This is a genomic window from Bradyrhizobium sp. C-145, assembly GCF_023375135.1.
Taxonomy (GTDB): domain Bacteria; phylum Pseudomonadota; class Alphaproteobacteria; order Rhizobiales; family Xanthobacteraceae; genus Bradyrhizobium; species Bradyrhizobium zhanjiangense.
This window is the reverse complement of sequence record NZ_CP088150.1, coordinates 5194588-5250248: the sequence shown is the minus strand read 5'-3', so window position 1 is coordinate 5250248 and position 55661 is coordinate 5194588. Positions and strand designations below refer to the sequence as shown.

At 62.5% G+C, this 55661-nt stretch carries 57 protein-coding genes, 1 tRNA gene and 4 pseudogenes (2 of these 62 only partly in view); 47 read left to right on the top strand and 15 right to left on the bottom strand.

The features are described from left to right. The 7 genes and pseudogenes from LRP30_RS24700 to LRP30_RS24675 form a co-directional block, all read left to right on the top strand. Nucleotides 1-257 carry the 3' portion of a DUF3833 family protein gene (locus LRP30_RS24700; protein WP_128933097.1) on the top strand. The gene continues 220 nt to the left of window position 1, outside the view, so only the last 257 of its 477 coding nucleotides appear in the window; the start codon falls outside the window, past its left edge; its stop codon occupies nt 255-257. 1008 nt (nt 258-1265) lie between these two features. Then, nucleotides 1266-1550, top strand: a pseudogene (locus LRP30_RS24695) (GAF domain-containing protein); the annotation flags it as partial. Between the two features lie 36 nt (nt 1551-1586). Next, a pseudogene (locus tag LRP30_RS24690) lies at nt 1587-2882 on the top strand (ATP-binding protein); the annotation flags it as partial. Nucleotides 2883-3355: 473 nt separating this feature from the next. Continuing rightward, nucleotides 3356-3565, top strand: a complete 210-nt coding sequence (locus LRP30_RS24685) for a hypothetical protein (RefSeq protein ID WP_128933098.1) — start codon at nt 3356-3358, stop codon at nt 3563-3565. A gap of 5 nt (nt 3566-3570) precedes the next feature. Further along, the gene (locus tag LRP30_RS45010; RefSeq protein ID WP_256477621.1) at nt 3571-3693 is read left to right on the top strand and encodes a hypothetical protein; all 123 of its coding nucleotides are present in this window, start codon (nt 3571-3573) and stop codon (nt 3691-3693) included. A gap of 3 nt (nt 3694-3696) precedes the next feature. Continuing rightward, nucleotides 3697-4735: pseudogene (locus tag LRP30_RS24680) on the top strand (glycosyltransferase family 4 protein). Between the two features lie 466 nt (nt 4736-5201). Further along, complete coding sequence (locus LRP30_RS24675; protein ID WP_249756553.1) at nt 5202-5714, top strand: PRC-barrel domain-containing protein; 513 nt, start codon at nt 5202-5204, stop codon at nt 5712-5714. Nucleotides 5715-5977: 263 nt separating this feature from the next. Here LRP30_RS24675 and LRP30_RS24670 read toward each other — a convergent pair whose 3' ends face one another. After that, entirely contained in the window at nt 5978-6205 is a 228-nt protein-coding gene (locus LRP30_RS24670) for a hypothetical protein (RefSeq protein ID WP_128943891.1), read from the bottom strand. A 226-nt stretch (nt 6206-6431) separates the two neighbouring features. Between LRP30_RS24670 and LRP30_RS24665 the strand changes: the two genes are divergently transcribed. The 4 genes from LRP30_RS24665 (at nt 6432) to LRP30_RS24655 (ending at nt 8687) form a co-directional block, all read left to right on the top strand. Further along, nucleotides 6432-7541, top strand: a complete 1110-nt coding sequence (locus LRP30_RS24665) for a DUF1236 domain-containing protein (protein ID WP_249761821.1) — start codon at nt 6432-6434, stop codon at nt 7539-7541. A gap of 24 nt (nt 7542-7565) precedes the next feature. Next, nucleotides 7566-7883 (top strand): hypothetical protein, encoded by a 318-nt coding sequence (locus tag LRP30_RS24660; RefSeq protein ID WP_249756552.1) that lies wholly within the window; start codon nt 7566-7568, stop codon nt 7881-7883. Nucleotides 7884-7980: 97 nt separating this feature from the next. Next, the gene (locus LRP30_RS45005) at nt 7981-8112 is read left to right on the top strand and encodes a hypothetical protein (RefSeq protein ID WP_256477620.1); all 132 of its coding nucleotides are present in this window, start codon (nt 7981-7983) and stop codon (nt 8110-8112) included. 347 nt (nt 8113-8459) lie between these two features. Further along, on the top strand, nt 8460-8687 hold the full coding sequence (locus tag LRP30_RS24655; protein WP_249756551.1) for a hypothetical protein: 228 nt from the start codon (nt 8460-8462) through the stop codon (nt 8685-8687). A 92-nt stretch (nt 8688-8779) separates the two neighbouring features. Here the strand turns inward: LRP30_RS24655 and LRP30_RS24650 are convergent, their stop codons facing one another. Further along, the gene (locus tag LRP30_RS24650; RefSeq protein WP_249756550.1) at nt 8780-9145 is read right to left on the bottom strand and encodes a response regulator; all 366 of its coding nucleotides are present in this window, start codon (nt 9143-9145) and stop codon (nt 8780-8782) included. Between the two features lie 455 nt (nt 9146-9600). On the opposite strand from LRP30_RS24650, the gene LRP30_RS24645 reads away from it, so the two are divergent. From LRP30_RS24645 to LRP30_RS24630, 4 genes are all read left to right on the top strand, one after another. Then, nucleotides 9601-10080, top strand: a complete 480-nt coding sequence (locus LRP30_RS24645; protein WP_128933099.1) for a histidine kinase dimerization/phosphoacceptor domain -containing protein — start codon at nt 9601-9603, stop codon at nt 10078-10080. Beyond that, nucleotides 10081-10476 carry a sensor histidine kinase gene (locus LRP30_RS24640; protein ID WP_249756549.1) on the top strand — a complete coding sequence of 132 codons (396 nt, stop codon included), beginning with the start codon at nt 10081-10083 and terminating at the stop codon, nt 10474-10476. 389 nt (nt 10477-10865) lie between these two features. Further along, a complete protein-coding gene (locus LRP30_RS24635) occupies nt 10866-11333 on the top strand; it encodes a hypothetical protein (protein ID WP_249756548.1) in 468 nt (155 codons plus the stop codon). Between the two features lie 990 nt (nt 11334-12323). Continuing rightward, nucleotides 12324-12542, top strand: a complete 219-nt coding sequence (locus tag LRP30_RS24630; protein ID WP_128946715.1) for a hypothetical protein — start codon at nt 12324-12326, stop codon at nt 12540-12542. 463 nt (nt 12543-13005) lie between these two features. Here LRP30_RS24630 and LRP30_RS24625 read toward each other — a convergent pair whose 3' ends face one another. Continuing rightward, the gene (locus tag LRP30_RS24625) at nt 13006-13152 is read right to left on the bottom strand and encodes a hypothetical protein (protein ID WP_164940329.1); all 147 of its coding nucleotides are present in this window, start codon (nt 13150-13152) and stop codon (nt 13006-13008) included. Between the two features lie 124 nt (nt 13153-13276). Next, entirely contained in the window at nt 13277-13456 is a 180-nt protein-coding gene (locus LRP30_RS24620) for a hypothetical protein (RefSeq protein ID WP_249756547.1), read from the bottom strand. A 914-nt stretch (nt 13457-14370) separates the two neighbouring features. Between LRP30_RS24620 and LRP30_RS24615 the strand changes: the two genes are divergently transcribed. Beyond that, entirely contained in the window at nt 14371-15261 is an 891-nt protein-coding gene (locus LRP30_RS24615; RefSeq protein ID WP_249756546.1) for a hypothetical protein, read from the top strand. 61 nt (nt 15262-15322) lie between these two features. Here LRP30_RS24615 and LRP30_RS24610 read toward each other — a convergent pair. Further along, nucleotides 15323-15816, bottom strand: a pseudogene (locus tag LRP30_RS24610) (peptidase dimerization domain-containing protein); the annotation flags it as partial. Between the two features lie 373 nt (nt 15817-16189). On the opposite strand from LRP30_RS24610, the gene LRP30_RS24605 reads away from it, so the two are divergent. From LRP30_RS24605 to LRP30_RS24595, 3 genes are all read left to right on the top strand, one after another. Further along, nucleotides 16190-16414, top strand: coding sequence for a hypothetical protein (locus tag LRP30_RS24605; protein ID WP_249756545.1), 225 nt, complete (start codon nt 16190-16192; stop codon nt 16412-16414). 1133 nt (nt 16415-17547) lie between these two features. After that, nucleotides 17548-17757 (top strand): hypothetical protein, encoded by a 210-nt coding sequence (locus tag LRP30_RS24600; RefSeq protein WP_249756544.1) that lies wholly within the window; start codon nt 17548-17550, stop codon nt 17755-17757. An 860-nt stretch (nt 17758-18617) separates the two neighbouring features. Next, on the top strand, nt 18618-18827 hold the full coding sequence (locus LRP30_RS24595) for a hypothetical protein (RefSeq protein WP_128933102.1): 210 nt from the start codon (nt 18618-18620) through the stop codon (nt 18825-18827). A gap of 345 nt (nt 18828-19172) precedes the next feature. Here the strand turns inward: LRP30_RS24595 and LRP30_RS45000 are convergent, their stop codons facing one another. After that, nucleotides 19173-19298: a hypothetical protein gene (locus LRP30_RS45000; RefSeq protein WP_256477619.1), complete on the bottom strand. Its 126-nt coding sequence runs from the start codon at nt 19296-19298 to the stop codon at nt 19173-19175. Further along, nucleotides 19295-19879: an RNA ligase family protein gene (locus LRP30_RS24590; protein ID WP_249756543.1), complete on the bottom strand. Its 585-nt coding sequence runs from the start codon at nt 19877-19879 to the stop codon at nt 19295-19297. Before LRP30_RS24590 ends, LRP30_RS45000 begins: the two co-directional genes overlap by 4 nt. A 268-nt stretch (nt 19880-20147) precedes the next feature. On the opposite strand from LRP30_RS24590, the gene LRP30_RS24585 reads away from it, so the two are divergent. Beyond that, a complete protein-coding gene (locus LRP30_RS24585; protein WP_164940605.1) occupies nt 20148-20324 on the top strand; it encodes a hypothetical protein in 177 nt (58 codons plus the stop codon). Nucleotides 20325-20845: 521 nt separating this feature from the next. Here LRP30_RS24585 and LRP30_RS24580 read toward each other — a convergent pair. From LRP30_RS24580 to LRP30_RS24570, 3 genes are all read right to left on the bottom strand, one after another. Continuing rightward, nucleotides 20846-21103 (bottom strand): hypothetical protein, encoded by a 258-nt coding sequence (locus tag LRP30_RS24580; RefSeq protein WP_128933104.1) that lies wholly within the window; start codon nt 21101-21103, stop codon nt 20846-20848. Beyond that, on the bottom strand, nt 21100-21435 hold the full coding sequence (locus tag LRP30_RS24575) for a hypothetical protein (protein ID WP_128957299.1): 336 nt from the start codon (nt 21433-21435) through the stop codon (nt 21100-21102). Before LRP30_RS24575 ends, LRP30_RS24580 begins: the two co-directional genes overlap by 4 nt. A 440-nt stretch (nt 21436-21875) precedes the next feature. Beyond that, nucleotides 21876-22766, bottom strand: a complete 891-nt coding sequence (locus tag LRP30_RS24570; RefSeq protein WP_128933106.1) for a LysR substrate-binding domain-containing protein — start codon at nt 22764-22766, stop codon at nt 21876-21878. Nucleotides 22767-22971: 205 nt separating this feature from the next. Here LRP30_RS24570 and LRP30_RS24565 point away from each other — a divergent pair, with 205 nt between their 5' ends. The 7 genes from LRP30_RS24565 (at nt 22972) to LRP30_RS24535 (ending at nt 28127) form a co-directional block, all read left to right on the top strand. Next, nucleotides 22972-24306 carry a C4-dicarboxylate transporter DctA gene (locus LRP30_RS24565; RefSeq protein WP_249756542.1) on the top strand — a complete coding sequence of 445 codons (1335 nt, stop codon included), beginning with the start codon at nt 22972-22974 and terminating at the stop codon, nt 24304-24306. A gap of 22 nt (nt 24307-24328) precedes the next feature. After that, nucleotides 24329-24829 (top strand): ureidoglycolate lyase, encoded by a 501-nt coding sequence (locus LRP30_RS24560; RefSeq protein ID WP_128933108.1) that lies wholly within the window; start codon nt 24329-24331, stop codon nt 24827-24829. Between the two features lie 27 nt (nt 24830-24856). Then, complete coding sequence (locus LRP30_RS24555) at nt 24857-25696, top strand: bifunctional allantoicase/(S)-ureidoglycine aminohydrolase (protein ID WP_128937340.1); 840 nt, start codon at nt 24857-24859, stop codon at nt 25694-25696. Nucleotides 25697-25868: 172 nt separating this feature from the next. Then, nucleotides 25869-26321: a DUF2231 domain-containing protein gene (locus LRP30_RS24550; protein WP_128933109.1), complete on the top strand. Its 453-nt coding sequence runs from the start codon at nt 25869-25871 to the stop codon at nt 26319-26321. Beyond that, complete coding sequence (locus tag LRP30_RS24545) at nt 26318-27655, top strand: sorbosone dehydrogenase family protein (protein WP_249756541.1); 1338 nt, start codon at nt 26318-26320, stop codon at nt 27653-27655. The genes LRP30_RS24550 and LRP30_RS24545 overlap by 4 nt, the downstream gene beginning before the upstream one ends. Before the next feature lie 57 nt (nt 27656-27712). Next, the gene (locus LRP30_RS24540; protein WP_091889217.1) at nt 27713-27916 is read left to right on the top strand and encodes a hypothetical protein; all 204 of its coding nucleotides are present in this window, start codon (nt 27713-27715) and stop codon (nt 27914-27916) included. 40 nt (nt 27917-27956) lie between these two features. Next, a complete protein-coding gene (locus LRP30_RS24535) occupies nt 27957-28127 on the top strand; it encodes a hypothetical protein (RefSeq protein ID WP_164934807.1) in 171 nt (56 codons plus the stop codon). Nucleotides 28128-28151: 24 nt separating this feature from the next. On the opposite strand, the gene LRP30_RS24530 is transcribed toward LRP30_RS24535, so the two are convergent. Next, a complete protein-coding gene (locus LRP30_RS24530; RefSeq protein WP_164940604.1) occupies nt 28152-28298 on the bottom strand; it encodes a hypothetical protein in 147 nt (48 codons plus the stop codon). 194 nt (nt 28299-28492) lie between these two features. On the opposite strand from LRP30_RS24530, the gene LRP30_RS24525 reads away from it, so the two are divergent. The 6 genes from LRP30_RS24525 to LRP30_RS24500 all read left to right on the top strand — a co-directional run bounded on the left by LRP30_RS24525 (nt 28493) and on the right by LRP30_RS24500 (nt 34459). Next, a complete protein-coding gene (locus LRP30_RS24525; RefSeq protein WP_128933111.1) occupies nt 28493-29890 on the top strand; it encodes an MFS transporter in 1398 nt (465 codons plus the stop codon). Nucleotides 29891-30012: 122 nt separating this feature from the next. Further along, on the top strand, nt 30013-30840 hold the full coding sequence (locus tag LRP30_RS24520) for a 3-keto-5-aminohexanoate cleavage protein (protein WP_128933112.1): 828 nt from the start codon (nt 30013-30015) through the stop codon (nt 30838-30840). 133 nt (nt 30841-30973) lie between these two features. Then, the gene (locus tag LRP30_RS24515) at nt 30974-32179 is read left to right on the top strand and encodes an MFS transporter (RefSeq protein WP_128933113.1); all 1206 of its coding nucleotides are present in this window, start codon (nt 30974-30976) and stop codon (nt 32177-32179) included. A gap of 175 nt (nt 32180-32354) precedes the next feature. Further along, on the top strand, nt 32355-33584 hold the full coding sequence (locus LRP30_RS24510; protein WP_128933114.1) for a CaiB/BaiF CoA-transferase family protein: 1230 nt from the start codon (nt 32355-32357) through the stop codon (nt 33582-33584). Between the two features lie 173 nt (nt 33585-33757). Then, nucleotides 33758-33973 carry a hypothetical protein gene (locus LRP30_RS24505; protein ID WP_128933115.1) on the top strand — a complete coding sequence of 72 codons (216 nt, stop codon included), beginning with the start codon at nt 33758-33760 and terminating at the stop codon, nt 33971-33973. A 93-nt stretch (nt 33974-34066) separates the two neighbouring features. Continuing rightward, nucleotides 34067-34459, top strand: coding sequence for a RidA family protein (locus tag LRP30_RS24500; RefSeq protein ID WP_128933116.1), 393 nt, complete (start codon nt 34067-34069; stop codon nt 34457-34459). 345 nt (nt 34460-34804) lie between these two features. Here the strand turns inward: LRP30_RS24500 and LRP30_RS24495 are convergent, their stop codons facing one another. Then, nucleotides 34805-35467 carry a TetR/AcrR family transcriptional regulator gene (locus LRP30_RS24495; RefSeq protein ID WP_128933117.1) on the bottom strand — a complete coding sequence of 221 codons (663 nt, stop codon included), beginning with the start codon at nt 35465-35467 and terminating at the stop codon, nt 34805-34807. Between the two features lie 216 nt (nt 35468-35683). Here LRP30_RS24495 and LRP30_RS24490 point away from each other — a divergent pair, with 216 nt between their 5' ends. Together LRP30_RS24490 and LRP30_RS24485 are read left to right on the top strand one after the other, a co-directional pair. Next, nucleotides 35684-36919 carry an acyl-CoA dehydrogenase family protein gene (locus LRP30_RS24490; protein ID WP_128933118.1) on the top strand — a complete coding sequence of 412 codons (1236 nt, stop codon included), beginning with the start codon at nt 35684-35686 and terminating at the stop codon, nt 36917-36919. 158 nt (nt 36920-37077) lie between these two features. After that, a complete protein-coding gene (locus LRP30_RS24485; protein ID WP_128933119.1) occupies nt 37078-38136 on the top strand; it encodes a phosphotransferase family protein in 1059 nt (352 codons plus the stop codon). Between the two features lie 295 nt (nt 38137-38431). On the opposite strand, the gene argE is transcribed toward LRP30_RS24485, so the two are convergent. Together argE and LRP30_RS24475 are read right to left on the bottom strand one after the other, a co-directional pair. Further along, nucleotides 38432-39604, bottom strand: a complete 1173-nt coding sequence (gene argE / locus LRP30_RS24480) for an acetylornithine deacetylase (protein ID WP_128933120.1) — start codon at nt 39602-39604, stop codon at nt 38432-38434. A 1032-nt stretch (nt 39605-40636) separates the two neighbouring features. Then, nucleotides 40637-41422 (bottom strand): SDR family oxidoreductase, encoded by a 786-nt coding sequence (locus tag LRP30_RS24475; protein ID WP_128933122.1) that lies wholly within the window; start codon nt 41420-41422, stop codon nt 40637-40639. Nucleotides 41423-41555: 133 nt separating this feature from the next. Between LRP30_RS24475 and LRP30_RS24470 the strand changes: the two genes are divergently transcribed. Further along, the gene (locus LRP30_RS24470) at nt 41556-42254 is read left to right on the top strand and encodes a histidine phosphatase family protein (RefSeq protein WP_164934808.1); all 699 of its coding nucleotides are present in this window, start codon (nt 41556-41558) and stop codon (nt 42252-42254) included. Between the two features lie 67 nt (nt 42255-42321). Further along, complete coding sequence (locus tag LRP30_RS24465) at nt 42322-43089, top strand: SDR family oxidoreductase (RefSeq protein WP_091894773.1); 768 nt, start codon at nt 42322-42324, stop codon at nt 43087-43089. Between the two features lie 240 nt (nt 43090-43329). Here the strand turns inward: LRP30_RS24465 and LRP30_RS24460 are convergent, their stop codons facing one another. Further along, the gene (locus tag LRP30_RS24460) at nt 43330-44565 is read right to left on the bottom strand and encodes a serine hydrolase domain-containing protein (RefSeq protein ID WP_128933124.1); all 1236 of its coding nucleotides are present in this window, start codon (nt 44563-44565) and stop codon (nt 43330-43332) included. Nucleotides 44566-44715: 150 nt separating this feature from the next. Here LRP30_RS24460 and LRP30_RS24455 point away from each other — a divergent pair. The 10 genes from LRP30_RS24455 to rpoC all read left to right on the top strand — a co-directional run. After that, nucleotides 44716-44791: transfer RNA gene (locus LRP30_RS24455), tRNA-Trp, on the top strand. 336 nt (nt 44792-45127) lie between these two features. After that, on the top strand, nt 45128-45319 hold the full coding sequence (secE, locus tag LRP30_RS24450) for a preprotein translocase subunit SecE (RefSeq protein ID WP_091894769.1): 192 nt from the start codon (nt 45128-45130) through the stop codon (nt 45317-45319). Continuing rightward, nucleotides 45319-45873: a transcription termination/antitermination protein NusG gene (gene nusG, locus LRP30_RS24445; RefSeq protein ID WP_018647229.1), complete on the top strand. Its 555-nt coding sequence runs from the start codon at nt 45319-45321 to the stop codon at nt 45871-45873. Before secE ends, nusG begins: the two co-directional genes overlap by 1 nt. Before the next feature lie 129 nt (nt 45874-46002). Next, nucleotides 46003-46431, top strand: a complete 429-nt coding sequence (gene rplK / locus LRP30_RS24440) for a 50S ribosomal protein L11 (protein WP_128933125.1) — start codon at nt 46003-46005, stop codon at nt 46429-46431. A gap of 6 nt (nt 46432-46437) precedes the next feature. Continuing rightward, nucleotides 46438-47130: a 50S ribosomal protein L1 gene (gene rplA, locus LRP30_RS24435; RefSeq protein WP_018647230.1), complete on the top strand. Its 693-nt coding sequence runs from the start codon at nt 46438-46440 to the stop codon at nt 47128-47130. 90 nt (nt 47131-47220) lie between these two features. After that, nucleotides 47221-48174 (top strand): 2-hydroxyacid dehydrogenase, encoded by a 954-nt coding sequence (locus tag LRP30_RS24430; RefSeq protein ID WP_128933126.1) that lies wholly within the window; start codon nt 47221-47223, stop codon nt 48172-48174. A 582-nt stretch (nt 48175-48756) separates the two neighbouring features. Next, nucleotides 48757-49275 carry a 50S ribosomal protein L10 gene (gene rplJ, locus LRP30_RS24425; protein ID WP_128933127.1) on the top strand — a complete coding sequence of 173 codons (519 nt, stop codon included), beginning with the start codon at nt 48757-48759 and terminating at the stop codon, nt 49273-49275. 54 nt (nt 49276-49329) lie between these two features. Then, nucleotides 49330-49707 (top strand): 50S ribosomal protein L7/L12, encoded by a 378-nt coding sequence (gene rplL, locus LRP30_RS24420; RefSeq protein ID WP_091894765.1) that lies wholly within the window; start codon nt 49330-49332, stop codon nt 49705-49707. Nucleotides 49708-50192: 485 nt separating this feature from the next. Next, nucleotides 50193-54311 (top strand): DNA-directed RNA polymerase subunit beta, encoded by a 4119-nt coding sequence (gene rpoB / locus LRP30_RS24415; RefSeq protein WP_128933128.1) that lies wholly within the window; start codon nt 50193-50195, stop codon nt 54309-54311. Nucleotides 54312-54440: 129 nt separating this feature from the next. Beyond that, nucleotides 54441-55661 carry the beginning of a DNA-directed RNA polymerase subunit beta' gene (gene rpoC / locus LRP30_RS24410; protein WP_128933129.1) on the top strand. Its footprint extends 2976 nt past the window's final position, so the window shows 1221 of its 4197 coding nt (coding positions 1-1221); it begins with the start codon at nt 54441-54443; its stop codon lies beyond the right edge, outside the window.

The following is a 55661-nucleotide window of genomic DNA, read 5'->3' as shown; positions in this document are numbered from 1 at the left end:
CGTTCCGAAAGGGTGAGGAAGGCAAGTACACCGGCTTGGAAAACCGACTGGAAGGTGAAGCCATTGGGGAGCAAGCTGGTTGCGCATTCCATTGGAAATACACGCGCGATACACCGCAAGGGGACGGCAAATCGCTCAAGTTGAATTTCGACGATTGGTTTTATGGAATCGATGAACGAGCTTGCATAGTCCGCGGCCGTGCTGGCCGTGCTGGCATCCCGTTTGCGACGGCGCACGTTACTTACCATAAGCTTTAGCTTCGCTGGTGTCCGCCACTGCCACAGGGAGAGCGGGTGAGGACTCAGGGGAGATCGAACCGCGAACGCGTGGGTCGGCAACTGATGGCCAGACGTTTCCGGATATGGAACGCCGGGTACGGCTGCAACGACGGCGTAGTCCTGGCGACGCTGCAGAATTGCTCGTGGAGCACCTCCGCTGGCCGATGCGCTCAAACTAAATCGTTCCTTGTTGGTGACCTCTAGGCTACGAACGAAATACCGTTCTGGACGCTTGGCCTAATTTCGTCGCTTATTTTGCGGATTCCGCTTCTGCTCTTGCGCCAGTTGTTTGCAGAGTAAGCTTCGGGTGTCGTAGCTCCTGTGCTTAGAACGGGCAATTCCCGCTTGCCATTGTGATAGACCTCGAACACTTCTCGCCCCCGCTCATCGTATCGAAGTAAACGCGAAATATGTTTCAGTCATTCTGATCGACCAGCTTACTACCTCCAATGGCTGTGCGGGCTGAAAATGTGCAACGCTCCGCGACTTATGCTTCGGCGGCATTGTCATGACCTCGGAATAAACAGGCGTCCCGGTCTGCCGAGCTTCTCAAGACGGGTCTCGACGTTGAGCATTGGAACCTGCTCGGGATCAAAGCCCTCAAGCTCAACCCAGCCTCGCACCGCCCTTTCTGCGGGACATCCTGGTCGAGGCTGTGATAAGCTGCTTTTCAGCGCGCCTTGGCCGGGCCGGACGAAGATCAGCGTCCTTCTCAGTGGCTTGCCTGACGGCGGAGTCCGGCAATTTGGCCCGCCTTTTCGGCTCGGCGCTGATAGCGATAGTGGCTTCCAGGTCCAGCGGGCATGTCGAGCGAGACTTTTGCCCGAAATGGCGCCGGGCGCGCCGATGGCAAGCGAAAGGCTATCCTGGCCGCGTTGTCCGCGGCGGGCCACTCGGTGAGGTCAACCGTTGCTCTACAACTCTATCCAAGTACCTTCTGAAATCATCCATAAATGGCAAGAGGTCGTGGATGTGCTTGCCGAGATCATGCACGTTCCTTCTGCTTTGATCATGCGAGTAGAGCCGCCCAACATCAAAGTTTTCGTATCCAGCGAGTCCAAAGGGAACCCCTACGAACCGAATGAACTCGCACCCCTTAACACGGGGCTTTATTGCGAAACCGTGATGAAGACGTGCCAACCTCTGCTCGTTCCAGACGCCCTTCGCGACGAAGCGTGGAAATCAAACCCTGACATCAAGCTGGGGATGATTTCCTACCTTGGGGTACCGATCAGTTGGCCCGATGGCGAGGTATTCGGAACGATTTGCGTTCTCGACAACAAAAGCAACGAGTACAGCAAGCCCTACCTCAGACTCCTGCATCAGTTGCGCGACGCGGTGCAGATTGATTTGCAAAGGTTAGCGGCACAGCACAGACAGCTCGAAGAACGTGAGACGAAGATCCGGCGTCTGGTCGATGCCAACATCATCGGAATCTACATCTGGGAGCTCGATGGTCGGCTCCTTGAGGCCAATGATACGTTTCTGCGTCTGGTGGGATACGATCGCGAGGATCTTATCTCGGGTCGTGTGCGCTGGACGGACCTCACGCCGCTGGAATGGCGAGATCGCACCGCACGCGCCCAGGAAGAATTAAAGAGGACTGGCGCGGTGCAACCCTTTGAGAAGGAGTACCTTCGCAAGGACGGCAGCCGCGTGCCCGTGCTGATCGGCTCGGCGGCGTTCGATGAACAGCGAGACCAAGGCGTCGCGTTCGTGCTCGATCTGACCGAGCGCAAGCGGGCGGAAGCGGAAGCCCGCGAAAACGAGCGGCGCTACCGCGAAGCGCTGATGGAGCTCGCGCACGTCAATCGCGTCACGACAATGGGCCAACTGACGGCTTCGATTTCACACGAAATGAAGCAGCCGATCGGGGCGGTTGTCGCCAACGCAGAGGCTGGGTTGAACTGGCTTGATGCTCAACCGCCAGAACTGAATCGGATTCGCCAGACGCTTGGTTGGATAATAACTGATAGCCTGCGAGCCGGCGAGATCATCGGTCGGATCCAAGGGCTTATCAAGAAGGCACCTCCGCGGCGAGAGGAAATGGAGATCAACGCGGCAGTGCTTGAGGTCATAGCTCTGACCCATGGCGAAGTGGTGAAGAACGGCGTCTCGGTGCGGACGCACCTCGCGGAGGGCTTGCCGCTCATTCGAGTAGATCGGGTCCAACTGCAACAAGTGGTCCTCAACTTGATCATCAACGCCGTCGAAGCGATGAGCGCCGTCCGCGAGGAGCCGCGTGAGTTGCTGATCAGCACCGACAGAGATGCCCTGAATGGCGTGCTCGTCAGCTTGCGAGATTCGGGGCCGGGACTGGATCCGGCGAGCCTTGAGCACGTCTTCGATCCATTCTACACGACCAAGCCCAGTGGCATGGGCATGGGATTATCAATTTGCCGTTCAATCGTGGAAGCGCACGGGGGACGCATATGGGCGGGCGCCAATGAAACTCGGGGTGCCGTTTTTCAATTCAGCCTGCCTCTAGAGCGAGAGGAGACCAGTTCCACTGAATACGCTGGCCAATGCCGGCGGTCCGAGAAGGCGGATACGGATCGCGAAAACGAGAGCCCGTTCTACGCGACGGCGGATGTCCCTACCTAGATCCGCCGCCCCGCGCTGGCGTCAGGCTGCGCGGTAGGGGTAGACCAGCACAAGCGGAGCCTCCACAGGGGGCGGGCGACGCCCAACTAAGCCGTGCAGTCGCGGTTCTATCCGGGACATGAATATCCGGTCGGCTTACTCATTGGCAAAGCGGGGGGCAACGCGAGTCAGCAATTGGAGGCACGCCCCGGTTCGCCAGCGCAGGCCTTTGTACTTCAGATCGCAGTTCGTGCGCCTTCGGCGCGTGACATCAGGACGATCCAGCCTCTTGATGCGGCTCGCCTTCAGGACTCAGCACGGCTTGGTCGAGCCCAACGCCGCCGAGCCGCTCGCGAGCGCGCGCGGGCGAAAGCGACCTGATAGACCTACCGAGCGCTTCTCCGCCAAAGGTATCGAAGCTTCGGGAAACACCGGAAACTTTCGCCATCGCGTTGAGTTGGCAGCGACTGGGTGCGATCGCTTGGAGCGGGAGGATGGTCGACGAAGTCACGGTGAGAACGGCGGCAGAGACGGCCTGGACCGTATACCGGGCGGCGCACCCTGACGTCGACGTTCAGGACAGCCGCCGCTGCCTGCTTGAGCGCTATCTGCAAAGGAGACGGGAAGAGCGAGAGAGCGATGCCGAAGAACTCGCCAGCTTCGGGATAGCCTACCTGCACCAGCTTCCCGAGGACGAATGTTGACGGGCATGAAGATGCTCGTCGCGCGCGTGGTTCGCGAGAGCACAAGGCCCGGTTGGACGCTGCTCGCGATTTCATACCTTATTTCCGCGGTCATCGTGATTGCCCTGCGGTTCGTGATCGGGGCCTAGCCGATGCGGATCGCCCAGCTTGCTCCGTTGGCCGAGAGCGTCCCCCGAAGCTTTACGGCGGCACGGAGCGGGTGGTCGCCTGGCTGGTCGATGGACTGATCGAGCTCGAACACGACGTCACCCTGTTCGCAAGCGGGGACTCCAAAACGAAGGGAAAGCTCCACGCCACGCGCGCTACGCCTGGGGCGGAGGGATGCGGATCCGAACGCCGCCTGCGCGCTGCCGATCGAGGCCATCGCCGCGCGCGGTCGACTTCGACGTGATCCACTCCCACGTCGACTGGCTGCCGCTTCCGGTGCTGCGGCGGACGGAAGTCCCGTTCCTCACGACGATGCACGGCCGGCTTGACCTTCCAGGTCTCTCCGATGTGATGGGGGCTTTTCCGAATGCGCCATTCGTCGCTATTTCCGACAACCAGCGTCGGCAGCTTCCGGACGCCAGCTGGATCGCGACGATCCGGCACGAGCTGCCCAATGATCTGTTTAGGCCGTCCTACGAACGTGGTTCGTACGTGGCCTTTCTAGGGCGTCTGACGGCGGACAAGGGACCGGAAGCCGCCATACGCATCGCACGCGCCGCGCGGCTACCGCTGCGGATCGCCGCCAAGATACCTCGCGCGGAGACGTCCTACTTCAAGAAGAACCTCGAACCTCACATAGATGGCCAGAAGATCCAGCTCGTGGGCGAAGTCGACGACGCGAAGAAGCAGCCTTTCCTCGCGAACGCAGCGGCCCTGCTGTTTCCGATCGATTGGCCGGAGCCGTTCGGACTAGTCATGATCGAGGCAATAGCATGCGGAACGCCCGTGATCGCCTATCGCTCGGGCTCGGTCCCGGAAGTCGTAGAGGACGGCGTCACCGGCTTCATCGTCAACGGTTAGGAGCAGGCGATCAGGGCGGTGAACGAATTGGAGCGGCTGGACAGAAGAGCAGTCCGTGCCCGGGTGGAGGAGCGCTTCGCTGCGAGCCGAATGGCGAAAGAGTACGAGAATCGATATCGCAAGCTGGTCGCCCGCGGAGGGTGCCGCCCGTGCCGCCCCTGAGATCAGTTCTAGAGCCGAGAGGGGGCGCGAAGCATTCGAGAAGGGACGCGTCTCGTTTCGATTCCCGTCGGAACGGCTCTGGACTCTCGGCGTTGCCGATCAGGAGGCGCGCATGAGAACGATCCTTTCCGCAAGGGCAGGTTTTGTCCTTTCTCGCAATGACGGCTCTCGCGAACGAAGTGCCTCCTCCCTGCCGAAGGTCCAGCGGGCCAGCGACTCCGCGAAGGAAGCGGAAGATTGCTCGAAGCAGGTTTGGCCACATTTCTCGGAGGCTTGTCTCCGCTCCGAAGGCAAGGGGATTTCCGTCCGGCCTGTGACCACCGAACATCGATAGGGATGCTGATGCTGCAATGGTGGTCAAATCTTGGTGGCGCGCGCATCTCTGAACCTCGGGAACAAAGTGGCAATTCTGGGCGTTGGCGCCGGCATCTGAACGATGCGGCTCTTACGTTGGAGGAGATGATCGATGAAAAGATTTCTTGCCGTCGCTCTGGTTGGCGCTGCCGTGATGGGCGGGGCCGCGTTCGCGCAATCCACTCAGCCAGCCGATCGCGCCGCGCCGGCGGCCACGGCCCAGCCAGCCGACGCGAAGATGGCGCTCAAGGGAAATTGGCGCGCCTCGAAGCTCATAGGCCTGAACGTCTACAACGAAGCCAACGAGAAGCTCGGCGACATCAACGAGCTGCTCGTCGATAAGAGCGGCAAGATCAACGCGGTGGTGATCGGCATCGGCGGCTTCCTCGGCATGGGCGAGCACGATATCGCCGTCTCGATGGACAAGCTGAAGTTCGTCGAAGAGCCTGTCCGGACGAGCTCGACCAGCACCTCCACCACCGCGCGTGACACGACCACCGGGGCGGCCTCGACGACCACCACGAGCCGCAACGCCAACGATTGGGTGCCCGACCATGCCATGATGAGCGGCAACAAGGAGCAATTGAAGGCGCTCCCGCGATTCAAATACTCCGACTATAACTAGTGGCGACGAGCGCTCACTAAAGAATAGGGCCCCCGCCAGGGGCCCTATTCTTTGCGGTCTTCGCGGGTCCAAAAAAAGCTCGCCCGGTTGCGGACGAGCCGTTCATGCGAGTTGCTGTTCGCTCAGTGCATGTGAGCTAACCAATAGCCGACGCCGCCAACAACGAGCACGGTAGGAACGGCCCATAAAATCAGTACAGGCATCTTCTCCTCCAATTGCTGTCAGAACGTTTTCGCCGGGCCGCTTGGCCCTGCGATAAGCGTTTACTTTTCGGTGCAGACTTTGGTGGTCTTCACCGCGGACTCCGCTTCCGTCTTGGTCTTGTACACGCCATCGCCCACGACCGTCGTGGTGGTCGTCGTCGGCTTGCTGTCGACGACCGTGCACTTCTTAGTGGTTGCGTCGCGAACGATGTAGAACTCGGCGGCGCTCGCCGCCTGAGCGCCGAGGGCGAAGGCGGCGAGAGCGCCGCATACGATCAGCTTCTTCAAGATGTCCTCCTCGTTGTTTGTAAGTAGTCACCTGCCAACGAGCGCGCTCGCGCGAGGTTCCGTTTGTTCCCGATATCTGCGATCGTCGCGCCGCTGCATTGCGGGAATTCTTCTGTGAGCCGGAAGGAATTTCTGGCTGCGCCGTTCAGTCGAATTGCTGAAACTTCCCGTTCTGGAACCCGACCCTTCGTCCGGTGTTGTTCGGCGACCATTAGGAGGATTTCAGATGAACAAGCGTTTATTGTTGGCTACGACCGCTGCGGTCGCGATCGCGACTTCGGCTTTCGCACAATCTTCTCCGAGCACGTCCAGCTCCAATCCGCCGGCTGCGCAGCGTCAGCAGAATTCCACGTCGACGACGCCTTCTTCGACTTCGACACCGTCCAGCTCGTCTTCGGGATACGCGCAGACCAATACTTCGACGAATCCGGCACAGACGCAGTCTCCGTCCTCGGGCGGTCAGACCGGTGCGGGCCAGACGTCCAATTCCGGTACAGGTACCAACACCACGCAGGCGCCTGCCTCGAACAACTCGACCAACCAGGCCCAGACCAATCAGCCGCCCAACCAGACCACTACGCCTTCGAACCAGGCGCAGACCAATCCTCCTTCGAACACCAACACCCAGACGCAGAGTGCCAACCCATCCGTCTCGGGCACCAACCAGGCGCAGTCGCCGACGGGCAGCGGTTCGACCAACGCCGCTCAGCAGCCGAACAATCAGCAGAACACCGCCGATCGTTCGTCGAACGCCAACGTGAATGCTTCGGTGAATATCAACGATCAGCAGCGGACCCGGATCAGCGCGTCGATCTCGCATCTGAACGTGCAGCCGCTCACCAACGTGAATTTCTCCTTGTCGGTGGGCACCGTCGTGCCGAGCGACGTCCGCCTGCAGCCGCTGCCGGCGGAGGTCGTCGAGATCGTGCCGCAGTATCGCGGCTACAGCTTCGTGCTGGTGAAGGACGAGATCGTGATCGTGGAGCCGTCCAGCTACAAGATCGTGACCGTCCTACCTTACTCCGGCCGCTCCACCGCGTCGGCGCCGGCGCGCAGCGAGCAGCGCAGGGCGACGTTCAGCGACCGCGATCGCGAGGTGATTCGCAAGCACGCCAAGGCGCGTCCGGTCGAGCGCGAGCGTCGGACGACCGGCAGCACGGTCCGTACCGAGATCCGCACCGGTGAGCGCGTGCCGGAAGGCGTCGAGATCGAGGCGTTTCCGGAAGAGGTGTATCGGGATTCTCCGACCCTTCGCGAGTACCGGTACATCAACCGGGACAGCCGCACCTACATCGTCGAACCCCATGAGCGTCGCATCATCGAAGAGATCGACTGATCTAGCAGCGGAAGGAGAACATCCATGAAGACCATCGTGTTAGGAGCACTCACGGCGACCCTGATGGCGGCGTCTGCGAATGCCGCCCCGCTCGCGCCTGCGGCCATCGCGACGACGGAGGCTGGGGGCATCCAGCAGGTCCGTCTCGTCTGCAACGAGTTCGGCCGTTGCTACCGGACCCGCGGTCCCCGCTATGTCCAACGCTATTACGGCGGAGACGACGGCTATGTGGTCCGCCGGAGCTACGATTACTATGGTGGGCCAGGCTACTACGATCGTGGCTATGGCTACTACGGCGGCGGCCCAAGCATCGGTTTCAGCTTCGGCACCCGCAGCTGGTGAACTAGGAAAAGGGCCGCTCAGAGAGCGGCCCTTTCGACGTCGATTACGTTTCCGCGGTGAGTCTTCTGTTGCGAAGCTCCTGGAATAGAAGGAGCAATTGCTGGCGCGGCTCGAAGCCGATCCCGGCCCGAACGAGCGGGCCAAAATCCAGGCGCTCCTCGCCAAGATCGAGACCGCGCTGAAGTTGCTCGGCACCGAGGATTCCGCTGCTGTAGGCGAAGACGAATAGCCTCTGGGGGGCAAAGGATTCGGAAGGGCGGGAGCTTCGCCGAAGCCTCCGCCTCGCTTCCGATGAAGGCCCCCGCTCGGGGGCAGGGGCTATGAGCTGGGGCCAGTACGGGGTTCGCCCCTTGGGGCAGAGGCGTCGGGAAAACCTGGCGCTGGTGCTATCGTTCCTCTGCGCCGCCGAAAGATTTTCGGACGGAAAGGCGCGGAGCTCCCGTTGGTCTGCGGCGCGCTTTTTGGCGCACGCTTACAGGACGCAAGCAGGGGGAGTCTGCGAAAGCTAAAATTGGCTGCTAAGATGCAATGCCCCCTCAGCAGATCGGTGCTACGCTGCGCCCTGCTGGGACAACAATGGCCATCTACCGAATACTTCAAAACTCGCCTCTTGGGCCTGAAGAGATCACGCGGCTTTCGAAAGCCTACGAACAGGCGCTGCGCAGGATTGGCGTACAGGATCGCAACGACCCTCTCACCGAACTGATCGCCAAGAAGATCATCGAGATTGGTCAAACCGGCCTCAAGGACCCCGCTGAGATCTGCGGTCGGGCCGTGGAGGAATTGGGCCTGCCGAAAGGATGATTTCCGCGGGAAGGGGTGGTGCACCGAAGCGACGGATCCGACGGCGGTGGGCTACGGCGAGCGCGTGAAAGGCTCGGCCACGAGTAGAGCAGCTAACCCGGCGGCGCCCCCTTTTCCTCGCCGAGCTCCCTGATCGTGCGGACGATCTCCTCTGGATGGAAGGGCTTCTTCACGATGCGGCTGCGGGGGACGGGGCGTGGTGTGGCGGGCGAGAAGCCCGTCGCGTAGATGACCGGCAGGTCCGGATCCTGCTCTCGGCAGCGCTCCGCGATCTGCCACCCATCGACTTGGCCGGTCAGCTTGACGTCGGTCACCAGCACGTCCGCGACGTGGCGCTTGCACCAGGCCAGCGCCTCTTCACCGGTGCTCGCGTGGATCACGTGATAGCCCGTCTCGCGCAGCGCTTCGACGACGAATTCGCGGATCAAAGGGTCGTCCTCGACGAGAAGTACGCTCACTGGTGCTCATATCCGATAGCATTTGTTACGCATGTCGAACGGCCAAAACGCGTAGCCGTTCCTGACGGCTAGCGCGCCGACGTGGAAGCCTGTTCTGGCTGGTCTTATGACGCCTGCTGAAATCCCCAAGGGCCTGGGCTCGCGAAGGCGTCAGGGTTTCGGAGCCGGTTGCGGCTTGGCGAAGCTTGCGGCGCGGAGGGCTGCCGTGCAGGAGCGGTCGCGGGCTGCTGGAGAGATGCGGCAGCGGCTGATCGCCTCCGCCATGCGGGATCCTCGACCAGTGACCGGTTCCGGTCGAGATTGCAGGACATGCCAGCTGGTTGCCTAGAATTGCCGCTGCGGGCAAGGAACGGCTATGCCATAGGGGTGGTTTTTCAATCCATGAACAGGCTCTACCCGCTGGTTCTCGAGCACCGGCTTCCAAGCCCCGTCCGTACGGCATCTCAGCGAGCATCATGGTCGCCTGCGCCGTGCTGCAGATGGCCCTGCAGATGCAGACCGGGGCAGCGGGATATTTCCTGCTCCTCCCGGGCGTGTTTCTGTCGGGCCTGATCTTCGACCGCGGCTCCGGAATATTCGCAGCGATCATTGCCATCGGCGTCGGCGCTTACCTCAGTTACGCCGGCAGTAGCGGCATCGATTATATTTCGACCAACGCCCTGTTCGCGACCACCGCAGCCGGAACGGCCACCGTCGCGGAATTTCAGCGCGCGGAATTGCGGCGGGTCATGCTGGCGGACAAGACAAAGGCCGTGCTGCTGCAGGAGATGGCGCATCGGACCAAGAACAACCTCGCAATCCTCGGCGGGATGATCCGGCTGGAGGCAAGGCACGGCGGGCCGGAAGTCGCGGCCGCGCTGGAAGCCACGGCGCGCCGGCTGCAGGTGATGGCGGAGGTCTACGATCACCTCTCGCTCAAGCAGGATTCGCGCTAGGTGAACATGCGCTACTTCCTGAACGACGTCGTCGAGAAGGTCTTCCAGTCCTTGGCTCCGTCTGGACCCATCGCTTTCCAGGTGGTCTGCGAGGACGTCTACCTGGCAAACAACCACGCGCTCGCGATCGGCATGATCACGAACGAGTTGGTCACGAACTCGTTGAAGTACGGCTTTCCGTGCGACAGGCCGGGCCATATCGTGGTCGCGTTCTCGAGCGAAAGCGGCATCGATCTGTCGGTTTCCGACAACGGCGTCGGCCTCCGCGAGGGAGCAGATCCGGGCGGACTGGGCTCCCGCATCGTGCTCCTGCTCATGCAGCAGCTGGAGGGCGAAATCGCCTACCAGCGGCTGGATCCGGGTCTGCGCGTCCACGTGCGGGCGCATCCGCGTTAGCGTTTCTTATCGTCAAAGACTGGCCCGAACCCGAGTTGGCCACTGGCGGCGGAGTCGGCACGCCATGTCCTTCTTGAACTTGCCGGCCGAGCAACGGAGGAAGTCCTGATGTCCACAGTCGCAAAGCTTGCGCGGAAGCAGGCGCTCCTGGGCGGCTAGAGAGCGATCCCGGGCCGAACGAGCGCGAGGAAATCGCGCCGCTCCTCGCCAAGATCGAGACTGCGCTGACGCTTCTCGATTCCGGCGAGGTCGAGGAGGGCGAGTAGCTCTGGCCGCGCTTATTGATGGCCTCTTGGAACGTAATCGGCCTTGCGGCTTTTCCTGGTGTGCAGGGCGTGCAGCCGTCTCATTGCCTATCTCTCGGCGGGGTCTGCGAAGGAGGAGCTTCGATGAAAGCGACAGTTCTGGCGATCGTCATTTCAGTCGCTGTCTCGGCCGCTTCGGTTTCGGCGCAGCCCATTACGTGGACGACCTACCGCATCCCGCAGACGGGCACGTCGGTCGCCTTTCCTTCTTCGATCTTCACCGAAGAAGCGGGCCGACCGGACGGTTATGGGCAACGCTTCCGGACCGCCGACGGCCGCGCCGACCTTACGATACAGGCTGCTCCCAACGTCGGGAACGATTCGCCCGCTGCTTTCCTCGCGAAAAAAGGTCCGCCTCCGCGCATTCAGTACAGGAGGGTGACGCCGCGGTTTTTTGCGGTTTCCAGCTACAAGGGCGACAAGGTCTGGTATGACCGCTGCAACTTCTCCGGCGGGCTGGTCCATTGCGTGCTGATCAATTATCCGGCCAGCGAAGAGCGCGCCTGGGACGGGATCGTTACGCGCATCAGCCTGTCGCTGCATGGCGAGTGATCCATCCCGCGGTCGCTACGACCGCCATCCAGTCCCGCAGCAGGATTCTGTTCTCCTTCGAAAAGGAGGCGCGCACTTGAGATCCTCGAGCGTCTCGCCAGGATGGCGTCGCTCGAAATCCTTTCACTAATTAGCCGGGGACGCATTCTCCTGTGGTTTCAAGGCCTGGCCGCCCCGCGCTAGAGGCCATCGGCCCTATAGCTTCGGATGCGGTGGAGCAGCAGTTCGGTACTCGGCGACATTCGTGACATTCTCAACCGCAGCTAAGTCTCCGCATCCCTCGCCGACTTGTGCAGACGGCGATGCTGAGGGAAATACCATCGATATCCAATTCGGCATGGCCCTCATCGTCGCACTCTGCACGGCCATGGCCACCGCGTCATCTCGGCGGCGGTCGGTTGGCTGGCTCTGGGACTGGTCGGCGCCCTCCTGGCGGCCTTCGCCGTGCAGCCTGCGTGGGCGGCGTTACTCTGCCGCCCCTCTTTTAAAGCGATTGCAGATGGCGATCATAAAATTGATTATATATTTTTTATTTAATGTGATTTAATATTGGGGCCTTAATTGTAACAGTGCCCGTGCCTGAGCTTGGCCTAGAACGCTGGGCATCTCCTCAGCCACGCAGCTTGGGGTAATCTGCAGGGACCCGGGTGGCATGGATCGAGATCACCTTGACGCGATGTCCATTGATGAGTTGTGGGCGCTGCACACCGACGTGGGGCGCGTCCTAGCTGTCAGGCTGATCGCAGCAAAGCGCGAGCTTGAAGAGCGGCTTGGTCAGCTCGGCAGGAGCGCAGACTGGAAGGAGCCGGGGAAAAAGCACTACGGCGCACGACCGAGCCTCCGGCGCGAGTGTTATAATTCGTGATTAATTTGAATTAACTTTATTTATTTTTTTGGCTTTTGTGTGATTTAATTGTTGCCTCACTATGCAAAAAGCGCGGCGCGGCCTTCCTACTCCATTTCCCATGCGCCCGCTCGGAAGGTCCGGCCATGACTGGTCTCCATCATTTCCAGAATTCCCCAGCGTCAATGCGATCGGCAGCTCCGTTCGAATGGGCCAACTTGCCCGAGGCGGGCAATCGCGGCGGTCGAGCGGATGCCGCTGTCGCTGTTCTTCGGCACCGCTTCGAAGCGCTCGCTGCTCAGATTGCCGAATTGGAAGCACTGCGCGAACGCGTCCTTGAGGCTGAGCAGAAGATCGCCTTTTGAGTTGAACAACGCAGCTACCTCCGCTCACGTCGGCCGTCCGCGCCAGATGAAGCGCCTGCCACAGCGCAGCAGCACCAATTGCTCGTGCCATGAACGACGATCAGCGCACATAAGCCGGTGGGCACCGTCACTTCTGCGCCAGCTTAATCGTTGCCACCGGCCACTTTCCGGGATGGCCAGCAATGGAAAGACGCAAGCCCTGCGCTTCCGTCCAGGTATAGTTCCTCGACAATCTCTGCTGTACCGTGAGCAGCACCGCTTGCTGGAGCAGGTAGGCATGCTGGACTGGACCGACACCGTGATGGCCGGCAGCGTTTCGTTCTCAAACCGAGCACTGAAATCCCAGTTGGTTTTCACTGTGCAGAGTTCATGCCACAGGTTTGTGACAGGCCCGCCGGTTCACGCTGGCCGGCCCACCCGGCCTACTGGCCCAGAAGGCGCATCCACGTCGGCGAATGCGCGTTTATTCGAGAACCTCATATTCGAACGCTACGCCCTCAGGGTCGTTTTCCTCGAACCATTTCTCTGCGGCATCCTGGTTAGCGAACACCTTAATGTGGTCCTTATCGCCAGCCTGCTTGCCGGTGTTGACGTATACGAAGACTGTCATAGCTCGCGCTCCATCGCGGGATGGCTCCGGTTCTTCACCTTGATCCATGCTTCTGCCGACCGCCTCGGTATGGCCGGTCGCGATGTCACTTCGCCGCAGTCAAAGGCTCGGCCATGCCAGCTTTCTAAGCCGACCAACGATCTTGCTCCTCCTGATAGGCCTGCTCCTTAAGCCGCTCAGCGATCTCCCCCGCAAGCTCTTCCGTCTCGGCAGGGGCGACCGGCTCGTCCCTCTGGTTCTTGAGCTTTTCCCTGTGCACTTCGATTGGAAAATCGTCGGGTGTCAGTAGGGGATCTTTGTTCATGACGACCTCAGGGTCTGTTTGGTGCTGCAACCCAGTCGATCGTTGATGGTTGCTCGCGAGCGGCGCTCGAGCTCTGGAAGATCAGGCGCTTAGACCCTTGCGGCAGTACCTCTGGATTGGCGCTGCCTTAGGAACGATCGTTGCGACGTTCGGTTTGCATGCAAACTTCAGCAAGGAGATACCAACATGAAAATCGCAAAGATTGCCTTAGCAGCCGCATTGGTGTTCGGATCGATTGCCGCAGCCTCGGCGCAAGGCGGAGGAGCCGGGGGCGGGGCAGGTGGTGCGGGCGGGCGGGTGCCGGAGCGGGTGCGGGCGCGGGCGCCGGCGCGGGCGCAGGTGGAAGCGGAGATGGCGGAGCAAGCGGAGCCAGTGCCGGAGGCAGCGGCGGAGGAGATTCCCCGGCTGCTACGACGGGACAGGGTGCGTCAAGCAGTCCCAGGTCGGCTAACCCCGGCGCCACGATGAACGACCCAAAAGCAAAAGGGCGGCAATAGTAAAGATGTGCTGACCCGCCGCGAGGGCGCTTGCACGACAGGTTTGACACTCCGTCCGCGAGCCGTCACGTCAATAGCTTCACGTACGACCCGCTCTCGTGGATCATCAGCCAGCCGTGCTCAACCGCGCGACGAATGCCGGCGCAAGCCGGCTGCAAAATGCGGCAAAGGCCCCAGCTCGGGACTGGCCGGCTGAGGCCTTTGTACCCACAATCTTCATCCTTCGGACTCGCCCACGCAAATGCGCATCCCGGCGGTTCGTTTCCTGGAATTTCCGAATTAGGAACGTTCCTCATTCCTCCCGATTAGACGTGTTTGAGGAGGAAGGGACCATGGACGGACTGATTTATCTCATCGGCTTGATCGTCGTGATCATGGCGATCCTGTCGTTCTTCGGCCTGCGCTGAGAGAACGATAATGGCTATTGAAACACTCATGCGGGAAGAAGTCATGGAGGGCGGGGTGGCCGCCGAGGACCGCCGGACCATCCAATGGAGCTCGGTGCTCGCAGGCGCTTTCGCCGCCGGCGCGATGTCGTTCATCCTGGTCAGCTTTGGCGTTGCCATCGGCCTCGGCGTCAGCTCGGCCTCGCCGACGTGGCGTGATGCCTCAGCCGCGCTGGCGCTGCTCTCCGGGCTGTATCTGATCATCCAGGCGATCTTCAGCTTCGGTTTCGGTGGTTACATCGCCGGCCGGGCCGCACGCCCGGCGCCCGCCCTTGCAACGATCGAGGATGAGGGCGAGCGGCGGGACGGGCTGCACGGCCTGACGGCGTGGGCTCTCGCGGTGCTCCTGGGCGCCGTGCTGCTCGCGCTCCTCGGCGCGGCCGCGATCGACCGCTCGCCGATGCGCAGCTCGGCCAGCAACATGTCCGCCGCCGAACCGCTGTTGAGCTATGAGCTCGACAAGCTGCTCCGCGCGCCGCGGCGACCCCCCAACACCGATCTGCGGGAAGCCCGCGCCGAAGCGGGACGCATCCTGATGACGTCATCGAGCCACAGCGGTGTCAGCACCGATGACCGGACCTATCTCGTGCAGCAGGTGGCCGCGCTCACGGGACTTGCGGCGCCCGACGCGGAACGACGGGTCGACGCGCTCATCGCAGTCTCGAAGACGGCCATCAACCGCGCGCGGCGCAACGCGATCATCGTGGCCTTCTCGGTTGCGGCCGCGACCTTGATCGGGGCCGCGGTAGCCTGGGCCGCAGCCGTCGCCGGCGGGCGGCATCGTGACGGAGAACCGCTGCCGAATTGGATGGCGAGCTCCAATCGCTTCCATCGCAACCCCCGCGCAATGCCGGTGCCGTAGGCCCAAAGCAAATGGCCGGGCGCAAGCCCGGCCATTTCGGCATGCATAACTATAAGAGGCGCTAGGTCCGCTCTTCCCAGATCATCGCGAGGTGGACGATGGTCTGCACCGCCTTCTCCATGTCCTACCGGCTGACCCATTCCAGCCGCAAATGAAACGCGTGCTCGCCGGCGAAGATGTTGGGGCAGGGCAGGCCCATGAAGGACAGGCGCGAGCCGTCTGTGCCGCCGCGGATCGCGGTGCGCATCGGGCGCAGGCCGGCGCGGCGGATTGCCTCGATGGCGTATTCGAGCACGTGCGGGTGACGGTCGATCACCTGCTTCATGTTGCGGTACTGCTCGCGCACCTCGAACGTGTAGGTCGAGCGCGGATAGTCCTTCGGACGATGAAGGAGAGCGTCGCCTGTTCCAGCGCGCCCTCGATGCCGACCGGGTGCAGAAAGCCCTGCTTGCCCGAGGTCGTCTCCGGCGAGCAGCCTTCCTTGGGCAGGCGCTCGACGATGGCGGCCGCGATCTTGATCGCGTGCTCGATCTTGCCCTTGGCATAGCCGGGATGGCCGCGCAAACCGGCGACCGCGCGGCGCGACTGATCGCGCACCGCGCCATGGGCGCCTCGCTGCTTGAAATGGGCGAGTTCGAGGCCGCGAAAGCACAGCTGGAACAGATCCTTGCAATCGACAGGGTCGAAATGGACCAAGCTCTTTCGGTGCTTTACCTCGCGGATCCGCACTCGTCAGGTCTTGCCTATCTGGCACTGAGCCTATGGGCCTTGGGATACCCCGACCAGGCAGTCGCAGCACGCCAGAAGGCAATTTAAACATGCCCTCGACGCAAACCACGCGAATACGAGCGGCATCGTTGGCATCTATCTCTGGCAGGCCGACGTGCTCAGAATTGAAGGCGAACTCCGATTGCTTTTCGGAGCATCCATGGAAGCGGAAGCAAGCCTTGTTCAAGCTCTCGAACTCGCCCGCAAGCAGCGGGCAAGATCGTTCGAGCTGCGCGTCGCTATGAGCATGGTGCGGCTCTGGCGCGATCGAGGCAAGCGAAACGAGGCCCGCGAGCTGCTCGCGCCGATCTACAACCGGTTCACCGAAGGCTTCGATACCCGCGATTTGAAGGAAGCCAAGGCTCTGCTCGAGGAACTCACGTGAAAGGCGAAGACCTGCGGCTTCCGGTGATGGCCCTGAGCCGCCGACCAACTATGCGATGGGTATGTCAGTTGCTGAATAAGCAGCGGACTAAGCCGCCGCGATAACGCCCAAGCCGATTTGATTTCATCTCAAGATATGATGATCGATAATCGCACGTGCTTTGGCCAGTGCCTCTTCTTTTGTGGTTGCCGAGGCGCTATCTGGTTGGGTGTGCAAGACTTGAGGCCCCACATATATTTTGACGCGCCAGTCAAGCACGCGCTGGACTAAGCCCAATCTATAGCCTCGATATTCGCTGAATTGCGACATGACTTCTGGCTTTTATGAAGGAGCGTAATATTAGGCTTTTCGAAGTCGACAGCGCGTTGATGTAGGCCAAACGCCCCAACAATCGTCGCCTTACCCGAGCCCTGCCCAAGTTTAAGAGCATCGTAATCGCAAAGATTCATCAAGTCGCCTTTTGACCCAAATCGGTCGGGAAGCGGTCGTCAACCGCATCTGATTAAGCTCAACGATCCTCGCGTCTCTCAAACGAGCTGTGACATCGGCATCATGGAACCACGCCTTTCGGCGAGGCGGCGCACGCACGATATCCGCGCCGAGCGGATCTGATATGGGTTGAGGGGCCATAACGGCTCTCATCGATCGTGGCGCCCATGCACCAAGACTATAGATTGTGGGAGAGCTTCGGTCACTTCAATTCGCAAGTGGCCCACGGCAGAAACTGGCGTTTTCTGACCACTCTGCTTAGCATGCGTTCCGACCAGCTTCGTCACTGCCCTGTTTGACGACAGGGTGCCCCCTCGGGACGCCAATGCCTAGGAATGCGACGCCTCTCAGGCGAGAAGAATACCTCAAACGGTGCAAGCAACACGCGCTCGCGCTGCTGCGGGCTGGTCGTGCACACGAAGCGGTCGCTTCTATGATGATGGACACGCGCAAGGGCCCGAATTGCGGGGCACCTCCCGAAATCCATGCACTTGGTATCTCTGCCGCTTGGGCTGGCGATGCTGCCTCGGTTCGCGCTTACATCGAGGGCTTTCATTGATAGGCTGTGCGGCCGGCATGTCCGCTCTTGATGCTGTGGACGGCTCCTCCACCGGCACGAGAGTGCCAAGGTATGGGCGCCGTTTTTGCGCAGCCTGTTCACGGCCGGCGCACTCGCCGTGATCCGCTATGCCAAAATCCATGGAACGGGGCGTCGACCCTGGCTCTCCGCATTGCTGGCGCGGCGAGCAACTAAGGTCGCTGCCATCGCGCTTGCCAACAAACTCGCCAGGATAGGCTGGGCGATGATGGCGAGGAACGAACGCTACAAGGAACCCGCCGCTCTCATGGCGTAAATGAGATTACGCCGGACATGCCGGTGTGACGTAACGGTTGCAAGGGCGAACAGCACCTATGCAGCGCCGGTCGATCCGGCGATCAGGACAACCCACAAGGGCCACGGCATCTCCGAATGCGTGCTTTTGAACGGGACCTGATCCGCGGAGGGCATTATGGCCAGCGGTCACGTGAACCGCGCAAACAGGCCGAACACATGGCCGCTCCGACCAACGCCGCAAAGTGAAGATTCTCCTTGCCAACCAGGAGCCGTCCACACATGGGCCCTTAGCCGAAGAAGGCTAAGGCCATCGCGGTGTCAGCTGTCGGGGGTACAGCGGCACGACAACGGACCCGCCGGTTCACGCTGGCGGGCCTTCTACTTGATCCCGTGCCACGTCCGCTCCCAGCGAGCGGAGATCGGCGCCCGTTCAGCATCGCTGAGCGGCCGGCGCGCGAACATCTCTGTTGCCTCTCTGGGGCTCTTGGCCCGCAATTCCAACGCTACCACCACGACCATCGCGGCCGGCTCATCATCCGGGAATGCCCGGATGTACCGCTCTGCGCGACGCCTCCTTATTGCTCTAGTGATAAATTCTAGCATCTCAAGCCTAGGCTAGAGTGACCCAAGAAACTGCTAGATCAACAGCAACACCACAATCACCAGCATGGCGTAGACCGTTCTGCGGCCGATCCGGTTCATTCTAGAACCTCATATTCGAGCGCCACGCTCTCGGGGGCATTCTCCTCGAACCTCGGTCTGCAGGACTTCGGCGTACATACCTTAGTTTATTGTCACAGTGTTTTCCAATTCTCACCAATTTTGCGGGTCAGCAAACGAGCGCAAATGCGAACAAGGAGACTTACGGGGGACACATTTGTGGCCATCAAAAATGTCGTCATTCCTTTGGACGATGAATATCTGCAGAAGGCAGCAAAGGAGCGCGGAATCTCCCGCTCCAAGCTTGTGCGATTTGTTATGGAGAAGGTTGTGAGCGACGAACTCGTTCCCGCTATTCTCGGAGAGGGCGACTTGTCGAACGTTGAGCCGCCTCCGCAAAAGTATCGACGCTTTCGGCATCCAGCATAGGCGTGACACTCGATCCAACACAAGCGCTCCTAGGCTACCGCACCTACCAAGGGACAGCCGACCTTGGACGATCATCATCTGGAGCAACTAATTCAGTGGCTGGTCACAATGCTAATGGGGCAATCGATCGTGCGTTGCACGAGGTGCAGGCCGCGCGGCGTGATCTCACCTTAACCGCCTTCAGCGTGCGGCAGGCAGAAGCTGTTCGCAGAATAGATAGAGCCCAAGCCAGGCTTGCTAATCTGTGCAGTCCCGGAACCGCGGGGCATACCGGCCTTCTCACGACAACGCGTCCGTCACGCGATCCATAGCGGGATGACTGCGGCGGGCCACTATCCGACGCCCTCATTCCAGCACATCGTACTCGAAGGCGACGCCTTCCGGATCGTTTTCATCGAGCCAAGCCTGAGCGATTTCCTCGGTGGCAAAGACCTTCAGATCCTTACCTTGATCGTAAATCCAAACCGTCACAGTTCGCGCTCCATCGCGGGGCGACTACGGTTCTTGACCTTGATCCAGAATTTTTGCCGCCCGCCGCGGTAAGGCCGATCGCGATGTTTGGAGACCAGGCCCTCTAGGCCCATCCGGCAGGCCGCCCGAAAGAGGTCAGGGCCGATCTCGCCGCGCTCGAATGGTGCCACCGTGATCGCGTCCGGCCGCCGCGCCAATAGCCTCTCTAGGTTTGTCTTCCGGAGGTGTAGAGGCAGAGCGCGCAAATCGTCGCCGCCCATCGCGAGAATATCGAAGGCGTAAAGCTGGACTTCGTGATCGTGCCTGCGGGAATGAAGCGCGTTGAAATCGGAGATGCCGTCAACACCCAGGATCACGGCCTCGCCGTCGATGACGAATTGCTTCTGCCGGTTCTTCAAAGCAGCTTCGACAATCCAGGGATAGCGGTTGGTCCAGTCGCTGCCGTTTCGGGAAAACAGACGCACGCGTTCGTTCTCCCGGATGACTAGCATCCGGTAGCCGTCGTGCTTCACCTCATGAATCCAGTCCGGCCCGTTTGGGACCTGCTTGCTGGCGATCGCCAAGCAGAGCTCGTATGCCATACGCAGGAAGATGAAATAGACGCAGACGCCGGAAAAAGCGAATCCGATAGCCGCCCGACGAAAAGGCCCCAGCGCTGAGGGAGGAAAGCTGAGGCCTTCGCGCGCTATCCTGAGGAGGAGACTCCACAGGGAGAAATCAGTTCCTTTCTGAATGTTCCTTCATGTGACTCAAAAAACCTGCCTCACGCGTTACAAGGTTCCTCCGCTGGAACCATTAACGCGCATGTTAGTTTTGCCTGAGGTGGCGTGGACGGTCGTAGAGGCGACCATGGAGCAAAAGCACGAATTGCAGCTCCTATCCGCTGAAGAGTTGCGGGCGTTGCGGAAAGACGTCGACGCGACGCCGGCGCGCACCCCTATCAAGAGAAAGAGCATGCTCGAAAAACGCCTGCAGCAATTGCTGCCGCGTCAGGTGGAAAGCCGAGCCAGGAGCGTCGAAACCTAGAGCGAACCGGAGATCGCGATGCCTAAGCAGATTGCGATTGCCCTCTGGTCATTGGCAGCTGCTTGCGTGCTGGCATTCAGTTTGGCGGCGATCGTTTCTTCTCACTGACCGCTCAAGAGATCGCAAACTGCCTCTTTCATGTTGATGCCATTGCGGCTACCTATTTTGAACACGTCAGCCCATTTCTACTTTCCCCGATCTGGGACAGCCGTCGAATCGTCGAATGGCGGATCAAAGGAGAAAAGGGGGGCAATTAAACGCGTGTTCGTAATCGTGGCTGCATTGGTGGCTGTTATATCGGCGGCTCATGCGCGCGGCCCAGGAGGAGGATTTGGTGGGGGTGCCTCCAGCTTCTCGCCGGGTCATTCGTTTCAGAGCAATGGTCCCGTTTCCGGGTACCATGGCGCATCGGGTTATTCTCCCTGCCACCAGATGCGCTTGAACGGCTCCGGTAGCGCCGAGCAGCGGGCTACGCGCCCGGTAAGCTCAAGCGTTAGGCACAAGAATACGCGGAGGCCGCCTCAGTTGGCGGCCTCTATCGTCAAGAAACGGACACAGGTGCCGCTCTCGTGCAGCTCGAGCCAGCCGCGTTCGACGGCATACCTGATGTCGGCGCCAAACTCCTCGCCGGTGGCCTTAAAAGTGTACAGGAACGGCGCGTTGATCTTCTCGATATGAATGCGGCCGTCTTGGACGGGTTCGATGCTGGCGGCGAGCTCGACCAGCTTACGGCCGGCGGCTTCCGGGTCGGCGTAGGGGCGTGCCTCGACGTGTTTCATGCGCCGTCCCGGCAAGCCAGCACGTGGTCCAGCTTGGCCTCGACATCGCGATCTCGGAAGGCGCTGCCGTCGCTGGGAAGAGGGATGTACTCGAGGAGAACGTGCAGCAGATCGTTCAGGTCCCGATTGCGCTTGGCGCCGAGCGCGATCTGTTCCGCAACGTATCGGGCGTCCTCCAGCGAGAGCTCGCGAACATCCCTGAGGCGAAGCGTCTTCTCCTTTCTGCGGATGTACCAGATCGGCTTGTGTGGCGTGATGCGGATCGTCAGTCCTTTAGACTTGTCGTCTCCCAGCTCAACGACGGTGCGAGCCAGCCGCTCGTCTTCGCTCATGGCGACAGCGTCGTAGAGATGGTCTTCCGTCAACCGGAGCGACTTGCGCAAGAACTTCGGCGGGGGCGTCGGGAGGGCCAACCTTGTACAACGTTCATACAAAACAGCCATAAAAATAACCCCCGCGTTCTTGGAGCGTTCCCAAACGCTATTGTTGCAGTATAAACAGCAATATCAATAACTTATTAACGCCGGGTCATCGCGCTGGAGAGGGCAGGGATTCAGCCTTCCAAGCTGAATACGAGGGTTCGATTCCCTTCACCCGCTCCAATGTTCTCAACAGCTTAGGCGTTTCATTCCGGCACGTCGCCCTTCGCCGACGACCAGCGGCATTTGCCCCTGTGCCTTCGGCATGACGGCCATACGTGGTCAAAGAAAATTATCGCAATGGTCTGAACAGGCCCCGCCGCTGCCGGCATGTTCGATGACGTGGACCTGGCTCAGGCTCTTCGGTGGTTGAGGTAGCGAAGCGCGAGCCTGATGAAATTGTGCACCACCATCGACGTCTCGTCCTCCCTGAACACCAGAAACACATCGGCCGTGGGGGGCGAGGGCCTGATCGGGCGAAATACGATGTCGGTGGTTGTGAACCGCGCAATCGACTGCGGCACGAGTGCCACACCAAAACCTGCGGCAATCAGACTTGGGATCGACTGGGCGTCGACGACTTGCTGGGAAACCTTTGGGAGGAAGCCGGCGTCGACACAGCACTTCTGCACGTAGCGGGCGAAATCCGAGCTGCCCGGATCCAGGACGACGTGATCCTCGGAGGCGAGATCACCGAGGGCGATGCGCTTGCGGTGCGCCAGCCGATGGGTGCGGGGCACGGCGAGGACGACCTCTTCGCGCCACGCCAGCTTGCTGGTCAGGTCGCGCTCCGCGGGAATGCCGCGAATGAGACAGATGTTGGTGGTACGGCCAAGGAGCGCGGCGATCTGCAGCGCCGGCGCCTGCTCATGCACGGTCATCTTGACCTGCGGAGCGACCTTCCGGTAGGCCGCGAGCAGCTCGGCGAGACGCCCGCGCAAGATCGAGCCGGTCGCGCCGACATCCAGCGTTCCGACCAAGCCGGCGCCTATCGACCGGACCTCGTCTTCGGTGGCTTTGACTTGCTGCAGGATCGCGCGCCCACGCACCAGCATGGCTTCGCCGGCCTGCGTCAACTCAACCCTGCGGCTGGTCCTGTAGAGGAGCTGGGTCCCGAGTTCGGCCTCGAGTGCCTGGATATGTTGGCTGAGCGGCGGCTGCGAGAGGTTCAGCCGTCGGGCGGCGAGGGTGAAGCTGCGCTCTTCGGCAACCGCGATGAAGTATCGGAGCTGGCGCAGATCCATAGCGAAACCCTATCAATCGTGTCGTTCTATATATTGGACTTGGCAGCGAGGCTGGTCAACGAATGACCGGCGGAGACCTCGCGCGTGCTGCCGCGACCGAATGGCTCCGTCCGCGGCGACTTCGCGTCGCCGCCAACGATAAGAGTGGCGAAGGCTAAAGGCCGACCAAGCCAGACAAATGGAAGCCCAGCGAGCGAGGAAAGCCATGCCCAAGATTTTCAAGTCACTCTTCTTCCAGGTGGTCGTTGCACTCGCGGCCGGTATCGCTCTCGGCATGGCCTATCCGGACACCGCGCTGCAGATGAAGCCCCTGGGCGACGGCTTCATCAAGCTCATCAAGATGCTGGTGCCCGTCATCGTGTTCTGCGTGGCGGTGCAGGGAATATCAGCGGCCGGCGACCTTTCAAAGGTAGGAAGGGTCGGTATTCGCTCGCTGCTCTATTTCGAGATCGTCACCACCATCGCCCTGATGTTTGGCATTGCGCTTGCTTATTATTTCCAGCCCGGCGCCGGAATGAACATCGATCCGAGGACGCTGGACGCCAAGGCGCTCAGCGGATTCAGCCAGACCGCGGCTCAGGTCGCCGGCGGGGGCGTCTCCGAATTCCTGATGAAGCTCATCCCGTCGACCATTGTCGGTGCCTTCAGCTCCGGCGATGTTCTGCAGGTCCTGATCGTGTCGATCATGTTTGGCTGTGCCATGTCGTTGTGCGGCGAGCGCGCGAGGCCAGTCGTCGATTTCGTCGAGCGGGTGAATGAGATCATCTTCAAGATGATGAACTTCGTCGTCCGGCTCGCCCCGCTCGGCGTCTTCGGCGCGATCGCCTTCACTGTCGGCAAGTATGGCATCGGTTCGCTCAAGCAGCTCGGGGGACTGGTTGCCCTGTTCTATCTGGCAGTGTTCTTCTTCGTGGTCCTCGTGCTCGGCGCGATCATGCGGCTCTCGGGCTTCAGCCTGTTCAAGCTGCTCGTCTATCTGCGTGAAGAGCTGATGATCGTTCTCGGCACGGCCGCAGGCGACAGCGTGCTTCCGCAGACCATGCGCAAGCTCGAACAGCTCGGGATCAAGCGGTCGACGGTCGGTTTGGTCATCCCGACGGGGTACTCATTCAATCTGGATGCCTTCTCGATCTACCTGACCTTGGCGGCGGTCTTCATTGCCCAGGCGACGAACACACCGCTCGCCACGGGCGACCTCCTGGCGATCCTCGGCGTCGCGCTGCTCACTTCCAAGGGAGCTCATGGCGTCCCGGGCTCGGCCATTGTCGTTCTCGCGGCGACGCTGGCTGCCATTCCGGCCATCCCGGCGATCGGACTGGTGCTGATCCTGTCGGTGGACTGGTTCATCGGCATCGCCCGCGCGCTCGGCAATTATGTCGGAAACTGCGTTGCCACGGTCGTCGTCGCCTCGTGGGAGGGGGACCTCGATCGCGCGAAGGCGCATCGCATCCTCGATGGTGAGGTCGTTCCTTCCAGCGAGGACGTGCAGATCGATCCGGCCGGCGCGAACGCTCCCGTCGCGGGTCTGCAGACGCTTTGAGCGCAGAGGCATTCGGTTGACGATGGCGATACTCTCGATTGAGCCGTTGACGAGACAGGCGTTCGCTCCGTTCGGAGAGGTCGTCGAAACGGAAGGGTTGACGCCCCTGTCGATCAACCAGGGCTATGCCGAGCGCTACAACGAACTCGCCACTATCGATGTCGGCGCCGAAGGCGGACAAATCAACATCAGCTGGTTTGTCGCCTCTGCGCGGCCCGCGCCGATCGCCATTCGCCTGATGGAGCGCCATCCACTTGGAAGCCAGCTGTTCATGCCCTTGAATGGAGGGGACTGGCTGGTCGTCGTCTGCACGGACCCGCACACGCGATCGAGCTATCGGGCGTTAGCCGCCAAGGGCAACCAAGGCGTGAACTATGCCCGAAACTGCTGGCATCACCCGCTTCTGGTCCTCAAGGACGCAAGCTCGTTCCTCGTCGTCGATCGAAAGGGTGGTGGTGACAATCTCGAAGAATATTGGCTGGACGAGACGATGCAACTCGATCTCAGGACAGCCGCAAGCTGACCCCGGTAACGTCCACGAGGCTTGATGATGTCATCGCAAACCTATCACATCCCGCAAGGGGGCCTTCCGCCCCAGACGGATCTTCTGAGTGGCCGGGCGGTCTTTACGAATGCCTACGCCGTCATTCCCAACGGCGTGCAGCGCGATATCGTCGTCAGCCACCTGCCGCACTGGGACGACACGCGCGTCTGGGTCCTGGCGCGACCGCTGTCCGGATTCGCCGAGACGTTCTCCCACTATCTCATGGAGCTCGCGCCGGGTGGAGGAAGTGAAGTTCCCGAGCCGGACAAGGATGCCGAGGGCGCGTTGTTCGTCTTGGGCGGCCAGTTGGTCCTCACATTGGCGGACAGGGAGCGTGAGCTCAGGCCCGGCGGCTTCGCCTATCTGCCACCCGGCTGCGCCTGGAGCATTCGCAACCGGGGGCAGAGCCCGGCGCAGCTTCATTGGATCCGCAAGCTGTATCAGCGCGTGCCAGGATTGGCCGAGCCCGAGGCGATTGTGACACATGCAGACTCGGTTGAACCGGTCGCGATGCCGGGCACCGAGGGAAGGTGGGCAACCACGCGCTTCATCGATCCGGCCGACATGCGGCATGACATGCACATCAATATCGTCACGTTCGAGCCGGGTGCGACGATCCCCTTTGCAGAGACGCACGTCATGGAGCACGGATTATATGTCCTCGAGGGCAAGGCCGTGTATCGTCTTAATCGGGACTGGGTCGAGGTCGAGGCCGGAGACTATATGTGGCTGCGCGCCTTCTGCCCGCAGGCCTGCTACGCAGGAGGTCCCGGTCGGTTTCGCTATCTGCTCTACAAGGACGTCAACCGGCACATGAATCTGCGGCAGGGAGCTCCGCTGATCTGACCTCGCGTAGCGTCGGCTTCGGGTAGCGCTCGACGATCCGGCCCGGATCGCCGCCTTCCACGCGGCGGCGGCTGCCGACATGCAGGCGCGCCCGCACGATCGATCCGTCCAGGAACCATCACGGCAAGCATGAGTTGGCCGGTCGGGCAGGGCGAAAGTCACGAGGCCGACCGTGCAAGACGACATGCGCGTCCGTTCCACGGCGCAGATCGCGGGGCATCCGATTCATCCGATGCTGGTGCCGATCCCGATCGTGTGCTTCATCGGGGCGCTGTTCACTGACATCGCCTATGTCGCGAGCGCCGAGATCATGTGGGCGGATTTTTCCGCCTGGCTGCTGCTCGTCGGCATCATCTTCGGCGTGCTCGCGGCCATCGTAGGCCTGACCGATTTCCTCGGCAACCGGCTGGTGCGGACGCAAGCGCCGGCCTGGCCGCATCTGATCGGCAACGCGGTGGCGCTGGTCCTTGCGATCTTCAACACGATGATTCACATGCGCGATGCCTGGACCTCGGTGTGGCCAACCGGGCTCGTGCTTTCGGCGCTGACCGTGCTGATCCTGCCTGTCACCGGCTGGCTCGGCTGGGCCATGGTCTATCGCCACGGTGTGGGAGTTGCGCGATGAAGTTCTCGATTGCCCGCGCGCTGTTGTGCTCTTCGTTGCTGTGTCTGGCCGGCTGCAATGACGGCAGCGGCGATCCGAAGGCGCAAATCGGTGCCAATCCGACGCTGCCGGAGATCCAGCAATATCTGCTGCCGCCGGTCCATATCGCCCGCATCGTCGGCTGGAAGAAGGATGAGACGCCGGCCGTTGCGCAGGGCTTGCAGGCCAAGGCGTTTGCGACCGGCTTGCAGCATCCGCGTTTCCTCTACGTGCTGCCCAACGGCGACGTGCTGGTGGTGGAATCCAAGGCGCCGAAGGGGGCCGCGATCAAGCGGCCCAAGGAAATCGTCATGGGATATATCGAGTCCTGGGCGACATCGGGCGGCGGCGACACCGGGCCGGGTAACCGCATCACGCTGCTGCGTGACAGCAACGGCGACGGCGTGCCTGACACGCAAAGTGTCTTCCTCGACCATCTCAACTCGCCGTTCGGCGTCGCGCTGGTCGGCAACGATCTCTATGTCGCCAACACCGATGCGATCGTGAAATATCCCTACACCGAGGGCGATACCAAGATCACCGCGCCCGGCACGGTGCTGACGCCGCTGCCAGGCGGGCCGATCAATCATCATTGGACCAAGAGCCTGGTCGCGAGCCCCGACGGCTCAAAGCTCTATGCCGGCGTCGGCTCAAACAGCAACATCACCGAGAACGGCATGGAGGCCGAGCACAATCGTGCTGCCATCCTCGAGGTCGATCGTGCCAGCGGCCGCTGGCGCGTCTTCGCAAGCGGCCTGCGCAATCCGAACGGCCTCAGCTTCGAGCCGCAGACCGGTGCGCTGTGGACGGTGGTGAACGAGCGCGACGAGATCGGTCCCGATCTCGTGCCCGACTACATGACGTCGGTGAAGGACGGCGGCTTCTACGGCTGGCCTTACAGCTATTGGGGCCAGCACGTCGATCCCCGCGTCAAGCCGGAGCAGCCGGACCTCGTCGCCAAGGCGATCGTTCCGGACTACGCGCTGAGCTCGCATGTCGCCCCACTCGGGATGGCTTTCTCCAGCGGCACGAGCCTGCCGGCCGCTTATCGCAATGGCGCCTTCGTCGGTGAGCACGGCAGCTGGAACCGGCAGGTGCTGAACGGCCACAAGGTCGTGTTCGTGCCGTTTGCGGACGGCAAGCCGAGCGGGCCGGCGCAGGACGTCGTGACCGGCTTCCTCAACAGCGACAATCAGGCGCGCGGACGTCCCGTCGGCGTCGCCATCGACAAGACCGGCGCGCTGCTGGTGGCCGACGACAGTGGCAACACGGTATGGCGGGTGACGGCGGTGCGTCCGCAGCTGACGCAACGTTAAGCGCGCCGGCGCGTTATCGGGCAGACGGTCTCTGAACGCCAAGCCAGGAGTTGGACCATGGGCCTTGCTCAATATGCCATCGTGCCGGTGCAGGACGAATGGGGCGTGCTGCACGACGGCGACGTCAAGAGCAGATACGCCACCAAGGAAGCCGCATTCGAATCGGCGGTTGCTGCGGCATCCCTGGCCCTTCGCGAGGGACATGAAGTCCATGTCAGCGTCCCTGGCCGCGAAGCCGGCGAGACTGCACTCGGCGTCTAGAGCGCCGCGACGCGGATAGCTTTCGAGAGAAGGAAGCCGAATGACCAAGCCTCGTGAACAGAACGGCGTCGAGCCGCCGCTGTCCGAAGACGACATCCAGCGCGACCAGCTGGGCCCGCGCGGCGTGCCCGGCGCGCCTGACCCGGCCAGGATGACCCCGCAGCGCGACAAGAAGACGCCGAAGCACATCGAGCCAGGCCACACCGCGTGACGCGGGATCTGCGGCGGCTCATGATCAGACGATCAACCGCTCGCGCCGCGCGGCAATCCCAACCGCAACCTCGGCACAGGCGTTGAAATCGAGACGGGCGGCTTCGATGCCATCGGGAGTGCCGGCCGCCAGTCCGCGCGCATAGCCGCCGCCCGGGCGTTCGCCCCGCATAACATCATGTTAGGTTTATCGCATAACTGGGTAATTGTGTTAGCCCGGCGAAAGCCTATTGTCGCCCCCAATCAGACACCGACCGGCAGTGACAAGCGCTCGCGAAACTCCGCAGAGCGCCCGGAGATTGCTGCCCAATTTTCAACGAAGCCCGCCAACGGGCCGTCAGCAAACCAGATTGGGAGGATTTTGAGATGGTCACGACGCGCGCGATCCATGACATGACTCAGTCCAGGAAGGCTGCCGCAAGCGGCTGGATCGGGTCGGCTCTCGAATATTATGACTTCTTCATCTACGCGACAGCCGCCTCGCTGATCTTCCCGCAGATCTTCTTCCCGTCGGACAATCCCACAGTCGCAATCGTCGCATCGCTTGCGACCTATGGCGTCGGATACGTGGCGCGGCCCATCGGTGCCTTCGTCCTCGGACATTGGGGCGACACGCATGGCCGCAAGACCGTTCTCATCCTTTGCATGTTCCTGATGGGCCTCTCGACGATGGCGGTAGGTATCCTGCCGACGTATCAACAGGCCGGCATCATGGCGCCGATCCTGCTCGTCATCCTGCGACTTGTGCAGGGATTTGCGGTGGCCGGTGAAATCTCCGGCGCGAGCTCGATGATCCTGGAGCACGCGCCGTTCGGTCGGCGCGGCTTTTATGCAAGCTTCGCGCTCCAGGGCGTGCAGGCCGGACAAATTCTCGCGGCAGCCGTCTTCCTGCCGCTGGCGGCCTATATGCCGACCGACGCCTTCAACAGCTGGGGCTGGCGGATTCCGTTCCTGCTCAGCTTCTTCGTCATCGTCGCCGGCTACATCATTCGCCGCGAAGTCGACGAAACGCCTGCTTTTGCCCGAGAGGACGAGCGGGGAGAAACGCCACGGGCTCCGATCGTCCAGGCCATCAAGCTGAGCTGGCCCGACATGCTGCGGGTCATCTGCATGGCGCTCATGAACGTCATTCCGGTCGTTGCGACCATCTTTGGGGCGGCCTACGCGGTCCAGCCGGCCTATGGCATCGGCTTTGCCAAGGACGTCTATCTGTGGATTCCGGTGCTCGGAAACATGCTGGCCGTGTTCATCATTCCCTTCGTCGGCCATCTCTCCGACAAGGTCGGCCGCAAGCCCCCGATCATCGTGGGCGCGCTGCTCTCCGGCCTGCTCGCCTTCGGCTATCTCTATGCCATCAGCATCAGGAACGTGCCGCTCGCGATCCTCCTGTCGCTCCTGATGTGGGGCGTGGTCTATCAGGGCTACAACGCGATCTTCCCGAGCTTTTACCCGGAGCTGTTTCCGACGCGTACCCGTGTGTCGGCGATGGCGATCTCGCAGAACATCGGCACGACCATCACGGCATTGCTTCCTGCTCTGTTTGCGACCGTGGCTCCTCCCGGCTCGACCAACATTCCCTTGACGGTGGGGGCGATCGCCTTCGGCATCACTGTCATCGCGGCACTGGCGGCCGTCACGGCGCGCGAAACCTATCGGGTCAGCATCGACGATCTCGGTAATCCCCAGGCCGTTCCGATGGCGCGGGCCGATTATGAGCGGCGGCGTGCGGCGGCAGCGGGCGGTGCCACCGCGATTCCGACCTGATCCGGACAGAACAAGGCCCTGCCGCTGCGATTGACGAAGGTTGCAGCGGCAGGGCTTCACGCATAGCGTGACTAACTACTCGAACTTTGTGCGCGCGAGCGCTGGAATCATGAGGTTGTTGGATGAACCCCGCTGTCGTTGCTGTCGCGATCACCGGCTCCGTTCCGCGCAAGAAGGACAATCCGGCGGTCCCCATCCTGCCGTCCGAGCAGATCGAATCGACGCAACAAGCCTTCGAGGCCGGCGCCACGCTTGCGCATATTCATGTTCGAAACGATGACGAGACGCCGTCCTCCGACCCCGAGCGTTTTGCCCTGGTGCAGGAGGGGATCAGGAAGCATTGTCCGGGGATGGTCGTCCAGTTCTCGACCGGCGGGCGGGGCCGCGATCCCTCGGCGCGCGGCTCAGCGCTTTATCTCAAGCCCGACATGGCCTCGCTCTCCACCGGATCAGTGAACTTTCCGACGATAGTTTACGAGAATAGCGCCGCGCTGGTCGAAACGCTCGCCACCAGCATGAAGGCGAATGGCATCCGGCCGGAAATCGAGATCTTCGATTTGTCGCATCTGCATGGCGCCCGCCGCCTGATCGAGGCGGGCCTGATCGACCAGCGTCCGCACGTGCAGTTCGTCATGGGCGTCAAGAACGCAATGCCGGCGGACGAACATGTCCTCGACATCCTGTTGGGAGAGCTCAGGCGGCTGATCCCGAAAGCAACCTGGACTGCAGCCGGAATCGGGCGCCATCAAGCCGAGGTCATGGGCTGGGCGCTCGCGCGGGGCGCCGACGCGGTTCGCACCGGGCTCGAGGACAATATCAGGATCGACAAGGCGCGCCTGGCCGCCAGCAACGCAGAGCTGGTGGCCATCGCGGCTGAGGCTGTCGCACGGCACGGCCGGCGCGTCGCGACCGCGACTGAGGCGCGATCCTTGCTCGGGATCGCAGGGTAGGGCGACCGTCCACCGGTCGACATGCTCCCGGCTGCCTCCTGCCATTCGGCGGCCGGCGTTTCCGTGCGCCGAGTCTCCGGGTATGACGGGGGCACAGGCGTGATCGGCGCCTGCCGGGCAGGCGATATTTGGAATGCGGTTCTTGAAATCTGACAGCAGGCTCATTGGGGTCCTGCTGGTGCTCGCGATCACGCAGCTGGTCGGATGGGGCACGATCGGGCTTCCCGCCATCATCGGGCGCGACCTTGCGGCGGACCTCGGCATGAGCCTGCCGGCGGTATTCGCGGGGACGTCCGTTCTCTATGTCGCGATGGGACTGTGCGCCCCCTGGCTCGCCAAGTCGTTTGCGCGGCATGGCGCGCGGACGGTCATGATGATCGGCACGGTCGTCACTGTGCCGGGCTTCGTGCTGCTGTCCCTCGCGCGCGAGCCGATGCTCTATTTCGCGGCCTGGATCGTGCTCGGCATCGCCGGCAGCGCCACGTTGTCGACCGGCGCCTATATCATGCTGAACGAGGTTGCCGGGCGGCAAGCCAAGAGCGCGATCGGCGCGCTCATGCTGGTGACGGGCTTGTCCAACAGCATCTTCTGGCCGGCCACATCGTTCCTGAGCGGCCACCTCGGCTGGCGTGGAACATGCCTCGTCTATGCCGCCACGTTGATCCTCGTTTCGCTTCCCCTCTATGCGTTCGCGGCTCCGCGCCGGAGAGGCGCCGAAGGCGATGGCGGTGCGCCGGCCAAGCCTGAGGATGCGCCGCCAATTGCGCGGAGCACGTTTCGTCTCGTCGTGGCCGCGATCACCCTCAATGCCTTCGTCAATTTCGGCCTTTCCGCCATTCTCATCGAGCTGCTCCGGGCGGAGGGCCTGGCGCCGGCCCAGGCCATTGCCTTCGGCTCGATGCTCGGTGTGATCCAGGTCAGCGCGCGCGGGCTGGATTTCCTCGGGGGCGGGCGATGGGACGGCATCACGACCGGCCTCGTCGCAGGCACGGCCCTGCCGGTGGCGATGCTGCTGCTGATGATGAGCGAGGCCACGACCTGGGCAGTCGCGGTCTTCATCCTGCTCTATGGCGCCGGCAGCGGCGCAATGGCGGTGGCGCGGGCGACCATCCCGCTGGTGTTCTACGACCAGGCTGAGTTCGCCAAGGCCATGTCGATGATCGCGCTGCCGCTCAATCTTGCATCCGCAATCTCGCCGCCGCTTCTCGTCGGCTTGCTCACGGAGTTCGGCAGCCGCAGCGCCCTCGGTCTCACCTTCGTCTGCTCCTGCGCGACCGTGCTGATCCTGGTCCTGCTCGGCCGCCGCCGGCCGCGAACTGTCGCTGCAGCCCTGACCTAAGAAAAAATATTCACCGCGCGGAATTCGACGTCCAGAGCCGATGCTGTCGCCGGGCAGGGGATGGCCGTATGCCGCCAGTGCAGTGCTCGACGCCCGAAAATAGTGTATCGGCAAGGTGCGCGGCCAGGGCTTCGAGCCGCCGCGCCAAGATTCCAGTTCCCCGGAGGAAATCGTCATGTCGGCCTTGCCGCTTTCAGGCATCAAGATCCTTGACCTCACCCGCGTGCTCGCAGGACCCCTGTCGGCCCAGATGCTGGGGGACCTGGGCGCGGAGGTCATCAAGATCGAGCGGCCGGGCACCGGCGACGACGCGCGCGCCTTCGGCCCACCTTACCTCGCCGATCCCGAAGGCAAGGCGAACAACAACAACTCGTTCTACCTCTGCGCCAACCGCAACAAGAAGTCGGTCACGGTCAACATCGCCAAGCCGGAGGGGCAGGCGATCATCCGGGAGCTCGCCAAGGACGTCGACGTTTTCATGGAGAACTACAAGGTCGGCGATCTCAAGCGCTACGGCCTCGACTATGAATCGATCAAGGCGATCAATCCCGGCGTCATCTATTGTTCGGTGACCGGCTTTGGCCAGACCGGCCCATACGCGCCGCGCGCCGGCTATGACGCGATCCTGCAGGCGATGGGCGGCCTGATGAGCGTCACCGGCCATATCGACGGCGAGCCTGGCGAGGGCCCGATGAAGGTCGGTCCCTCGATTGTCGACTACATGACCGGCATGAACTCATCGATTGGGATTCTCTCGGCGCTCTACCATCGCGACGCCAATGGCGGGGCGGGACAGCACATCGACGTCTGCCTGTTCGATACTGTGATCGCGTCATTGTCGCACTGGCTCCAGATCTACCTCGTCAACGGCAAGACACCGCCGCGCCGCGGCACCTGGGGCAATGGCGGCATGCCGGCCGGCGTGTTCCGCTGTACCGACGGCGAGCTGATGCTGGTGGTCGGCAATGACGGCCAGTTCCAGCGCACCTGCGCCGTGCTCGGCGAGCCCGAGCTCGCCAGCGACAAGCGCTTCATCAAGAACAACGACCGCGTCGTGCACGGCAAGGAGATCATGGCGATCTTCGCCGGCCTGTTCCTGAAGAAGCCGGTGGCCTACTGGCTGGAAAAGCTCGAGGAAGCCGGCGTGCCCTCAGGGCCGATCAACAATTTCGAGCAGGTGTTTTCCGATCCGCACGTCCAGTCGCGCGGCATGCGGGTGAAGGTCAACCATCCCTTCGAGCCCGATCTGTCGCTGGTCCGCAACGCGCTCACTTTGTCCGAGACCCCGATCAAGGACTACCGCGCGCCGCCGCTTCTGGGCGAGCACACCCAGGAGGTGCTCACCCGCAAGCTCGGCTATGATGCCGGCAAGATCGAGACGCTGAAGCAGCAGGGCATCATTTAGCGCGCTTACCCTCCGAGGGGCGGCGGTCGCGACCGCGGATGAGGCCCGTGCGATGCTCGGGCTTGCCTGAAGCTTGCCCGCAATCCCCAGATAATCCCGGTCCGTAGTCGCACAGGCTTTCGCTGCGCGCCCGATTCTGATCCGATCTCTCCACTTGAGCGGGAGGGAAGCGAATGTCCTACACGATCGGGTTCCAGGCCAAGAACCAGAAGGGAATTCTGGCGACCGAGGCGGCGACCGCAAATCAGGCCGTCGCCATCATTGCCGCGCTGCGGCAAAGTTCCGATGAGATCAAGTTCATCCGTTCACCGCAGGAAGGCGAGATGGGCATCGAGATGCTGCTGCTGCTCGCCAAGGAAGAGGCCGAGGAGATGCCGCAGCGGATCTAGAGTCCGCCGCCACACTTCGATCGAAAGCGAATCATGCCGGCTGCAATATGGTGTAGCACGGCGCCGTCTCGCTCGAACCGAAGGTGGCCTCCGATGAAACGCGAAGCGCTCCGCGTCGAACCGATCTCGACGTTTCTCGACCGCTGGAAGGCGCCGACCTCGCCACTGACGCGCGCCGGCAACATGATCTTCGTCGCCGGCCTGCCGCCGTTCGATCCGGTGTCGGGCGAGATCGCCTCCGTTTCGATCGAGCGGCAGAGCGAGCTCGTCATGGAGCAGATGAAGCTGTGCCTTCAGACGGCCGGCGCCTCGCTCGACAACGTCATGAAGTGCAATGTCTACTGCACCTCGACGAAGCATTTCGCCGCCTTCAACACCGTCTATGCGCGCTACTTCCCGCTCGATCCGCCGGCGCGGATCTTCGTCTGCACGCCGGAATGGTTCGGTCCCTTCGACGTCGAGATCGACTGCATCGCGATGATGTGAGTGGCGATCCTTTCGCTTCTCCCCGCAAGCGGTAGGGCTATCGCATATGGCGTGAATAATGCTTCGGCATCGGCAGTGGGCTCCCTCTCCCGCTTGCGGGGGAGGGCTGGGGTGGGGGTGCCTCCGCGTCGGGATTGTCGAGAATTGCGGAGGCGATCCCAGTGCGGTGAGAGCCCTCACCCGCCGCGCTCGGGACGATGCTTCGCATCGCCCGGGACGCGTCGGCCTCTCCCGCAAGCGGGAGAGGCGGAGCAAACTCGCGGGTGGTCCCCGCGAAATGCATATGCGATAGCGCTACCGCAAACGGGGCGAGGGAGCGCAGCGTCGGTGTGGCTACCTTTTCGACTAACGCGCCGCCACCTTTGACGACACCTTCGTCTCGGCCTTTCCCGCCGTCAGGGCCATCGTCGCGACGCTGACGACGCGGGCGACCACGTCCTCGACGTCGTCGAGATCGCATTTGCCTTCCGACAGCTTCGTCAGCCGCTCGCTCTCGCGGATGGTGTGGTGCGCCATGGCGAGCGCGAAGTTCAGGCCCCAATAGATCTCGACGTCGCTGCGCTCGGGCAGGGATCTCCGCATCGCGCCGGCGAATTTGCGCAAATGGTCGATCTCGCGGTTCTTGATGCGGCGGATCGGCGGCACGGATTCGATCGAGGCGCGGATCATGAAGCGCGCCGCGGTGGAGCGCTGGTTCTCGGGGCCGAGGCAGCCGCGCAAGGTCGGGCCGACGAGCGCGCGCAAAATCACCTCGATCGGCGCGCGCCCGCCGCCTTGCTCCTCCGCCGCCTTCAGTTCGCGCAGGCGCTCGCGATTGGTCGCGATCGAGCGCGTGACGAACAGTTCCGCGATCAATTCATCCTTCGAGCCGAAATGATAGTTCACCGCGGCGAGATTGACATTGGCCTCCGCGACGATGTCGCGGAGCGTCACGTCGCCGAAGCCTCGATCGGCGTAGAGCCGTTCGGCGGCGGCGAGAATGGCAGACCTCGTATGATCACTGGCCATGAGTGCCCTGGATGAGGGGAGTTGCAATTCAAACAGTTGTATGAAACTATCGTTTGAAGGCCGGAAATGTCAATCCGCAATCGGGACTCGTTCGCAACTCGCGATCTCGTTCCGAAGTGGCCGCAAAGTCACGCGCATTCGCGCTTGCGGGTCGCACGCGGCGGCGGGACAGTCCGGCGCAAGAGATTGTTCAAAGAGCAAGACGAGGAGCGTCCCATGGATTTCGATCTGTCCCCCAAGCAGAAGGAATGGCTCGACCGCGTGCAGTCCTTCATGGCCAAGCACGTGCGCCCGGCGGTGCCGGTCTACGACCAGCAGGACAAGAGCGGCGACCGCTGGAAGGTGATTCCGGTCCTGGAAGACCTCAAGAAAAAGGCCAAGGCCGAAGGCCTCTGGAACATGTTCCTGCCGCCGTCCGAGCACGAGGATGACGAATTCCGCGGCGCGGGACTGACCAATCTCGAATACGCGCTGCTGTCGGAAGAGATGGGCCGTATCACCTGGGCCTCGGAGGTGTTCAACTGCTCGGCGCCCGACACCGGCAACATGGAAGTGTTCATCCGTTACGGCTCCAAGGAGCAGAAGCGCAAATGGCTGCGCCCACTGATGGACGGCGAGATCCGTTCCGCCTTCCTGATGACGGAACCGGCGGTGGCCTCGTCCGACGCCACCAACATCGAGACCCGCATCGAGAAAGACGGTGACCACTACGTCATCAACGGTCGCAAATGGTGGTCGTCCGGCGTCGGCGATCCCCGCTGCAAGATCGCGATCCTGATGGGCAAGACCGATTTCAAGGCGGCCAAGCACCAGCAGCAGTCGCAGATCCTGGTTCCGCTCGACACCCCCGGCATCAAGGTCGAGAAGATGCTGCCCGTGTTCGGCTTCGACGACGCGCCGCACGGGCACGCCCAGGTGCTGCTCGAGAACGTGCGGGTGCCGAAGGAGAACATCCTGCTCGGGGAAGGCCGAGGTTTCGAGATCGCGCAGGGCCGTCTCGGTCCGGGACGCATTCATCACTGCATGCGCACCATCGGCAAGGCCGAGGAGGCGCTGGAGAAGATGGTGAAGCGGCTCGCCTCGCGCACCGCCTTCGGCAAGAAGATCGTCGAGCATTCGGTGTGGGAACAGCGCATTGGCGAAGCCCGCACCAACATCGAGATGACGCGTCTTTTGTGCCTCAAGGCGGCCGACATGATGGACAAGGTCGGCAACAAGACCGCGCAGGCCGAGATCGCCATGATCAAGGTCGCGGCGCCCAACATGGCGCTGAAGATCATCGACGAGGCGATCCAGGCCTTTGGCGGCGGCGGCGTCTCGGATGAAGCCGGCCTTGCCAAGGACTACGCCCACATCCGCACGCTGCGGCTCGCCGACGGTCCGGACGAGGTGCACAACCGCGCCATTGCCAGACTTGAACTTCGGAAGTATGCAAACTCTCCAAGTCACTAAACAAGTCATCGAGAGGGAGAGCCGGACGGCGCTTCCGACTTGAAGACACGACAGGGCATGATCCGTGTCGGATGACCGCTTGACGCAAGTGCGTCAGTGGTTACCGATTAGGATCATGCTCGACCTGAAAAGGTCAGGACTGAAGAGGGAGCGTCATCGTGGCTGACGGCGTCAGGAAAGACGAGGAGTTTTCGGGCACCAAGCCGGTCGAGGAGCGGCATCGCTTCGACGAGCTGCGGCTCGAGGCCTGGATGCGCGACAACGTCGAAGGCTATGAGGGGCCGCTGGTCGTCCTCCAGTTCAAGGGCGGCCAGTCCAACCCGACCTATCGGCTCGACACGCCGAACCGTTCCTATGTGATGCGCCGAAAGCCGTTCGGCAAACTGCTGCCTTCGGCGCACGCCGTCGATCGCGAATACCGCGTGATTGCAGCCCTTGGAAAGCAGGGCTTTCCGGTCGCGCGCGCCTACGCGCTGTGTCAGGACGATAGCGTCATTGGCGCTGCCTTCTACATCATGTCGATGGAGGAGGGCCGGGTGTTCTGGGATCCGACGCTGCCGAGCCAGGATGTCGATGCGCGGCGAAAGATCTTCACCAGCAAGATCGAGACGCTGGCGCAACTCCACATGTTCGATCCCGTTGCGATCGGCCTTGGCGACTTCGGCAAGCCCGGCAACTACTTTGCGCGCCAGATCGACCGCTGGACCAAGCAGTACCGCGCCTCCGAGACCCAGCACATTCCGGAGTTCGAGAAGGTCGCCGAATGGCTGCCCAAGACCGTGCCGGAGCAGGCGCGCGTCTCCATCGTCCACGGCGACTATCGCCTCGACAACATGATTTTCCATGCGACGGAACCGCGTGTGCAAGCGGTGCTCGACTGGGAGCTGTCGACGCTCGGCGATCCCATGGCCGACTTCACCTATCTGTTGATGCAGTGGATCATGCCGGGCTTGCACGGCGTCGATCTCAAGGCGCTCAACATCCCGAGCCTGGAAGAGGCCGCGCAGATCTACTGCAGCGTCACCAAGATGAACGTGCCGGACCTCAACTGGTACTTCTCCTACAATCTGTTCCGCCTCGCCGGCATCACGCAGGGTATCGCGGGACGCATCCGCGACGGCACCGCCGCGAATGCAAAAGCGCTCGAATCCGCCAAGCGCACCGTGCCGCTGTCGAAGGCATCGTGGGAATACGCGCAGAAGGCGGGCGCGGTTTAGGAAAAGCGAAGGCGCGGCCGGTGGCCGCGCCTTTTTCATTTGTGGTTCGCTGCCCCCCACAAACTCGGTGTCATTGCCCCCGAAAGCGGGCAATCCAGTATTCCAGAGGCGTAGTGCTTGAGCCGAGAAGCCGCAGCGTACTGGATGCCCCGGTCAAGCCGGGGCATGACACCGGGTGATGAGGCGAGCTCGTTCCACCGTCATTGCGAGCGAAGCGAAGCAATCCAGCATATCTCCGCAGAGACAGTCTTCATTGCTTCGTCGCAAGAGCTCCTCGCAATGACGAGGAGGTGGGCTACCCCTTCACACAATGCGCGATCAGCTTCTCCACGAACACCGCGCATTTCTCCAACTCGGCCATCGCGACGAATTCATCCGGCGTGTGCGCCTGTGCGATCGATCCCGGGCCGATGACCACCGAGGGGATATCCGCCATGCTGGCGAACAGGCTCGCCTCGGTGCCGAAGGCGACCTTGGCGTGGTCGTTGCGCCCCGCGAGGCTCTTGGCCAGCGTGACGATGGCGGCGTCGGCGGCCGTGTCGAGCGCGGGATAGTCGAGAATCTCCTCGAAATCGATGCCGCAATCCGCATTCTTTGCCTTCATCGCCGGCTCGAGCTCGGCCTTGGCCCAGGCGACGATCGCATCGGTGACCTCACGCGATTCCGTGATGCCGATGCCGCGACATTCGAACTCGACCGTGCAGGCATCAGGCACGATGTTGAGCGCGGCGCCGCCATGCACGATGCTGGTGAGCAGCGTCGAGTGCGGAACATCGTAGAGGCTGTCCGTTGATCGCGCGGCCGCGAGCTTCACAGCGCGACGGCGGATCTCGGTGATCAGCTCGGCCGCATATTCGATCGCGTTGACCCCGTCGGGCGCGATCGAGGAGTGGCGGGCGAGGCCGCGAAACGTGGCGCGGACACCGTGCTTGCCCTTGTGGCCGATGATGACCTTCATCTCGGTCGGCTCGCCGATGAAGGCGCCGAGCGGCTTGACCTTCGTCTTGGCGATTTCGCGCAGCATCGGCCGCACGCCGACACAGCCGATCTCCTCGTCATAGGAGATCGCGAGATGAATCGGCGTCTTGAGCTTCGCCTCCACCATCTCGGGCACCATCGCGAGGCACACCGCGACAAAGCCCTTCATGTCGGTGGTGCCGCGGCCGTAGAGCTTGCCGCCACGCTCGACGAGCTTGAACGGATCGTGGCTCCAGTCCTGGCCGACGACGGGCACGACGTCGGTGTGGCCCGATAGCACCAGGCCCGGGCGGTCCTCGAGTCCAATGGTGACCCACAGCGAAGCTTTCTTGCCGGTCTCATCGATGATGCGCTCGCCCTTGATGCCGAAGGCGGCGAGATAGCTTTCGATATGGGCGATCAGGGGCAGGTTGGTGCGGTCGCTGACGGTGTCGAAAGCAACGAGGTCGGCAAGCAGCTTGCGGATACGGTCGGGTCTTGAGCTCTGCATTTTTAGAATCTTGTCAGGAGATTGCGGAAGGTGAGGCGGCTTGCATGAACCATACCAACGTGGTGGCCGGTCGCGCAAATCAACACAGATCCGTAGCCCGGATGGAGCGCAGCGTAATCCGGGACCGCTGTGTCCGCACGGATGGAATCCCGGATTGCGCTGCGCTCCATCCGGGCTACAAGACCTTGCGTTGCTTGTCGGGCAAAACACGCAAGCCATGGGTCAACGCGCGCCATCCAAAATATTCCGCTTTACCGAAATTCGGAAATGGCGTATGTGTCGCGCAACCCGGCCCAAGGAAGAGGGGCGTATCGCGATCGTCACGAACGCGGGCCGGGCGGCGGTGGACATGGACCACACCGGCGCGAAAGGCTTCGCAAGGCGGGCAACCGTGAGCGAAAGCGTCACGCCAACGACAGGTGCGGTTCGCGTACGGCCAAATCGTGTGGTCCTGGCGCCCGGGGTTCTGTGCGCCAAGTCTGGCGGTGATGTGGCGGCCCGACCGGGTTCGCAGCATCAGCGATCCGCAAGCAGGGAAGGCCGGGATGTCTCCCGTTGCCCTGTTTCCCGCTATGCATTGAAGCACACGCAATCTGCTCTTGGCATGGCGGTCCATAGGAGCCAACCGGCTCCCGGTCTTCCCTGCGCCCTCTTTCATTGAGGGCAAGGCACCGAAGCAAAGCTCGGGCGAACAAGCCGCGAGGATGCGAAGGTGTGTCTGCGATCGAGATGTGCGTTGGAGGAACGACGGTGCCATCCACATATTCCGTCATTGCGAGGAGCTGTTGCGACGAAGCAATCCAGATTGCCTCTGCGGAAAGACTCTGGATTGCTTCGCTGCGCTCGCAATGACGATGTTGAGGCAGTTGCGCGACAAACTCCGCTCTCGTGCCCCGGACGCAGCGCAGCGCTTCTTAGCGGTGCGCTGCAGAGCCGGGGCCCATGCAACAGCGAAACGCGCGGCCTGCGGGGTCCCGGCTCTGCGCCGCAACGCTGCGCGCTGCGTCGCGTCCGGGACACGAGACCCCCTTGCTACACCGGCTTGCCCGTATACGGCATCGATGCCGTGAGACCGCCGTCGACCGGGAAAGCCTGGCCGTTCACATACGAGGCCTCGTCGCTGGCCAAAAACAGTCCCATCGCCGCGAGCTCGTGCGGCTGGCCCGGGCGCTTCAGCGGGTTGAGCTGGCCGATCTTGTCTTGGGTGCCACGCTCCTTGGCGCGGTCGAAGATCGGTTTGGTCATGCCTGTTTCGATCAGGCCCGGGCATACCGCGTTGATGCGCACGCCGGTGCCGGTGAGCGAATAGGCCGTGGTCTGCACCAGGCTGATCACGCCGGCCTTGCTCGCCGCATAGGGATGGCCGCTGGCGCCGGCCTTGAGACCCGCGACGGACGCCGTCAGCACGATCGCGCCGGACTGCTGCTTGACCATGTGCGGCATGGCGTATTTCACCGCGAGGAACGGTCCGATCAAATTGACGCGCAGAATCTCCTGCCAGTGCTCCACCGTCTGCTCGGCGAGCGGAACGAGCCCGCCCGAGACGCCGGCATTGGCCCAGATCACATCGAGCCGGCCGTGCGTCTTCACCGCCTTGTCGATGACAGCGATGACGTCCTTCTCGGAGCCGGCGTCCGCCACCATGGCTTCCGCGACACCGCCGGCCGCTCTGATCTCCTCGACGGTCTCCTTCACCGCCTCGGTGCGATCGACGGCAATGAGCTTTGCGCCTTCCCTGGTGAACAGCAGCGCAGCGGCGCGGCCGATGCCGCTGCCGGCGCCGGTGATGATGACGGATTTGCCTTGCAGGCGGCCCATGCGCTTCTCCCTTTGGCTCGCACGCGGCCCTTGCCGCGCGACGGAATTTCAAACAAGATTTCAAACGGTAAAGTGTCTTGAGACACGTTCGCTACTGACGTACAGCGACATCACACGGGATGGAAGGGTTTCGATGGCAGGCGCAGACAAGCCGAATGTGGTCATGACACGATGGTGGTGGGTCCGGCACGCGCCCGTGCGCAATGACGGCGGCAACATCTACGGACAATCCGACATCGCCTGCGACACCAGCGACACCTATGTGTTCAACGCTGTTGCCAAGGTGCTGCCACGCAAGGCGGTCTGGTATTCGAGCAATCTGATGCGCACACATCAGACGGCCGAAGCGATCTGGGCGGCCGGCTTTCCGCGGCCTGCGGCGATGAAATGGGAAGCGGATCTCGCCGAGCAGAATCTCGGCCGCTGGCAGGGCATGAACCGCGCCGAGTTCATCGCGAGCCGCCCCGTCGGCACCAGCTGGTTCGCCGATATCAACGAGCCCGCGCCCGGCGGTGAAAGCTTCATGGACCTCTATAACCGCACGCGCCGCACCATCGAACGGATCAATGTGGAAGCGGCCGGGCAGGACATCATCGCGGTCGCGCATGGCGGCACCATCAAGGCGGCGGTCGGCCTCGCGCTCGGTGACTTGCCGGAGCAGGGGCTCGCATTCGATATCGACAATGTGTCGGTGACGCGGCTCGATTATTTCGCGAGCCCCGAGCGTACGGTCTGGCGGTTGCCGATGGTGAACCAGCAGCCGTGGATCGCCGACGCTGCGCACGCAGCGATGCATCAGCCTGCGGGACCGGAAGTCAAGAAACTCGCTTGAGCCATTGTCCGGCCGCGCGCCTGCGGCGTAAGGTTCAAGCCAATCGATCATACTCTGGGAGAGAAACATGACCTTGTTCGACATGAAGGGGAAAGTTGCGGTCATCACCGGCTCGACGCGCGGCATCGGGCTCGCGATCGCTGAGCGCATGGCCGAGCACGGCGCCAAGGTGGTGATCTCCTCGCGCAAGGCCGACGTTTGCGAGCAGGTGGCCAAGGGCATCAACGACAGATTCGGCAAGGGCACCGCGGTCGCGATTGCCGCGAACATCTCGTCGAAAGAGAATCTGCAAAACCTCGTCGACGAGAGCAACCGCGCCTTCGGCAAGATCGACGTGCTGGTCTGCAACGCCGCGTCGAATCCGTACTATGGTCCGCTCGCCGGCATCTCCGACGATCAGTTCAGAAAAATCCTCGACAACAACATCGTCGCTAACAATTGGCTGATCTCGATGGTGGTGCCGCAGATGATCGAGCGCAAGGACGGCTCGATCATCATCGTCTCGTCGATCGGCGGCCTCAAGGGCTCGACCATCCTTGGTGCTTACGCGATCTCGAAAGCCGCCGACATGCAGCTCGCGCGCAATCTCGCCTGCGAATACGGCAAGGACAATATCCGCGTGAACTGCATCGCGCCCGGCCTGATCAAGACTGATTTCGCCAAGGCGCTGTGGGACAATCCGGAGAACCTGAAGGCCTCGACCTCGCGCTCGCCGCTCTTGCGCATCGGCATCCCCGACGAGATCGCGGGCGCGGCCGTGTTCCTCGGGTCGAAGGCCGGCGACTTCATGACCGGCCAGACCATGGTGATCGACGGCGGCGCGACGATCAGTTGAGTGCTGGCGATTAGCTGACGCGCAGCTCGGGGAAGGGGCAAGCGCGTGCCCCACCATCGGTGTCATCGCCCGCCTTGTGCGCAATTGCGCACTGGGGCGGGCGATCCAGTATTCCAGAGGCCTTCGTCGAAGAGCTCGCTCTCACCACATCCGCCGCGGAGCACTGGATGCCCCGCCTTCGCGGGGCATGACAGTGAGTGTGGGGAGGCAGCGTCGGCACCCGCGATACCAAGCTTCGCCTCACTCCACCGCGGCGTAAACCAGATCCCGCACCAGCGTGCGCGTGTAGTCGCGCTGGCCGGGACCTTGGCTCATGAACACGGCGAATAGGTCCTCCTTCGGATCGATCCAGAAGAACGTGCCCGCAATGCCGCTCCAGAAATACTGGCCGACGCTGCCGGGGAAGGGCGCGATGCCCGGCTTGCGCCGCACGGCAAAGCCGAGGCCAAAACCGTGGCCGGGCGACAGCAGCGTGCCATTTGTGACAACGTGCGGGCCGAGATGATCGGACGCCATCAGCTCCAGCGTCTTGCGGCCGATGATCCTGTTGCCGTCGAGCGTGCCGCCATTGCGCAGCATCAGGCAGAAGCGGGCATAATCCATCGTGGTCGAGGCCAACCCGCCGCCGCCGGACTCCATCACCGGCTGTTCCAGCATGTTGAAGAGCGCGACCTTGTCACCGGTCCAGGGATCGGCCGCGAACGGTTCGGCGAGGCGGCCGGCATTGGCCGCGGCTGTCGCAAAACCGGTCTCGGCCATCTGCAACGGCGCGAGAATGCGCTCGGCGAGGTACGCGCCGAGCGGCTTGCCGGTGACGACCTCGATGATGCGGCCGAGGATGTCGGTGGAGCGGCTGTAATTGAACTCGTCGCCGGGATGGCAGACCAGCGGGAAGCTCGCCACCAGCGCGGCGTGCTCGGCATTGGTGATCTTGCGGCTGCGGACGCGCGACTCCTGATAGAGCTTGTGCACGGGGCCGTCGCCCTGGTGCTCGTAGGTCAGGCCCGAGGTGTGACGGAGCAGGTCCTGCACCGTCATCGGCCGCTTGGGCGGAACCAGGTCCAGCTTGCCGCCGCTGACCACGCCGACCTTTTGGTCGGCGAACTCCGGAATGAACTTGGCGACCGCGTCGCTGAGAAGGAGATCGCCGTCCTCGACCAGCGCCATGATGCCGACCGAGACAATCGGCTTGGTCATCGAGAAGATCCGGAAGATCGAATCGCGCGCCATCGGTGCGGCACCCGTCGGGCTCTGCCGGCCCAGCGCCTCGAACCAGCCGATTTGGCCGCGGCGGGCCACCAGCACGGTGACGCCGGGAACAGTGCCCTTGTCGATCTCGCGCTTGAAGGCGTCCGACATGGCCTGGAGGCGGGGACGCGACAGCCCGAGCGTCTCGGGGCGGGCTTCCGGCAAAGGCGGGGTCTGCGGCGCGATCGTGGCCTGTGGGGCGGCTGAAGCGGTCGCTGTGGCGGTCATTGGCACTCCCGGTTGCTCTTGATTGTCGGGAATGGACTGTGGCCCCAAAACCCCGGCACAAACAAGCGAAGCTGGCGCGGTTCACCCTTGCAAACCGGCCGTCCCCTGTGCTTGAAAGCGGCCCTGATCCTAAAGCGACGCAGGGTCTGTAGGAGTGTAGCTCAATTGGTAGAGCACCGGTCTCCAAAACCGGGGGTCGCAGGTTCGAGCCCTGCCACTCCTGCCAGCTAATCCAGACAATTAGTCTACAGGCAGGACGGCGCCGGCCCTAAGAGGTTTCGTCGATCACGGCATGGGTAAGCCATTGATCCCGATGAGGGCCGCAGGCGGCGGCCACGCGTATCCCGGGCTCCCAATATCTTGACCTTTGGCCCCATCCGCAGTATCTACCCCGCACTCGCAGCCGGCCCGTTAGACGCGGATTTCCGGCGCGGCTTTGAAATCCCCGAACAATCGAGCCCGGTTTCCGGCTCATCCTTCAGACGAGGGCTGGGCCAAAGGCGCCTGTTCGGATCCCTTCGAAATCAGTAGCCGTCTTGCGACGGACGTTGGACATCAAACGATGGCAGTCAGCCCGTTCAAGTTCTTGCAGGAAGTGCGCTCGGAGACCGCCAAGGTCACCTGGCCGACCCGTCGTGAGACCACCATCACCACCATCATGGTGTTCGTCATGGTCGCCGTGGCCTCGATCTTCTTTTTCGCATCCGACCAGATCATCCGTTACCTCATCACTTTCCTTCTGGGCATCCACTGATGGCAACAGCAACCGCTCAAGTGTCTGACAAGCGCTGGTACATCGTCCACGCCTATTCGAACTTCGAGAAGAAGGTCGCCGAATCGATCCGCGAGCAGGCCAAGCAACGCGGGCTCGAGGAGCTGTTCGAGCTGGTGCTGGTGCCGACCGAGAAGGTCACGGAAGTGCGCCGCGGTCGCAAGATCGACGCCGAACGCAAGTTTTTCCCCGGCTATGTGCTGGTGAAGATGAAGCTGACCGACGAGGCGTTCCATCTGATCAAGAACACGCCGAAAGTAACGGGATTCCTCGGCGCTGAAAACAAGCCGATGCCGATCTCGGAAGCCGAGGCCATGCGCATCCTGCATCAGGTGCAGGAGGGCGTGGAACGGCCGAAGGCGTCGGTTTCGTTCGAAATCGGCGAGAACGTGCGCGTGGCCGACGGCCCATTCGCCTCGTTCTCGGGGGTAGTCGAGGAAATCGACGAGGCGCGCTCGCGCGTGAAGGTCGCGGTGTCGATCTTCGGCCGCGCCACGCCGGTCGAACTGGAATTCGGTCAGGTCGAGAAGGTCTGACCGGGTACGCGTGAGACTTCGGTCTTGCGCAGCAAGAGGCCGTGGGAGGGCGAGGGCGGTTGCCAGCCGCATCCGACCCAGACCACGAACCTGAAACCGCCGGCCATGCCGGCACAACAGGAGTGATACATGGCAAAGAAAGTGACCGGATACCTGAAGCTTCAGGTCCCGGCCGGCGCGGCGAATCCTTCGCCCCCGATCGGTCCCGCGCTCGGTCAGCGCGGTCTCAACATCATGGAGTTCTGCAAGGCGTTCAACGCGCAGACCCAGAAGGAAGAGAAGAACACCCCGATCCCGGTGATCATCACCATCTATGCGGACCGTTCCTTCACCTTCGAGATGAAGACGCCGCCGATGTCCTACTTCCTCAAGCAGGCTGCCAAGATCCAGTCCGGCTCGAAGGCGCCGGGCCGCGACAAGGCCGGCAAGGTGACCAAGGCGCAGGTGCGCGAGATCGCCGAGAAGAAGATGAAGGACTTGAATTGCGACAGCATCGAATCGGCCATGAAGATGGTCGAGGGCTCCGCCCGTTCGATGGGTCTGGAAGTTGCGGGGTAAGCGGTCATGGCAATCGGAAAGCGTTTGAACAAAGCCCGCGAAGGCATTGACCGCGAAAAGCTTTACCCGCTCGCGGACGCCATCAAGATGGTCAAGGAGCGCGCGAAAGCGAAGTTCGACGAGACCATCGAGGTCGCGATCAATCTCGGCGTCGATCCGCGTCACGCCGATCAGATGGTCCGCGGCGTCGTGACCCTGCCGAATGGCACCGGCCGTACGCTCCGCGTCGGCGTGTTCGCCCGTGGCGCCAAGGCCGATGAGGCCAAGGCTGCGGGTGCTGACGTCGTCGGCGCCGAGGACCTGGTTGAGAAGGTGCAGAATGGCTCGATCGATTTCGACCGCTGCATCGCCACCCCCGACATGATGCCCCTGGTCGGCCGTCTCGGTAAGGTGCTCGGCCCGCGCGGCCTGATGCCGAACCCGAAGATCGGCACCGTGACCATGGACGTCACCGGCGCGGTGAAGGGTGCCAAGGGCGGCTCGGTCGAGTTCCGCGTCGAGAAGGCCGGCATCCTGCAGGCCGGCGTCGGCAAGGCCTCGTTCTCCGAGGAGAAGCTGGTCGAGAACATCAAGGCCCTGGCAGACGCCGTCTCCAAGGCCAAGCCGGCCGGCTCCAAGGGCACCTACATCCAGCGCGTGGCGGTGTCCTCCACGATGGGCCCCGGCGTGAAGGTCGAGCCGGGCACCATCCTCGGCTAAGGTTCAAATATAGCATGAGGTGAGGGGCGGAATTGGGCAACCGATTCCGCCCCTCGTCGTTTGTGACCGCGTTCACCGGAAACAAGAACGATGGCTGACAAGGTCCTGATCTACTCCCGCTTTCCCAAGACGATGATGGTGCGCTTCGCCGAACGGTTCGAGCTGCTCGACACTGGTGGCAAGCCCGCGCGTGAGGTGTTTTCGGCGGATGAACTAGGCGGCATCCGCGCGATCCTCACCGCAGGCGGCACGCCGCTGGGGGCCGACGCGATGGACCTGTTTCCGAAGCTTGGCGCCATCATCTGCTACGGCACCGGTTATGACGGCGTCGACCTGAAGGCGGCCGCCGTGCGCAACATCGCGGTCGGCCACAGTCCGGGTGCCAACGCGGCCTCCGTCGCCGACATCGCGATGACCCTGATGCTGGCGACGACGCGGCGGATCCTGGTTGCCGACCAGTATGTCCGTAGCGGCGATTGGGCGGCGTCAAAACCCTCGCCAATGATGCGGCCACAGGCCGGCATGCCCGGCCGCCGCATCGGCGTCTACGGCATGGGCGAGATCGGCCGCAAGATCGCGGCGCGCTGCGCGGCCTTCGAGAGCGAGGTCGGCTATTTCAGCCGCACCAGATACGATCTGCCCTATCAATATTTCCCGTCGCTGGAGGCGCTGGCCGACTGGTGCGGCGTCCTGATGATTGCGGTCCGGGCGGGGGCCGAGACCCAGCATGTCGTCAATGCCGATATCCTCAGGCGTCTCGGCGCGGACGGCTATGTCGTCAACATCTCCCGCGGCTCGGTGATCGACGAGCAGGCCCTGGTCGCCGCGCTTACCGACAAGACCATCGCCGGCGCCGGCCTCGACGTCTACGAAAGGGAACCGCACGCGCCCGATGCGCTGACCGCGCTCCCCAATGTGGTGCTTGCCCCGCATATTGGTGGCCACACCCTCGAATCGCACGTCGCTATGCAAAATTGCGTCCTGGCGAACCTCAGCGCGTTCTTCGAGGGCAAGCCGCTGCCTCATGAGGTCAAAAAGGCCTGAATCGGCCCTTGTCGGCTCGCCTCAGGCCCAGCCGGCAACGGATTGGAACTGGTGTGAATTTTGCTCTTGGCAAGCCGGCTCCGAGCGGTTAAAGAACCGCTTCCGGACGTTCCGGCCTCGGCTGGCGCGTTCGTGCACGCATTCCGAAAACCGACGCAACAGGAGATCATTCCTTTCCAGGCCGTCCGCAAGGATTTGCCCGGAAAAAGGAAGGGGACCTTGTCACTTGGTGGAATGCGGGCAGAGGTCGGGCGGTTCGCCGGCTGACCTTGTCCTGTCCAAGACTGCAGGCGCCCGCGGGGAATTTCGATTTCTCAATGGCTTAATCGCATGGCCTGCATAGACGGGTGAAGACCGGATTTCACTTCGCACCCAGCTTTAGGGGCTGGCTTCGCGAAACGGGTCTGGTTCGGACCTCGACACGCCGTGGGCCTCATGGGCTCGCGGAGGGCAGGCTTGAATTGTCGTCTTGCCCGGCGTGTCCGATGGGTTTTGGCCCGGAGGTTCAGGTTTGGGCGGGACGATGGGTGCAACCCGGCGGTCCCGCTTCTCGCGATGACCGCCAACCGGAGAGAGCTTGCTGTGGAACGAGCGGCAAAAAAGGAAGCGGTCGAACAGCTCAATGAGGTCTTCAAGACCACGGGCGTCGCGATCGTTGCTCAATATTCCGGCCTCACCGTTGCCCAGATGCAGAAGCTGCGCACGCAGATGAAGCAGGCTGGCGCCTCGGTGAAGGTCTCGAAGAACCGTCTCGCCAAAATTGCTCTTGAAGGCACTGACGTCGTTGCCATTGGCCCCATGCTGAAGGGGCCGACCGTGATCGCGACTTCCAACGATCCGGTAGCGGCGCCGAAGGTCGCCATCGAATTCGCCAAGGCGAACGAAAAGTTCGTCATCATCGGCGGCTCGATGGGCAAGACCGTCCTGAATGTCGACGGGGTGAAGGCGCTTGCCTCACTGCCGTCGCTTGACGAACTGCGCGGCAAGATCGTCGGCCTCATCGTGGCCCCGGCGACCAAGCTCGCTCAGCTCGCCAACGCGCCCGCGGGCAAGCTCGCGCGCGTCATCCAGGCTCATGCCTCAAAGGGCGAAGCGGCCTGACGCCCTTCGCAAAACTCAAACCCGAACCAGACTTACACCTAAGGAAACTGAACAATGGCTGACTTGCAGAAGATCGTTGACGACCTCTCGAGCCTCACCGTGCTCGAAGCTGCCGAACTCGCGAAGCTCCTCGAAGAGAAGTGGGGCGTTTCGGCTGCCGCGGCTGTTGCCGTGGCCGGCCCGGCTGCTGGCGGCGGCGCTGCCGCTCCGGCTGAAGAGAAGACCGAGTTCACGGTCGTTCTCGCCAGCGCCGGCGACAAGAAGATCGAGGTGATCAAGGAAGTCCGCGCCATCACCGGTCTCGGCCTGAAGGAAGCAAAGGACCTCGTCGAGGGTGCTCCGAAGCCGCTGAAGGAAGGCGTGAACAAGGAAGAAGCCGAGAAGATCAAGGCGCAGATCGAGAAGGCTGGCGCCAAGGTCGAGCTCAAGTAAGCGGAAGCTTACTGGCGAGGTCTCGGGCGAGCATTGGCGCGCCCGGGATCTTGGTCCGCCCCTCATCGAAGGGGTGGGCCGGATGCAAAAGGCGTGCGACGGAACGTGCCGGCGCAGGCCGAACACGAAAAAGTGTGGGGATTTGAGGGTTTACCCCTCGAATCTCCATTATTGTCGCCCCATATCGGGTCGGCAGCACGAAAGCGCGGTGGGCAGGGATGCCGGATTTCCCTGTAAGCCGTTGGGAGAGCAGGCTATTTCGGGCTTTTGCAGTCCGTGAAGACGATCGTTGTGACGGGCGGGCGCGCTTCTGCGCCCCGCGCGTCGTTTTGCGTTTTGAAGGTCTGAAGAACAGATTCAGGACATTCCCGCCTGAAACTGAGCTTCCGGCCCCCAAGACGGGTTCGAAAAATTCAACCCGGGGAGCGGTGGCAGCCGCGTTCCGGACGGCGCGCCCAGAGCGGGCGACGAAATGAGAGGCCACGATGGCGCAGCAGACATTCACCGGTCGCAAACGCGTTCGCAAGTTTTTCGGACACATCAAGGAAGTCGCCGAGATGCCGAACCTCATCGAGGTTCAGAAGGCGTCCTATGACCAGTTCCTGATGGTCGACGAGCCCCAGGGTGGCCGTCTCGACGAGGGTTTGCAGGCCGTGTTCCGCTCGGTGTTTCCGATCTCCGACTTCTCGGGCACCTCGATGCTGGAATTCGTCCGCTACGAGTTCGAGCAGCCGAAATACGACGTCGACGAGTGCCGCCAGCGCGGCATGACCTTCGCGGCTCCCCTCAAGGTGACGCTGCGCCTCATCGTGTTCGATATCGACGAGGAAACCGGCGCCAAGTCGGTGAAGGATATCAAGGAGCAGGACGTCTACATGGGCGACATCCCGCTCATGACGATGAACGGCACCTTCATCGTCAACGGCACCGAGCGCGTCATCGTCTCGCAGATGCACCGTTCGCCCGGCGTGTTTTTCGACCACGACAAGGGCAAGACCCATTCCTCGGGCAAGCTGCTGTTCGCCGCCCGCGTGATTCCCTATCGCGGTTCCTGGCTCGACATCGAGTTCGACGCCAAGGACATCGTCTATGCGCGTATCGACCGTCGCCGCAAGATTCCGGTGACGTCGCTGATGTTCGCGCTCGGCCTCGACGGCGAGGCGATCCTGTCCACGTTCTACAAGAAGATCCTCTACAAGCGGACCAAGGAAGGCTGGCGCGTTCCGTTCGACGCCAACCGCTTCCGCGGCTACTCGACCGTCAACGATTTGATCGACGCCGATACCGGCAAGGTCGTGCTCGAGGCCGGCAAGAAGCTCACCGTCCGTGCCGCCCGCCAGCTCCAGGAGAAGGGGCTGAAGGCGCTGCGCATGGCCGATGAGGAACTGGTCGGCAACTACGTCGCCGAGGACCTCGTCAACCCGAAGACCGGCGAGATCCATGCTGAAGCCGGTGAGGAAATCACCGACAAGCTGATGAAGGCGCTCAACGAGCAGGGCTACAAGGAGCTGCCGCTGCTCGACATCGACCACGTCAATGTCGGTCCCTACATCCGCAACACGCTGTCGGCCGACAAGAACATGACGCGTGAGGACGCGCTGTTCGACATCTATCGCGTCATGCGTCCCGGCGAGCCGCCGACGCTGGAATCGGCGCAGGCCATGTTCCAGTCGCTGTTCTTCGACGCCGAGCGCTACGACCTTTCCGCGGTCGGCCGCGTCAAGATGAACATGCGCCTCGACCTCGATGCGCCCGATACCCAGCGCACGCTGCGCAAGGAAGACATCCTCTCCGTCATCAAGACGCTGGTGGACCTGCGCGACGGCAAGGGCGAGATCGACGACATCGACCATCTCGGCAACCGCCGTGTGCGTTCGGTCGGCGAGCTCATGGAGAACCAGTACCGCATCGGCCTCCTGCGCATGGAGCGCGCGATCAAGGAGCGCATGTCCTCGGTCGACATCGACACGGTGATGCCGCAGGACCTGATCAACGCCAAGCCGGCGGCTGCGGCTGTGCGCGAGTTCTTCGGCTCCTCGCAGCTCTCGCAGTTCATGGACCAGACCAACCCGCTCAGCGAGATCACCCACAAGCGGCGCCTGTCGGCGCTCGGACCGGGCGGTCTGACCCGCGAGCGCGCCGGCTTCGAGGTGCGCGACGTGCATCCGACGCATTACGGCCGCATCTGCCCGATCGAGACGCCGGAAGGTCCGAACATCGGCCTGATCAACTCGCTCGCGACCTTCGCGCGCGTGAACAAGTACGGCTTCGTCGAGACGCCGTACCGCAAGGTCAAGGACGGTCGCGTCACCGACGAGGTCGTGTACCTCTCGGCGATGGAGGAGGGCCGCTACACGGTCGCGCAGGCCAACGTGCCGCTCGACCCGAAGGGCCGCTTCACCGAAGATCTCGTGGTCTGCCGTCACGCCGGCGAAGTCTTGCCGGTGACGCCTGATAAGGTCGACTACATGGACGTGTCGCCGAAGCAGCTCGTTTCGGTCGCTGCGGCGCTGATCCCGTTTCTCGAGAACGACGACGCCAACCGCGCGCTGATGGGCTCGAACATGCAGCGCCAGGCGGTGCCGCTGGTTCGCGCCGAGGCGCCGTTCGTCGGCACCGGCATGGAAGGCGTGGTTGCGCGTGACTCGGGTGCTGCGATCGCGGCGCGCCGTTCCGGCGTGATCGACCAGATCGATGCGACCCGCGTCGTCATCCGCGCCACGGAAGATCTCGATCCGACCAAGTCGGGCGTCGATATCTACCGGCTGATGAAGTACCAGCGCTCCAACCAGTCGACCTGCATCAACCAGCGTCCGCTGGTGAAGGTCGGCGACATCGTGAAGAAGGGCGACATCATCGCCGACGGCCCCTCGACCGATCTCGGCGAGCTCGCGCTCGGCCGCAACGTGCTGGTCGCGTTCATGCCGTGGAACGGCTACAACTTCGAAGACTCGATCCTGCTCTCCGAGCGGATCGTGAAGGAAGACGTCTTCACCTCGATCCACATCGAGGAGTTCGAGGTGATGGCCCGCGACACCAAGCTCGGACCTGAGGAAATCACCCGCGACATTCCGAACGTCTCGGAAGAAGCGCTGAAGAACCTCGACGAAGCCGGTATCGTCTACATCGGTGCGGAAGTGCGCGCCGGCGACATCCTGGTCGGCAAGATCACGCCGAAAGGCGAAAGCCCGATGACGCCGGAAGAGAAGCTCCTGCGCGCCATCTTCGGCGAGAAGGCTTCCGACGTTCGCGACACCTCGCTGCGCGTTCCTCCGGGCGTGCAGGGCACCATCGTCGAAGTGCGCGTGTTCAACCGTCACGGCGTCGACAAGGACGAGCGCGCGCTGGCGATCGAGCGGGAAGAGATCGAGCGTCTGGCCAAGGACCGCGACGACGAGCAGGCGATCCTCGACCGCAACGTCTACAACCGTCTTGCCGAGCTGCTCGAGGGACGGCAGGGCATCGCCGGTCCGAAGGGCTTCAAGAAGGACACCAAGATCACCCGTGCGGTGCTCGAGGAGTACCCGAAGTCGCAGTGGTGGCTGTTCGCCTCCCCGAACGACAAGCTGATGGCCGAGATCGAGGCCATGCGGAAGCAGTACGACGAGTCGAAGAAGGGGCTGGAACAGCGCTTCCTCGACAAGGTCGAGAAGCTTCAGCGCGGTGACGAGTTGCCGCCCGGCGTGATGAAGATGGTCAAGGTCTTCGTCGCGGTGAAGCGCAAGATCCAGCCCGGTGACAAGATGGCCGGCCGCCACGGCAACAAGGGCGTGGTGTCGAAGATCGTGCCGATCGAGGACATGCCGTTCCTCGAAGACGGCACGCATGCCGACATCGTGCTCAATCCGCTGGGCGTGCCCTCGCGCATGAACGTCGGACAGATCCTCGAGACCCATCTCGGCTGGGCCTGCGCCGGCCTCGGCAAGCGTATCGGCCAGACGGTCGATGCGTACCTGTCGAAGCAGGACATCAAGCCGCTGAAGGAAACCTTGAAGAAGGTCTACGGCGAGGACGAGACGATCAAGTCGCTCAACGACAACGAACTGATCGAGCTCGGCCACAACTTGAGCCGCGGCGTGCCGATCGCGACACCGGTGTTCGACGGCGCCAAGGAAGCCGACATCGAGGAGATGCTGAAGCTCGCCGGTCTCGACGCTTCGGGTCAGTCGACCGTCTATGACGGCCGCACCGGCGATCCGTTCGATCGCAAGGTGACGGTGGGCTACATCTACATGCTCAAGCTGCACCATCTCGTCGACGACAAGATCCACGCGCGTTCGATCGGTCCGTACTCGCTCGTCACCCAGCAGCCGCTGGGCGGCAAGGCGCAGTTCGGCGGCCAGCGCTTCGGCGAAATGGAGGTGTGGGCGCTCGAGGCTTATGGCGCGGCGTACACGCTCCAGGAGATGCTGACGGTGAAGTCGGACGACGTCGCCGGCCGCACCAAGGTGTACGAGGCGATCGTGCGCGGCGACGACACGTTCGAGGCCGGTATTCCGGAATCCTTCAACGTGCTGGTCAAGGAAATGCGCTCGCTCGGCCTCAACGTCGACCTGCACAACTCCAAGATGGGACCGGCGCCGACGTCGGAAGCGGCCGAGTAATTCGACCTGTCATGCCCGGCCTTCGCGGCCGGGCGTTGGCGCCCGGCCTGAGGCCTTGAGGGGCAGGGCGCCCCGCTAAGTGATTTTCGAATTTGCGGCCGGAGGCGACCGGCACGCGAGGAGAAGACGATGAACCAAGAAATTATGAATCTCTTCAATCCGACGACGCCGGCTCAGGTCTTCGACCAGATCCGGATCTCGATCGCGTCTCCAGAAAAGATTCTGTCCTGGTCCTACGGCGAGATCAAGAAGCCGGAGACCATCAACTACCGTACCTTCAAGCCCGAGCGCGACGGGCTGTTCTGCGCCCGCATCTTCGGGCCGATCAAGGACTACGAGTGCTTGTGCGGCAAGTACAAGCGCATGAAGTACAAGGGCATCATCTGCGAGAAGTGCTCGGTCGAGGTCACGCTGTCGCGCGTCCGGCGCGAGCGCATGGGCCATATCGAGCTCGCAGCCCCCGTCGCCCACATCTGGTTCCTGAAGTCGCTGCCCTCGCGCATCGGCCTCCTGCTGGACATGACGCTGAAGGATCTCGAGCGGATCCTCTATTTCGAATACTACGTCGTGCTGGAGCCGGGCCTCACCGCGCTGAAGGACCGTCAGCTCCTGTCTGAAGACGAGTATCTGAAGGCGCAGGACGAGTACGGCCAGGATTCCTTCACCGCCATGATCGGCGCGGAAGCGATCCGCGAGCTGCTCAAGGGCATGGACCTGGAGAAGCTCGAGGCCTCCTTGCGCGTCGAGATGCAGGAGACCGACTCCGACATCAAGCACAAGAAGCTCGCCAAGCGCCTGAAGATCGTGGAAGCGTTCCGCCACTCCGGCAACAAGCCGGAATGGATGATCATGACCGTGGTCCCGGTGATCCCGCCGGACCTGCGTCCGCTGGTGCCGCTGGACGGCGGCCGCTTCGCGACCTCGGACCTCAACGACCTCTACCGCCGCGTCATCAACCGCAACAACCGCTTGAAGCGGCTGATGGAGCTGCGCGCGCCGGACATCATCATCCGCAACGAGAAGCGCATGCTTCAGGAAGCGGTCGATGCGCTGTTCGACAACGGCCGCCGCGGCCGCGTCATCACCGGCGCCAACAAGCGCCCGCTGAAGTCGCTCGCCGACATGCTCAAGGGCAAGCAGGGCCGCTTCCGTCAGAACCTGCTCGGCAAGCGCGTCGACTATTCGGGCCGTTCGGTGATCGTGGTCGGTCCCGAGCTGCGTCTGCATCAATGCGGCCTGCCGAAGAAGATGGCGCTGGAACTGTTCAAGCCGTTCATCTACTCGCGGCTTGACGCCAAGGGCCTGTCCACCACCGTGAAGCAGGCCAAGAAGCTGGTCGAGAAGGAGCGT

What these genes read in the sequence shown, in the direction of transcription:
- LRP30_RS24560 (WP_128933108.1), top strand. Translation starts at nt 24,329, where the DNA reads ATGGCGATACTCTCGATTGAGCCGTTGACGAGACAGGCGTTCGCTCCG.
- LRP30_RS24630 (WP_128946715.1), top strand. Translation starts at nt 12,324, where the DNA reads ATGACTGGTCTCCATCATTTCCAGAATTCCCCAGCGTCAATGCGATCG.
- secE (WP_091894769.1), top strand. Translation starts at nt 45,128, where the DNA reads ATGGCAGTCAGCCCGTTCAAGTTCTTGCAGGAAGTGCGCTCGGAGACC.
- LRP30_RS24430 (WP_128933126.1), top strand. Translation starts at nt 47,221, where the DNA reads ATGGCTGACAAGGTCCTGATCTACTCCCGCTTTCCCAAGACGATGATG.
- LRP30_RS24585 (WP_164940605.1), top strand. Translation starts at nt 20,148, where the DNA reads ATGGAGCAAAAGCACGAATTGCAGCTCCTATCCGCTGAAGAGTTGCGG.
- LRP30_RS24495 (WP_128933117.1), bottom strand. Translation starts at nt 35,467, where the DNA reads ATGGCCAGTGATCATACGAGGTCTGCCATTCTCGCCGCCGCCGAACGG.
- LRP30_RS24540 (WP_091889217.1), top strand. Translation starts at nt 27,713, where the DNA reads ATGGGCCTTGCTCAATATGCCATCGTGCCGGTGCAGGACGAATGGGGC.
- LRP30_RS24655 (WP_249756551.1), top strand. Translation starts at nt 8,460, where the DNA reads ATGGCCATCTACCGAATACTTCAAAACTCGCCTCTTGGGCCTGAAGAG.
- LRP30_RS24590 (WP_249756543.1), bottom strand. Translation starts at nt 19,879, where the DNA reads ATGGCATACGAGCTCTGCTTGGCGATCGCCAGCAAGCAGGTCCCAAAC.
- LRP30_RS24510 (WP_128933114.1), top strand. Translation starts at nt 32,355, where the DNA reads ATGTCGGCCTTGCCGCTTTCAGGCATCAAGATCCTTGACCTCACCCGC.
- LRP30_RS24500 (WP_128933116.1), top strand. Translation starts at nt 34,067, where the DNA reads ATGAAACGCGAAGCGCTCCGCGTCGAACCGATCTCGACGTTTCTCGAC.
- LRP30_RS24605 (WP_249756545.1), top strand. Translation starts at nt 16,190, where the DNA reads ATGGAAGCGGAAGCAAGCCTTGTTCAAGCTCTCGAACTCGCCCGCAAG.
- LRP30_RS24675 (WP_249756553.1), top strand. Translation starts at nt 5,202, where the DNA reads ATGAAAAGATTTCTTGCCGTCGCTCTGGTTGGCGCTGCCGTGATGGGC.
- rplA (WP_018647230.1), top strand. Translation starts at nt 46,438, where the DNA reads ATGGCAATCGGAAAGCGTTTGAACAAAGCCCGCGAAGGCATTGACCGC.
- LRP30_RS24505 (WP_128933115.1), top strand. Translation starts at nt 33,758, where the DNA reads ATGTCCTACACGATCGGGTTCCAGGCCAAGAACCAGAAGGGAATTCTG.
- LRP30_RS45010 (WP_256477621.1), top strand. Translation starts at nt 3,571, where the DNA reads ATGAAGATGCTCGTCGCGCGCGTGGTTCGCGAGAGCACAAGGCCCGGT.
- LRP30_RS24460 (WP_128933124.1), bottom strand. Translation starts at nt 44,565, where the DNA reads ATGACCGCCACAGCGACCGCTTCAGCCGCCCCACAGGCCACGATCGCG.
- nusG (WP_018647229.1), top strand. Translation starts at nt 45,319, where the DNA reads ATGGCAACAGCAACCGCTCAAGTGTCTGACAAGCGCTGGTACATCGTC.
- LRP30_RS24555 (WP_128937340.1), top strand. Translation starts at nt 24,857, where the DNA reads ATGTCATCGCAAACCTATCACATCCCGCAAGGGGGCCTTCCGCCCCAG.
- LRP30_RS24685 (WP_128933098.1), top strand. Translation starts at nt 3,356, where the DNA reads ATGGTCGACGAAGTCACGGTGAGAACGGCGGCAGAGACGGCCTGGACC.
- LRP30_RS24570 (WP_128933106.1), bottom strand. Translation starts at nt 22,766, where the DNA reads ATGGATCTGCGCCAGCTCCGATACTTCATCGCGGTTGCCGAAGAGCGC.
- LRP30_RS24545 (WP_249756541.1), top strand. Translation starts at nt 26,318, where the DNA reads ATGAAGTTCTCGATTGCCCGCGCGCTGTTGTGCTCTTCGTTGCTGTGT.
- LRP30_RS24535 (WP_164934807.1), top strand. Translation starts at nt 27,957, where the DNA reads ATGACCAAGCCTCGTGAACAGAACGGCGTCGAGCCGCCGCTGTCCGAA.
- LRP30_RS24620 (WP_249756547.1), bottom strand. Translation starts at nt 13,456, where the DNA reads ATGAACAAAGATCCCCTACTGACACCCGACGATTTTCCAATCGAAGTG.
- LRP30_RS24660 (WP_249756552.1), top strand. Translation starts at nt 7,566, where the DNA reads ATGAAGACCATCGTGTTAGGAGCACTCACGGCGACCCTGATGGCGGCG.
- LRP30_RS24525 (WP_128933111.1), top strand. Translation starts at nt 28,493, where the DNA reads ATGGTCACGACGCGCGCGATCCATGACATGACTCAGTCCAGGAAGGCT.
- LRP30_RS24580 (WP_128933104.1), bottom strand. Translation starts at nt 21,103, where the DNA reads ATGAAACACGTCGAGGCACGCCCCTACGCCGACCCGGAAGCCGCCGGC.
- LRP30_RS24475 (WP_128933122.1), bottom strand. Translation starts at nt 41,422, where the DNA reads ATGGGCCGCCTGCAAGGCAAATCCGTCATCATCACCGGCGCCGGCAGC.
- LRP30_RS24470 (WP_164934808.1), top strand. Translation starts at nt 41,556, where the DNA reads ATGGCAGGCGCAGACAAGCCGAATGTGGTCATGACACGATGGTGGTGG.
- LRP30_RS24530 (WP_164940604.1), bottom strand. Translation starts at nt 28,298, where the DNA reads ATGCGGGGCGAACGCCCGGGCGGCGGCTATGCGCGCGGACTGGCGGCC.
- LRP30_RS24665 (WP_249761821.1), top strand. Translation starts at nt 6,432, where the DNA reads ATGAACAAGCGTTTATTGTTGGCTACGACCGCTGCGGTCGCGATCGCG.
- rplL (WP_091894765.1), top strand. Translation starts at nt 49,330, where the DNA reads ATGGCTGACTTGCAGAAGATCGTTGACGACCTCTCGAGCCTCACCGTG.
- rpoB (WP_128933128.1), top strand. Translation starts at nt 50,193, where the DNA reads ATGGCGCAGCAGACATTCACCGGTCGCAAACGCGTTCGCAAGTTTTTC.
- LRP30_RS24645 (WP_128933099.1), top strand. Translation starts at nt 9,601, where the DNA reads ATGGTCGCCTGCGCCGTGCTGCAGATGGCCCTGCAGATGCAGACCGGG.
- LRP30_RS24490 (WP_128933118.1), top strand. Translation starts at nt 35,684, where the DNA reads ATGGATTTCGATCTGTCCCCCAAGCAGAAGGAATGGCTCGACCGCGTG.
- LRP30_RS24635 (WP_249756548.1), top strand. Translation starts at nt 10,866, where the DNA reads ATGAAAGCGACAGTTCTGGCGATCGTCATTTCAGTCGCTGTCTCGGCC.
- LRP30_RS24615 (WP_249756546.1), top strand. Translation starts at nt 14,371, where the DNA reads ATGGCTATTGAAACACTCATGCGGGAAGAAGTCATGGAGGGCGGGGTG.
- argE (WP_128933120.1), bottom strand. Translation starts at nt 39,604, where the DNA reads ATGCAGAGCTCAAGACCCGACCGTATCCGCAAGCTGCTTGCCGACCTC.
- LRP30_RS24465 (WP_091894773.1), top strand. Translation starts at nt 42,322, where the DNA reads ATGACCTTGTTCGACATGAAGGGGAAAGTTGCGGTCATCACCGGCTCG.
- LRP30_RS24625 (WP_164940329.1), bottom strand. Translation starts at nt 13,152, where the DNA reads ATGACAGTCTTCGTATACGTCAACACCGGCAAGCAGGCTGGCGATAAG.
- LRP30_RS24575 (WP_128957299.1), bottom strand. Translation starts at nt 21,435, where the DNA reads ATGAGCGAAGACGAGCGGCTGGCTCGCACCGTCGTTGAGCTGGGAGAC.
- rplK (WP_128933125.1), top strand. Translation starts at nt 46,003, where the DNA reads ATGGCAAAGAAAGTGACCGGATACCTGAAGCTTCAGGTCCCGGCCGGC.
- LRP30_RS24565 (WP_249756542.1), top strand. Translation starts at nt 22,972, where the DNA reads ATGCCCAAGATTTTCAAGTCACTCTTCTTCCAGGTGGTCGTTGCACTC.
- LRP30_RS24520 (WP_128933112.1), top strand. Translation starts at nt 30,013, where the DNA reads ATGAACCCCGCTGTCGTTGCTGTCGCGATCACCGGCTCCGTTCCGCGC.
- LRP30_RS24515 (WP_128933113.1), top strand. Translation starts at nt 30,974, where the DNA reads ATGCGGTTCTTGAAATCTGACAGCAGGCTCATTGGGGTCCTGCTGGTG.